55 protein-coding genes and 1 tRNA gene (1 of these 56 cut by a window edge) are annotated in these 55,059 nt (G+C 69.8%); 31 read left to right on the top strand and 25 right to left on the bottom strand.

Features of this window, described 5'->3' with window-relative positions; translation table 11 throughout:
• Positions 1–197, bottom strand: the beginning of a protein-coding gene (locus tag QWY84_RS05800) for a beta-ketoacyl-[acyl-carrier-protein] synthase family protein (RefSeq protein ID WP_290201498.1). 979 nt of this gene lie to the left of the window's left edge; 197 of the gene's 1,176 nt are visible here — the first part of the coding sequence; its start codon is at positions 195–197; the stop codon falls past the left edge of the window.
• A gap of 347 nt (positions 198–544) precedes the next feature.
• Between QWY84_RS05800 and QWY84_RS05795 the strand changes: the two genes are divergently transcribed.
• From QWY84_RS05795 to QWY84_RS05780, 4 genes are all read left to right on the top strand, one after another.
• Complete coding sequence (locus tag QWY84_RS05795) at positions 545–928, top strand: hypothetical protein (protein WP_290201497.1); 384 nt, start codon at positions 545–547, stop codon at positions 926–928.
• A gap of 117 nt (positions 929–1,045) precedes the next feature.
• A complete protein-coding gene (locus QWY84_RS05790) occupies positions 1,046–1,723 on the top strand; it encodes a YdcF family protein (RefSeq protein WP_290201496.1) in 678 nt (225 codons plus the stop codon).
• On the top strand, positions 1,720–3,099 hold the full coding sequence (locus tag QWY84_RS05785; RefSeq protein WP_290201495.1) for an alpha/beta fold hydrolase: 1,380 nt from the start codon (positions 1,720–1,722) through the stop codon (positions 3,097–3,099). The genes QWY84_RS05790 and QWY84_RS05785 overlap by 4 nt, the downstream gene beginning before the upstream one ends.
• The gene (locus QWY84_RS05780) at positions 3,096–3,962 is read left to right on the top strand and encodes a MipA/OmpV family protein (RefSeq protein WP_290201494.1); all 867 of its coding nucleotides are present in this window, start codon (positions 3,096–3,098) and stop codon (positions 3,960–3,962) included. Before QWY84_RS05785 ends, QWY84_RS05780 begins: the two co-directional genes overlap by 4 nt.
• Here QWY84_RS05780 and QWY84_RS05775 read toward each other — a convergent pair.
• From QWY84_RS05775 to QWY84_RS05755, 5 genes are read right to left on the bottom strand one after another with little or no spacing between them, the layout of a single operon-like run.
• Complete coding sequence (locus QWY84_RS05775) at positions 3,946–6,267, bottom strand: MMPL family transporter (RefSeq protein WP_290201493.1); 2,322 nt, start codon at positions 6,265–6,267, stop codon at positions 3,946–3,948. The genes QWY84_RS05780 and QWY84_RS05775 overlap by 17 nt on opposite strands.
• 8 nt (positions 6,268–6,275) lie before the next feature.
• A complete protein-coding gene (locus QWY84_RS05770; protein ID WP_290201492.1) occupies positions 6,276–6,899 on the bottom strand; it encodes a LolA-related protein in 624 nt (207 codons plus the stop codon).
• The gene (locus QWY84_RS05765) at positions 6,896–7,312 is read right to left on the bottom strand and encodes a DarG family dialkylresorcinol biosynthesis protein (RefSeq protein ID WP_290201491.1); all 417 of its coding nucleotides are present in this window, start codon (positions 7,310–7,312) and stop codon (positions 6,896–6,898) included. Before QWY84_RS05765 ends, QWY84_RS05770 begins: the two co-directional genes overlap by 4 nt.
• The gene (locus QWY84_RS05760) at positions 7,302–8,468 is read right to left on the bottom strand and encodes a beta-ketoacyl-ACP synthase III (protein WP_290201490.1); all 1,167 of its coding nucleotides are present in this window, start codon (positions 8,466–8,468) and stop codon (positions 7,302–7,304) included. Before QWY84_RS05760 ends, QWY84_RS05765 begins: the two co-directional genes overlap by 11 nt.
• Positions 8,465–9,418, bottom strand: coding sequence for a flavodoxin family protein (locus tag QWY84_RS05755; protein ID WP_290201489.1), 954 nt, complete (start codon positions 9,416–9,418; stop codon positions 8,465–8,467). The genes QWY84_RS05760 and QWY84_RS05755 overlap by 4 nt, the downstream gene beginning before the upstream one ends.
• A gap of 282 nt (positions 9,419–9,700) precedes the next feature.
• Here QWY84_RS05755 and darH point away from each other — a divergent pair, with 282 nt between their 5' ends.
• Positions 9,701–10,759, top strand: coding sequence for a BtrH-related acyltransferase DarH (gene darH, locus QWY84_RS05750; protein WP_290201488.1), 1,059 nt, complete (start codon positions 9,701–9,703; stop codon positions 10,757–10,759).
• Here darH and QWY84_RS05745 read toward each other — a convergent pair.
• From QWY84_RS05745 to QWY84_RS05725, 5 genes are read right to left on the bottom strand one after another with little or no spacing between them, the layout of a single operon-like run.
• Positions 10,717–11,604 carry a beta-ketoacyl-[acyl-carrier-protein] synthase family protein gene (locus QWY84_RS05745; protein WP_290201487.1) on the bottom strand — a complete coding sequence of 296 codons (888 nt, stop codon included), beginning with the start codon at positions 11,602–11,604 and terminating at the stop codon, positions 10,717–10,719. The genes darH and QWY84_RS05745 overlap by 43 nt on opposite strands.
• Positions 11,594–12,739, bottom strand: coding sequence for a beta-ketoacyl synthase N-terminal-like domain-containing protein (locus QWY84_RS05740; protein ID WP_290201486.1), 1,146 nt, complete (start codon positions 12,737–12,739; stop codon positions 11,594–11,596). The genes QWY84_RS05745 and QWY84_RS05740 overlap by 11 nt, the downstream gene beginning before the upstream one ends.
• 5 nt (positions 12,740–12,744) lie before the next feature.
• Positions 12,745–13,014, bottom strand: a complete 270-nt coding sequence (locus tag QWY84_RS05735) for a phosphopantetheine-binding protein (RefSeq protein ID WP_290201485.1) — start codon at positions 13,012–13,014, stop codon at positions 12,745–12,747.
• A 13-nt stretch (positions 13,015–13,027) separates the two neighbouring features.
• Positions 13,028–14,242, bottom strand: coding sequence for an ABC transporter permease (locus QWY84_RS05730; protein ID WP_290201484.1), 1,215 nt, complete (start codon positions 14,240–14,242; stop codon positions 13,028–13,030).
• A gap of 5 nt (positions 14,243–14,247) precedes the next feature.
• Complete coding sequence (locus tag QWY84_RS05725; RefSeq protein WP_290201483.1) at positions 14,248–15,174, bottom strand: ABC transporter ATP-binding protein; 927 nt, start codon at positions 15,172–15,174, stop codon at positions 14,248–14,250.
• A 251-nt stretch (positions 15,175–15,425) separates the two neighbouring features.
• Between QWY84_RS05725 and QWY84_RS05720 the strand changes: the two genes are divergently transcribed.
• Positions 15,426–15,956 carry a glycine cleavage system transcriptional repressor gene (locus tag QWY84_RS05720; protein WP_290201482.1) on the top strand — a complete coding sequence of 177 codons (531 nt, stop codon included), beginning with the start codon at positions 15,426–15,428 and terminating at the stop codon, positions 15,954–15,956.
• A gap of 47 nt (positions 15,957–16,003) precedes the next feature.
• On the opposite strand, the gene QWY84_RS05715 is transcribed toward QWY84_RS05720, so the two are convergent.
• Positions 16,004–17,143 carry an AI-2E family transporter gene (locus QWY84_RS05715; RefSeq protein ID WP_290201481.1) on the bottom strand — a complete coding sequence of 380 codons (1,140 nt, stop codon included), beginning with the start codon at positions 17,141–17,143 and terminating at the stop codon, positions 16,004–16,006.
• A 169-nt stretch (positions 17,144–17,312) separates the two neighbouring features.
• Here QWY84_RS05715 and QWY84_RS05710 point away from each other — a divergent pair, with 169 nt between their 5' ends.
• The 3 genes from QWY84_RS05710 to QWY84_RS05700 all read left to right on the top strand — a co-directional run bounded on the left by QWY84_RS05710 (position 17,313) and on the right by QWY84_RS05700 (position 20,652).
• A complete protein-coding gene (locus QWY84_RS05710) occupies positions 17,313–18,749 on the top strand; it encodes a beta-barrel assembly-enhancing protease (RefSeq protein WP_290201480.1) in 1,437 nt (478 codons plus the stop codon).
• Positions 18,750–18,853: 104 nt separating this feature from the next.
• Positions 18,854–19,591 (top strand): hypothetical protein, encoded by a 738-nt coding sequence (locus QWY84_RS05705; RefSeq protein ID WP_290201479.1) that lies wholly within the window; start codon positions 18,854–18,856, stop codon positions 19,589–19,591.
• On the top strand, positions 19,588–20,652 hold the full coding sequence (locus QWY84_RS05700) for an alpha/beta fold hydrolase (protein ID WP_290201478.1): 1,065 nt from the start codon (positions 19,588–19,590) through the stop codon (positions 20,650–20,652). The genes QWY84_RS05705 and QWY84_RS05700 overlap by 4 nt, the downstream gene beginning before the upstream one ends.
• 428 nt (positions 20,653–21,080) lie before the next feature.
• Here QWY84_RS05700 and phbB read toward each other — a convergent pair whose 3' ends face one another.
• The 3 genes from phbB to QWY84_RS05685 all read right to left on the bottom strand — a co-directional run bounded on the left by phbB (position 21,081) and on the right by QWY84_RS05685 (position 23,898).
• On the bottom strand, positions 21,081–21,827 hold the full coding sequence (gene phbB / locus QWY84_RS05695) for an acetoacetyl-CoA reductase (protein ID WP_290201477.1): 747 nt from the start codon (positions 21,825–21,827) through the stop codon (positions 21,081–21,083).
• A 281-nt stretch (positions 21,828–22,108) separates the two neighbouring features.
• A complete protein-coding gene (gene phaR / locus QWY84_RS05690; RefSeq protein ID WP_290201476.1) occupies positions 22,109–22,657 on the bottom strand; it encodes a polyhydroxyalkanoate synthesis repressor PhaR in 549 nt (182 codons plus the stop codon).
• Positions 22,658–22,719: 62 nt separating this feature from the next.
• Complete coding sequence (locus tag QWY84_RS05685; protein ID WP_290201475.1) at positions 22,720–23,898, bottom strand: acetyl-CoA C-acetyltransferase; 1,179 nt, start codon at positions 23,896–23,898, stop codon at positions 22,720–22,722.
• Positions 23,899–24,073: 175 nt separating this feature from the next.
• Between QWY84_RS05685 and QWY84_RS05680 the strand changes: the two genes are divergently transcribed.
• The gene (locus QWY84_RS05680; RefSeq protein WP_290201474.1) at positions 24,074–24,889 is read left to right on the top strand and encodes an HDOD domain-containing protein; all 816 of its coding nucleotides are present in this window, start codon (positions 24,074–24,076) and stop codon (positions 24,887–24,889) included.
• Here QWY84_RS05680 and pabB read toward each other — a convergent pair.
• Positions 24,886–26,268 (bottom strand): aminodeoxychorismate synthase component I, encoded by a 1,383-nt coding sequence (gene pabB / locus QWY84_RS05675; protein ID WP_290201473.1) that lies wholly within the window; start codon positions 26,266–26,268, stop codon positions 24,886–24,888. The genes QWY84_RS05680 and pabB overlap by 4 nt on opposite strands.
• A gap of 149 nt (positions 26,269–26,417) precedes the next feature.
• On the opposite strand from pabB, the gene QWY84_RS05670 reads away from it, so the two are divergent.
• The gene (locus tag QWY84_RS05670; protein WP_290201472.1) at positions 26,418–28,148 is read left to right on the top strand and encodes an AMP-binding protein; all 1,731 of its coding nucleotides are present in this window, start codon (positions 26,418–26,420) and stop codon (positions 28,146–28,148) included.
• A gap of 39 nt (positions 28,149–28,187) precedes the next feature.
• Here QWY84_RS05670 and QWY84_RS05665 read toward each other — a convergent pair whose 3' ends face one another.
• Positions 28,188–29,426 carry an HDOD domain-containing protein gene (locus tag QWY84_RS05665; protein ID WP_290201471.1) on the bottom strand — a complete coding sequence of 413 codons (1,239 nt, stop codon included), beginning with the start codon at positions 29,424–29,426 and terminating at the stop codon, positions 28,188–28,190.
• A gap of 112 nt (positions 29,427–29,538) precedes the next feature.
• Here QWY84_RS05665 and QWY84_RS05660 point away from each other — a divergent pair, with 112 nt between their 5' ends.
• The gene (locus QWY84_RS05660) at positions 29,539–30,570 is read left to right on the top strand and encodes a patatin-like phospholipase family protein (protein WP_290201470.1); all 1,032 of its coding nucleotides are present in this window, start codon (positions 29,539–29,541) and stop codon (positions 30,568–30,570) included.
• A 50-nt stretch (positions 30,571–30,620) separates the two neighbouring features.
• On the opposite strand, the gene QWY84_RS05655 is transcribed toward QWY84_RS05660, so the two are convergent.
• From QWY84_RS05655 to QWY84_RS05635, 5 genes are all read right to left on the bottom strand, one after another.
• Positions 30,621–31,838, bottom strand: coding sequence for a branched-chain amino acid ABC transporter permease (locus QWY84_RS05655; protein WP_290201469.1), 1,218 nt, complete (start codon positions 31,836–31,838; stop codon positions 30,621–30,623).
• A gap of 9 nt (positions 31,839–31,847) precedes the next feature.
• Positions 31,848–32,990, bottom strand: coding sequence for a branched-chain amino acid ABC transporter permease (locus tag QWY84_RS05650; RefSeq protein WP_290201468.1), 1,143 nt, complete (start codon positions 32,988–32,990; stop codon positions 31,848–31,850).
• Between the two features lie 11 nt (positions 32,991–33,001).
• Positions 33,002–33,757 (bottom strand): ABC transporter ATP-binding protein, encoded by a 756-nt coding sequence (locus tag QWY84_RS05645; RefSeq protein WP_290201467.1) that lies wholly within the window; start codon positions 33,755–33,757, stop codon positions 33,002–33,004.
• A gap of 13 nt (positions 33,758–33,770) precedes the next feature.
• Positions 33,771–34,550 carry an ABC transporter ATP-binding protein gene (locus tag QWY84_RS05640; protein ID WP_290201466.1) on the bottom strand — a complete coding sequence of 260 codons (780 nt, stop codon included), beginning with the start codon at positions 34,548–34,550 and terminating at the stop codon, positions 33,771–33,773.
• Positions 34,551–34,654: 104 nt separating this feature from the next.
• Complete coding sequence (locus QWY84_RS05635; RefSeq protein ID WP_290201465.1) at positions 34,655–35,869, bottom strand: substrate-binding domain-containing protein; 1,215 nt, start codon at positions 35,867–35,869, stop codon at positions 34,655–34,657.
• A gap of 369 nt (positions 35,870–36,238) precedes the next feature.
• On the opposite strand from QWY84_RS05635, the gene QWY84_RS05630 reads away from it, so the two are divergent.
• From QWY84_RS05630 to QWY84_RS05540, 19 genes are all read left to right on the top strand, one after another.
• Positions 36,239–36,982: a YebC/PmpR family DNA-binding transcriptional regulator gene (locus tag QWY84_RS05630; protein ID WP_290201464.1), complete on the top strand. Its 744-nt coding sequence runs from the start codon at positions 36,239–36,241 to the stop codon at positions 36,980–36,982.
• 9 nt (positions 36,983–36,991) lie between these two features.
• Positions 36,992–37,498, top strand: a complete 507-nt coding sequence (ruvC, locus tag QWY84_RS05625; protein ID WP_290201463.1) for a crossover junction endodeoxyribonuclease RuvC — start codon at positions 36,992–36,994, stop codon at positions 37,496–37,498.
• On the top strand, positions 37,495–38,097 hold the full coding sequence (gene ruvA, locus QWY84_RS05620; RefSeq protein WP_290201462.1) for a Holliday junction branch migration protein RuvA: 603 nt from the start codon (positions 37,495–37,497) through the stop codon (positions 38,095–38,097). The genes ruvC and ruvA overlap by 4 nt, the downstream gene beginning before the upstream one ends.
• A 32-nt stretch (positions 38,098–38,129) precedes the next feature.
• Complete coding sequence (gene ruvB / locus QWY84_RS05615) at positions 38,130–39,185, top strand: Holliday junction branch migration DNA helicase RuvB (RefSeq protein ID WP_290201461.1); 1,056 nt, start codon at positions 38,130–38,132, stop codon at positions 39,183–39,185.
• Positions 39,186–39,199: 14 nt separating this feature from the next.
• Positions 39,200–40,645 (top strand): HAMP domain-containing sensor histidine kinase, encoded by a 1,446-nt coding sequence (locus QWY84_RS05610; protein ID WP_290201460.1) that lies wholly within the window; start codon positions 39,200–39,202, stop codon positions 40,643–40,645.
• Entirely contained in the window at positions 40,642–41,217 is a 576-nt protein-coding gene (locus QWY84_RS05605) for a hypothetical protein (RefSeq protein WP_290201459.1), read from the top strand. Before QWY84_RS05610 ends, QWY84_RS05605 begins: the two co-directional genes overlap by 4 nt.
• 80 nt (positions 41,218–41,297) lie before the next feature.
• The gene (locus tag QWY84_RS05600; protein WP_290201458.1) at positions 41,298–42,662 is read left to right on the top strand and encodes a sigma 54-interacting transcriptional regulator; all 1,365 of its coding nucleotides are present in this window, start codon (positions 41,298–41,300) and stop codon (positions 42,660–42,662) included.
• A 216-nt stretch (positions 42,663–42,878) separates the two neighbouring features.
• Positions 42,879–43,292, top strand: a complete 414-nt coding sequence (gene ybgC, locus QWY84_RS05595) for a tol-pal system-associated acyl-CoA thioesterase (protein WP_290201457.1) — start codon at positions 42,879–42,881, stop codon at positions 43,290–43,292.
• Entirely contained in the window at positions 43,282–43,983 is a 702-nt protein-coding gene (tolQ, locus tag QWY84_RS05590; RefSeq protein ID WP_290201456.1) for a protein TolQ, read from the top strand. The genes ybgC and tolQ overlap by 11 nt, the downstream gene beginning before the upstream one ends.
• 2 nt (positions 43,984–43,985) lie before the next feature.
• Entirely contained in the window at positions 43,986–44,420 is a 435-nt protein-coding gene (tolR, locus tag QWY84_RS05585; protein WP_290201455.1) for a protein TolR, read from the top strand.
• 16 nt (positions 44,421–44,436) lie between these two features.
• Positions 44,437–45,453: a cell envelope integrity protein TolA gene (gene tolA / locus QWY84_RS05580; RefSeq protein WP_290201454.1), complete on the top strand. Its 1,017-nt coding sequence runs from the start codon at positions 44,437–44,439 to the stop codon at positions 45,451–45,453.
• 2 nt (positions 45,454–45,455) lie between these two features.
• A complete protein-coding gene (gene tolB / locus QWY84_RS05575; RefSeq protein ID WP_290201453.1) occupies positions 45,456–46,748 on the top strand; it encodes a Tol-Pal system beta propeller repeat protein TolB in 1,293 nt (430 codons plus the stop codon).
• Between the two features lie 40 nt (positions 46,749–46,788).
• Positions 46,789–47,373 carry a peptidoglycan-associated lipoprotein Pal gene (gene pal, locus QWY84_RS05570; protein WP_290201452.1) on the top strand — a complete coding sequence of 195 codons (585 nt, stop codon included), beginning with the start codon at positions 46,789–46,791 and terminating at the stop codon, positions 47,371–47,373.
• Between the two features lie 42 nt (positions 47,374–47,415).
• Positions 47,416–48,285, top strand: a complete 870-nt coding sequence (ybgF, locus tag QWY84_RS05565) for a tol-pal system protein YbgF (protein ID WP_290201451.1) — start codon at positions 47,416–47,418, stop codon at positions 48,283–48,285.
• Between the two features lie 23 nt (positions 48,286–48,308).
• Positions 48,309–48,971 carry a 7-carboxy-7-deazaguanine synthase QueE gene (queE, locus tag QWY84_RS05560; protein ID WP_290201450.1) on the top strand — a complete coding sequence of 221 codons (663 nt, stop codon included), beginning with the start codon at positions 48,309–48,311 and terminating at the stop codon, positions 48,969–48,971.
• Positions 48,972–48,974: 3 nt separating this feature from the next.
• Positions 48,975–49,682, top strand: a complete 708-nt coding sequence (gene queC, locus QWY84_RS05555; protein WP_290201449.1) for a 7-cyano-7-deazaguanine synthase QueC — start codon at positions 48,975–48,977, stop codon at positions 49,680–49,682.
• A 77-nt stretch (positions 49,683–49,759) separates the two neighbouring features.
• Positions 49,760–49,835 (top strand) — tRNA-Lys (locus tag QWY84_RS05550).
• A gap of 139 nt (positions 49,836–49,974) precedes the next feature.
• Positions 49,975–50,364 (top strand): hypothetical protein, encoded by a 390-nt coding sequence (locus tag QWY84_RS05545; protein ID WP_290201448.1) that lies wholly within the window; start codon positions 49,975–49,977, stop codon positions 50,362–50,364.
• 79 nt (positions 50,365–50,443) lie between these two features.
• The gene (locus QWY84_RS05540; protein WP_290201447.1) at positions 50,444–50,899 is read left to right on the top strand and encodes a hypothetical protein; all 456 of its coding nucleotides are present in this window, start codon (positions 50,444–50,446) and stop codon (positions 50,897–50,899) included.
• Here the strand turns inward: QWY84_RS05540 and QWY84_RS05535 are convergent.
• From QWY84_RS05535 to QWY84_RS05525, 3 genes are all read right to left on the bottom strand, one after another.
• Positions 50,870–51,199 carry a phage fiber-tail adaptor protein gene (locus tag QWY84_RS05535; RefSeq protein ID WP_290201446.1) on the bottom strand — a complete coding sequence of 110 codons (330 nt, stop codon included), beginning with the start codon at positions 51,197–51,199 and terminating at the stop codon, positions 50,870–50,872. The two genes, QWY84_RS05540 and QWY84_RS05535, sit on opposite strands and share 30 nt — an antisense overlap.
• Entirely contained in the window at positions 51,199–53,988 is a 2,790-nt protein-coding gene (locus QWY84_RS05530; RefSeq protein ID WP_290201445.1) for a phage tail tape measure protein, read from the bottom strand. The genes QWY84_RS05535 and QWY84_RS05530 overlap by 1 nt, the downstream gene beginning before the upstream one ends.
• Before the next feature lie 56 nt (positions 53,989–54,044).
• Positions 54,045–55,059 (bottom strand): phage major capsid protein (locus tag QWY84_RS05525; RefSeq protein WP_290201444.1); only part of this gene is annotated, 1,015 nt, incomplete at its 5' end.

Raw genomic sequence — 55,059 nt, 5'->3', positions numbered from 1 at the left:
AAGTCCGCATACGCTGCGGGGAGGGCCACGTCGGCCAGGCCCGGGACATGGCCGTACCAGGCCTCGAACCCGGCCTCTCCCGAGGCCAGGGGCGCGAGACCGCTGCGACCGGCCCACAGGGCCTCCCGCGCGCACTCGCGCCCGGTCCCGAGGGCCGTGGCCAGTGTATAGGCTGTGACGGTGGGCACGTTGACCATGAACCGGGCTGTGAACCTCCGGGCCTGCGAACATTCCGCGCGATCACCGCGCCGGCGGCTCATCCCCCGAAGCGATCCGGATCGCGTGCAGCCCTCATAAAGGCCGCGAGTATACGGGCCGGCGGCCTACCGTCGCAACAAAACGACGCCCGGAAGCCCCCGGAGAACAGGAACTTGCGCGGCAGCAGCACAAGCGCCTTTATACCTTGGTTCTTGAATCCCGTCGAAGCGAGTGTTAGACAACTGGAGCGGCGGGCCCGGATGAAGCGCAACGCCGGGTACGCTGGGCATTGGCGGTGGCTCGAGACAGCCACCGGAATCGTATCGTTGTCAGCGGAGGGAACCTCATGCAATCCAACAAGAAAATCGTACTGCTCGCGATCGTCGCAGCGGCCCTGGTCCTCGGCGCGTGCCGCACGGCCACCCTGCAGAACGTCAACGACGCCCCCGTCGGTGTCGAGACCATGGAACAGGCCAGGGAAGCCATCATGCGCGCCGGGGCCGGGCTCGGCTGGGAGATGAACCCGCAGGACGAGGGCCACATCGAGGCCACCCTCCGGGTGCGCGATCACATGGCCAAGGTCGACATCATGTACGACACCGACTCCTACGACATCATCTACAAGGACAGCGAGAACCTCCGCTACGACGGGGACAAGATCCACCAGAACTACAACGGCTGGATCCAGAACCTGCGGCGGGACATCAACAACGAAATGCGGCTGATGTAACACCACGAAGCAGCCGCCCCGCCCCGGGGCGGCTGTCCTGCCGCCAGCCAGCACTGTGCCCGAGCACGGCATCGACGGCGCAGCCGTGGCCGCCATCCCTTGCCACCGAGCGGGCTCATGGATCGACACGCCGTACAAACGAACCTCCTGGCCAACGGCGTGCTGGTGCTGTCCCTGGGCGTGACGTACCTTGCCATCCTCGCCCGCATCCTGGTCCGGGCGACGGCCCGGGCACCGCGGCTCGACCGCGTCGACGGCATCGTCGTCCCCGGCCACAGCCTCGTCGCCGGTGAACCTTCGGCGGACTTCCGCCGGCGCCTGGACTGCGCGGCGCGCATCGCCCGGGACAACACCGCCGCGCCGTTGTGGCTGCTCGGGGGCCGCATGCCCGAGCAACCGCATTCCGAGGCGGCCGCCGGCAAGGCCTACCTGATCGCCTGCGGCATCGCCGCCGAGCGCATCGGCGTGGAGGAGCACTCCCGCAACACCCTGGAGAATTTCCAGCAGGCGGCGCGCCGGCTGCCCGCCGCGGCCGGGACGCAACTGGTGCTGGTCACCAGTCGCTACCATCTCCGGCGCAGCGAGACCATCGCCCGCAACCTCGGGCTCGCCATCCGCGCCTACCCCGCGGAAGACGCGCTGGTACCGTCGCTGCGCCTGCCCTGGCTGCTTGCCTGGGAGGCCTACCTGCTCCACTGGTATCATGTCGGCACCCTGTTCGCCCGCCTCACCGGCAATCACGCCATGCTGCACCGGGTGCGCGGCACACCCCTGACCCCGGGAGACCCGCAATGACCCGGCACCCCCTGCGCCGAGCCCTGGTGCTGATGTTGCTGCTCTGCGCGACCGCCGCACCCGGCCGTGCGGAGCCGCCGGAGCTGGCCGGCCTTGACGGGCGCTTCATCCGCGAGCCGGTGTTCGACGGCGATCTGCTGGTCTACGAGGGAGGCCGGCGCGACGGGCCCGTCGTGGTGCTGGTCCACGGCATCGGCACCGAGGCGTCCGCGGCCTGGCGCCACGTGATCCCGGGCCTCACCGACGATTTCCGCGTCGTCGCCTTCGACCTGCCGGGCTTCGGCCGCTCCAGCCATGGCAGCCAGCCCTATACCCCGGACTGCTACGTCCGGGTTCTCGATCACGTGATCGCGGAGACCGCAGGCGATACCCCCGTGCACCTGCTCGGGCACTCGCTCGGCGGCGCCGTCAGCCTGCGCTACGCGGGGACCCATCCGGAGCGTGTGGAGCGGCTGCTGCTCAGCAACGTCGCCGGCATTCTCCACCATTCCGCCTACGCCGAGTACCTGGTGCCGTTCGCCACGCATTCGCTCACCGGTGGCCGCATCGCTTCCGCCGGTCCCGTGGACTGGCTCAGCGGCGAGGTGATCCGGGCGATCACGCGCCGCGTGCCCGACCCCGCCATGGTGGTGGAATCGGCCATGCTCCGGAGCACCGCCCTGCGCGGCAACCCGCGGGTGATCGCCGGGTTCGCCCTGGCGCTGACGGACTACAGCGAGACCCTCGGGCGGGTACAGGCGCCGACCAGCATTTTCTGGGGGCGGGAGGACCGCATCGCGCCCCTGCGCGTCGGGCGGGTCCTGGCCGATGCCCTGCCGGCCGCCGAGCTGACCGTGTTCGACGACACCGGGCACGCCCCCATGCTGGAGCGGCCCGATGCCTTCAACCGGGCACTGCGCGCCCGCCTCACCGGTGATCCGCCCGACGCGGGCCGCCCGTCCGCACCGGAGCCCGGGCAACGGCGGGCCGAGTGCAACGGCACCGACGGCCGGGTCTTCCAGGGGGCCTACGCCTCCCTGACCATCCGCAACTGCGACAACGTCACGGTGCGCGATGCCAGCGCCCGCATCATCACCGTCGAGAACTCCAGCGTGACCATCGTGAACACGTTCATCGAGGGTGACGCCGTCGGCCTGGAAGCGAGCAACAGCCAGGTCACCCTGACCACCGGCCGGATCCGCGCCGACGTGCCCGTGGTCGCGGCCAGCGCCACCCTGAACATTGCCGGGACGCGGCTGGAGGGCGACACGGCCGTCCTCAGGGCGACGGGGGCCGGGAAGAGCGAGGTGACCTTCTCGGTCACGCCGGTAACGACCCGCAACGGACGGCACTACCTGCACGCGCTGTACGCACCGGCCCCCGGGGAGACGCTGTGACCGACGGGCGCGCACGACGGCAGCGGGTGCGCTGGGGGAACGTCCTCCGTGCACTGGTTCTGCTGGCCCTGTTGCCGTGGACCGCGCCCGGCGCCGGGGAGACGAAACCCCTGTGGGAGATCGGCTTCGGCGTCGCGCCCACGACCTTTCCCGACTACATCGGCTCGTCCCGGCAGCAGACCTACCTGCTGCCGCTGCCCTACGTGGTCTACCGCGGCGACGTTTTCCGCGCCGACCGCGAGGGCCTCCGCGGGCTGCTCGTCGACCGGCCGCGGCTATCGGTGGACGTGAGCCTCGACGGCGCCGTACCGGTATCCAGCGACGACGACAGCGCCCGGGCGGGCATGGACGACCTGGCCCCGGTCTTCGAAGCCGGCCCGTCGGTGAACTGGCTCCTCTACCAGGACGGGCCGGTGCGCTGGCGCATCCGCATGCCGGTCCGCGCCGGCATCGCCGTGGACAGCGACGGCATCCGCCACGTCGGCTGGCGCGTCCAGCCCATGCTCAGCCTGGACCTGCGCGACGTGCTCGGCGGCTGGGACATCGGCATCAGCGCCGGGCCCCGGTTCTCCAGCCGGGCCTACCAGGCGTACTACTATGATGTTCCGGCGGCGGATGCCACCGACGAGCGGCCCGCCTACCGCGCCCCCGGCGGCTACGGCGGCGCCGTGCTGACGCTGAGCGCAAGCCGCCGCTTCGACAGCCTCTGGGCCGGCGCCTTCGTGCGCTACCAGAACCTGGCCGGTGCCCGCTTCCGGGACAGCCCTCTGGTAGAGACACGCCATGCCGTCATGGCCGGCGCGGGCATCGCGTGGATCCTGGGTCGGTCCGAGCGTCAGGTGCCCGTCAGCGACGGGCGCTGACGAGCCATCCGAACAGCAGCCCCAGCGCGGCCCCCAGGGTCACCGTTCGCCCGATATCCCGGAGCACCGACAGGTCCGAGCCCGCCAGCAGCGCAAACATGCCCAATGTGGACGCGCCGCAGACCAGCAGCGCCCGGCGCGTCTGGGCACGGGCCAGGGCATCCTCGCCGCGGCGACGGAAGAACAACGCGTAGTCCAGGCTGAGCCCCACCACCAGCAGCAGCGACACCAGATGGAAGATCGACAGCCGCTGTCCCGCGGCCAGGAGGATCGCGGCAGCCGACGGCGCGGCCAGCAGAGCCGGCAGCCAGACGGCGCCGGCCTCGCGCAGCGAGCGCAGGCCCGCGCCGAGCAGCGCCAGCATGACCACCGCGCCGGCGAGGGAATACCCCAGTACATGGTGACGCAGACGCACCAGCCCGGCCTCGGCCTGCGCCTTCAGGTCCAGGTGCATGACTCCCGGAACGGGCGCGTCGGCGAGGCGCGCCGCCAGGGCCTGCGCGTCGCCCACCCCGCGCAGGCGGGCGACCCCCCACCAGCGCCCCTGCGCCCGCACGAGCTGGCCCTGAACCAGGTCCGCCAGCGGTGTGCCCTCGAGATCGTCGATGGTCAGCGGGTCACGGCTCCGCGCCGCCTCCACGGCCTCGACGAACGGCGTGAACGCGCCGTCGCGGAAGCCTTGCGCCTGGCCCGCGCGGGCCAGGCGCCGCTGCAGCACGTCCGGGGCCGGCAGCGCCTCCCGGCGCCGGAGCTGGGTGGCGCGGCTCGGCAGCACCCCGGCGGGATGATCGACCCCCGCCACCACGCCGTCGGCCACCAGCGCCCGGAACGACGGCTCCAGCGCCTCCAGGCGCCGCAGCACCTGCTGCGCACCGGCGCCGGAGACCAGTACCAGGTGGCGCATGTCGGCACGACCGAGCGCGCTCCGCAACCGGGCGTCTTCCTCCTGGAGCGAGCGGGGCACCGGATTCATGGCGGCGGGATCGTCCTGCCAGAGGCGGTCGCCGTGGCCGGCAACGGTGCCGAGGCCGGCGACGGCGGCGGCCACCACCAGCCAGCGTCCCGCCCGCGGCGGCGCGGCATCCAGCCAGGCCGGCCCGGGCAGGTGCCGACGGGTCGGGGCCTCGGGGACGATAGCGGGTAGAAGCCAGCGCGTCGTCAGCGCCGCCGCGACCAGGCCGGCGGCGGCGAACACGCCCAGCTGCATCAGCCCGGCAACACCGCTCAGGACCATGGCGCCGTAGCCGGCCACCGTGGTCAGCGCGCCCAGCCGGATGGTGGGCCAGATGCGGATCATGGCCCGCTGCGCCGGCTCGCCGGAGCGGCGGTGGCTGAACAGGTGCACGGCGTAGTCCACCGCCACCCCGACCAGGGTTCCGCCGAAGGCCAGGGTCATGCCGTGCACGGAGCCGAACAGGGCGACAACCACCCCGGCGCCGGCGACCAGGGCGCTGAGCAGCGGCACGGCCACCAGGGGGATGGCGGTCACGGAGCGATAGGCCCACAGAAGCAACGCCACAAGCAGCACACCCCCGATCACACTGACCCGGGCGATGGTCGCCTGGATGCGCGCCCGGGACTGCACCGCGAACACCGGCTGGCCGGTGAGCACGAGCTCCAGGGACGCGTCACCGGCCGCTTCGCCGAACGCGGCCCGCACGGCATCGAGCAGGCGCTGCTGGGCGTCCAGGTCGGTGCCGTCGTGGCGGGACTCGATGACGAGCAGGGCGTGCTCTTCCTGGTCGGTGACCCAGATGCCGTTGCGGGTGGCCGGCGTGACCTCCGGGCGCAGCTGCCGGAGCACCGCGCGCAGCTCGCCGGTGGGATCGGCACGCAGCCGCTCCCGGTCGACCCCGCCCAGGAGGCCGGCCAGCTCCCGGCGGCGCTCGGCCAGGGCCCGGCGAAGCGCGTCTTCCCGGAACCGCTCCGGAGTGACCTCCGGGCTGAGCAGATACCGGTACGGCATCAGGGCGTCGAGACCGTCCGGCGCGGCGCTGGCCGGGCCGTTCACCACCCGCGCCACGCCGGGCTGCCCGGCGAGCTTCTGCCGCAGTGCCCGGCTCGCGCGGATGCGATCGGCGACCCCGCCGCCCCGGATGCCGGCGAGGATCACCCGCTCGGACAGGCCCGCCCGGAGCTCGTCGCGCAACGCTTCGGGGACATCCCCGCCCGGTGTCGGCACGAAGGCCGTCAGGTCGGTATCCACGCCGCCGCGCGCGAGCACCAGCGCCAGGACCGCGGCCAGCGCGGCGCACAAGCTGCAGGCGACGACAAAGGGCACCAGCCGGCGCATCGCTGCCACCACGGGCCCGCTCACCCGGCGCCGTCGCCGGCCCGACTGATGCGCATCAGCCGCCAGCTGCCGTCCGTCTCCCGGGTCTCGACCTCGCTGATCGCCCGACCGCGACCGCGGATGACGATACGCTCCAGGCGCTCCGCCAGCGCCCCGGTGGTCGGCCGGTAGGTCAGGGTCCAGTCGTCGTGCCCGCCCTGGAAGCGGATGGCGTAGTGCTCCCGCAGCGTGGCCAGATCACCGGCCAGCGTCGCCCGGAAGGCGGCGACGGCACCGGCCAGCGCCGGGTGCTCATGGATGTGCAGGCGCCGCTGGTCGTCGCCATCGCCGACCCGTACGCGGTCGCCGTGGACTTCCAGGGTCCGGCCGTCCGTACCGGTCACCGTCTTGCGCACGTAATCCGGGGCCCGGTAGACCAGCGTCCCGGTGCGCTCCACGGGCTCGGCCAGCAGCTCGTCGTGGTGCTCCTCCCGGAACCGGGCCCGGCCCCCGGTCACTTCGGCACGGGCCGCCATGAGCTCGGCCAGGCCCCAGTCGCCGTTGCCGTGCTCCGCCATGGACGGGGCCGGCGCGACCGCGGCGAGCGCCAGCAGCCAGGCACACAGGGCGCCCGCCCGATGGCATCGTGCCGGACGGCGGCTCATGAGCCGCCGTCCTCCTCCGGGGGCAGCACCGCCAGCTCGTCCGCCGATCGCCCCAGGGCAGCGGCATAGCGCGCCCGAATGCGTTCCGGCAACCGGCGGTAGACCCGCGCACGCAGGTGGCGCCGGACCCGCCAGCGGAACAGCCCGGTGGCCTGGGCCAGCGTGTCCGGATCCATGCGCTGCTGGTACATGTGCACCTCCAGGGGCGCGCTCTCGCCCGCGACGACCCGCTCCCGGGCCTCGGCGGCGAGGCGGCGGAACTCCTCCAGGGCCAGCCGGGTCACGGCTTCCTCGGCGTCCCAGCCCGAGGTCGCCTCGCGGCTGTAGCGCCCGTGGGCGTCGACGGCATACACCGCCTTGCGCTCGCCGGACAGCGTGGCGCTGCCGTGCTGGGGGACATCGTCACGCTTCATCGGGAGCCACCACCGTCAACAGCATGTACGCCGTGGAGAAGCGCCCGCTCTCGGGCACGAAGCACAGGATCCGCTGGCCCGGCTGCAGCGTACCGCCGTGGAACAGCTCCTCGAGCATCAGGTAGATGCTCGCCGCGCCGGTGTTGCCGCGCTCGCGGAGATTGGTGAACCACCGCTCCGCCGGGATGGGGAAGCCGATGCGCTCCAGCTCGGCGGCCACCCGGTCGCGGAAGTACTCCGAGGAATAGTGCGGCAGGAAATGGTCCACCTCGTCGGGCTGCAGCGAGCGCCGCCGGCGCACCTCGGAGAGCCCTTCGCCAACGGTGTAGCGCACGATCTGCTCGTTGAGCAGCTTGACGTCCTGCTTGATGGAGAACGCGCCGTCGGCGGCCGCGGCCTGGAGGCTGCCGTACTCGCGCCAGCCGGTGAGCCGCCCGTCCGCGCCCTTGTGGGCGCCGGCATACATGCACGGCTCCAGCTCCCCGGCATAGGACAGGCATTCGATCCAGTCGATGCGCAGGGACAGCCCGCGACGGGCCGGCGTGCCTTCCACCAGCAGCGCGCCGGCACCGTCGGAGAGCATCCAGCGCAGGAAGTCCCGGTCGAAGGCCAGCTCCGGGCGCCGTTCCAGGGCTTCGGCGTCCTCCGGCCCCTCGGCGCGCATGTGCCGCGACCACAGGTAGGTGGAGGCCAGCTCCGAGCCCGTGGTCACGGCGCGCCGGGCCAGCCCGGCGCGCACGCTCATGAAGGCGTACTTCAGCGCCGTCACGCCGGCCATGCAGATCCCCGCCGTGGCCGTGACCTCGCAGGCGGGACTGCCGAGCTCGCCGTGCACCATGACGCCGTGGTTGGGCATGAGCTGGTCCGGCGTGCTGGTACCGCAGACCAGCAGATCCATGGTCTCCAGGGCGAAGGCGTCGCCAGCCAGCGCGCGCACGGCCTCGGCGGTGAGCTGGGCGTTGTTGTGGGTGGGCATCCCGGTCTCCGGGCACAGGGCGTAGTGCCGCCGGCGGATGCCGTTGTTGCGCAGGACGATCCGGCGCGCCCGGGACGGGCGCTCGCCCACCTGGCCCAGGACCTGCTCCATGCGCTCGTTGTCCACCGGGGCGTTGGGCAGCACCCCGGACAGCCGGGTGATATAGGCCGCCGCCGTCATCGCTGCGTCTCCTCCAGCCGATGGCGCGCCGACCCCGAGGGCGCCTCCAGCTCGGCCCGCATCCGGCGCAGGCGCGGGGCCAGCAGCGGCTGGAGCAGGCGGCGCAGCACCAGGGTGACGGGAACCACGGTGGCGATCATGAGCACCAGGAATACCAGGTACACCGCCAGCACCGGCTTGCGCGCCGCCGAACCCGGCGGCCCCGCCCGGCGGACCAGCCGGCCCCAGATGCGGAAGCTGCGCATGCCGATGCGCTCGCTGGCGATGAGCCCCTCGTCGACGTGCACCGCGCCCAGGCCGTCGAGTACCGGGGCGCACCCGTCCACGCGCCCGGCGGCGACCGCTTCCGCGAGGGCGCGCCCCAGGCGCGGGGCTCGCTCGGTGATCTCGGACTCGGCCACGCCGGCACGCGGGAACACCCCCAGCCAGCGGTCCTTGCGTCCGGTGAACATCCAGCGCGGCGTGGTGAAGAACGTGGCCAGCGACGAGCCCTGGTCGACGAAGCTCACGTGATCGCTCAGCCGCGCGCCCGCCGCGGCCAGGTGCTCCTGCACCGCGGCCTGGGCGCTGAGCCACATGTTGCGGCAGGCCACCACGGTCACCACCGGTGTATCACGCAGCAGCCGCCGACCCTCGGCGGACTGCAGGAACGCGGTCACCGGCGGCGCCGGCGACAGGAACCAGACGGTATAGCCGAGAACGACCAGGTCGTAGCCGCGGTCCGCGTCCGCCGACAGGGGCTGCAGCGGCGGCGGGTCCTGGTACACGCACTCCGGGAAGACGTCGAGAAACCGCAACAGGGTCCACGGGAACGGCCAGGGGCGCTGCGGCGCCAGGGGCTGGTAGTCCACCTCCACGCCGTCGGCCGCCTCCAGCGGTGCCACCAACGCCTGCAGGATGCGGTGCAGCTGACCTGTCTGCGAATAGTAGACGACGAGTACCCTGGTCATGGTTTCCGTTTGCGCACCCTGCTGGTTCTTCGCTGCTCCGGCACCCGGCGGCATCCGCACGCACCGTGGCCGCCATCCGCCGGGCCGGCCCATGGAGCGTGTCACGAAACTGTCACCCGGGAACGGGGCAAGGATACCGCACCGCAGCGCACGCGGCATAGGCGCTCCGGCCCCCGCGGGCCCCCGGCCATTGCAAAGCGGCGGCTGTCACAGTAGCGTTCCCCTCCGCGCACAATGGATGGCCCGCGCGCAAGCCACTCGCAGCGGCACGGAACCATGGCCATGCACGATTCCTCCCCCAGCGAACCCGGGCACCCGGCAGCATCACCCGAGGTGCCCGGCTTCCGCCACCAGCACGCCGGCCACTGCGAAAGCGGCGTCGTCTCCGGGCTGCTCAGCCATGCCGGCCTGGCCATCAGCGAGCCCATGGCCTTCGGCCTGTCGTCGTCGCTGATCTTCGCCCACCTGCCGTTCGTGCGCGTCGGCGGCGTACCGCTGACCAGCTACCGCGCCCTGCCCGGGCACGTGCTGCGCGGACTGCGCCGCGCCGTGGGCTACCGCCTGGTACGGCAGCGCTTCCGCTCGCCGGCGGCCGCCCGCGCGGCCGTGGATGCGCAACTGCAGCAGGGCCGGCCGGTCGGGCTGCAGACCTCGGTGTTCTGGCTGCCGTACTTCCCGCGCGACATGCGCTTCCACTTCAACGCCCACAACCTCATCGTCTACGGGCGCGACGGCGACGATTACCTGATCAGCGACCCCGTGTTCGAGCACCCCCAGCGCTGCCCGGCGGACGCGCTGGACCAGGCCCGTTTCGCCCGCGGGGCGTTCGCCCCCCGGGGGCTGCTGTACTACGTCGAGGACGTCCCCGACCATGTCGACCTGGACCGCCACGTGCCCCGGGCGATCCGGCGGACGGTGCGCATGAACACCCGCGCGCCGGTGCCGCTGGTGGGCCTGCGCGCGATCCGCCGGCTCGCGGGGAAGCTGCGGCGGCTGCCCGAGACCAGCCGTGATCCGCGCTATCGCAGGCTGTTCGTGGGCAGCATCGTGCGCATGCAGGAGGAGATCGGCACCGGCGGGGCGGGATTCCGGTTCATGTATGCCTCGTTCCTCCAGGAGGCGGCGCAGCGGCTGGATGCGCCGCTGCTGGACGAGGCCTCGGCGGCCATGACGGATGCCGGCGATCACTGGCGCCTGTTCGCCGCGCGCAGCGCCCGCCTGTGCCGGGAGGAGACCAGCGGCGGCTACGGCGAGATCGCCGACAGCCTGCTCGCATGCGCCGAGCGCGAGGCCCGGGTCTACGCGCTGCTGGAGCGGTTCGTCACGCACACCGCCAGGTAGTCGCGGTCCAGGGGGTGCCTCTCCAGGAACAGCAGCGTGCCGGGCTCGCCGGAGGCCAGGAACCGGCACAGCACCCGGGCGCAGCCGGCCTCGTGGTAGCCGGGCCCCTCCGGGGCGAACCGGGCCCAGCCATCGGGTATCGCGGCCATTGCTCCGGCTGCGGCCAGTTGCTCGCCCAGCGTCAGAAGTAGCCTGCCACCGTCGCCGGTCGCCGCGGCCGCCTGCAGGGCGGCCTCCGGCGACCCCACCCGCCGCAGCCAGCGCAGGTGCCCGACCGGCCGGGCGCACCCCGGGTCCAGCCACAGCCAGCAGCTGGCCTCCGCCAGGGGCGTCCCCGCCGCCACCTGCAGCCGTCGGCGGTGGACCTCCGGGGGCCAGCTCGCCGCCTCCACGGCCCCCACCAGGAAAGGCGCGTGCGCGGCATCGTCGCCGAGCAGCTCCAGGGCCGCGACCAGGGAATCTGTCCCCCGGGCCAGCATCATGTTGGGGCCGTCCAGGCCGAGCTCCCGGGCCACGTAGAAACCGGCCATATTGCTGGAGACATTGATGAAATCGAAGGGCATGGGCGGCTGGTGCCCGCGGTACAGCGTCTCCAGCATGGTGGCGGAGTCGCCCACGTCGCCGTGGCTGCTCACCATGTACAGCCCCGTCTCCGGCGCCGGCCGCGCACGGGCCTCGTCCACGCAGGCCACGGCGCCGAGCAGCGCGATCTGGGTGAAACGGCTGATGCGCCGCTGCCGGCGCCCGGTCAGCGCTTCCAGCTCGCCGCGCCGGTTCTCGGGGGCATCCGACACCGGCCACTCCCGGGCCAGCGCAGCCCGTACTGGAATCCCGTCAGTCGCCATGGCGCTCGATCACGCAGGCGGTGTTGTTGCCGCCGAAGCCGAAAAAGTTCATCAGGAAGCGTCCGTGCCGGAGGTCCACCGGTGCCGCCACCGGCGTGACCCCGAGCTCCGGGTCCGGAGTCCGGAACCCCGCGCTCGGCGGCCAGAAGCCGGCATCCACGCAGGCCATGGTGGCCGCGATCTCGACGATGCCACAGGCGCCCATGGTATGCCCGAGGCCGCCCTTGAGGCTGGTCACCGGCGGCAGCGTTTCGCCCAGGCACTGCCGCAGCCCCGTGCACTCGGCCAGGTCGTTGCCCGGCGTGCCCGTGCCGTGGGCCTTGATCGCGGTAATCTCGTCGCCGTCTACCGCCGCGGCCGCCATCGCCGCCCGGATCGTGGCGGCGATGGACTCCGGCGAGGAGTTGGTCGGGGTCTCCGTATCGACACGGCTGGCGCCCCCGAGCAGCCGCCAGGGGGCGTCGGGCGTGTCCGGACCGATCACCATGGCACTGACCCCCTCGCCCAGGACCAGGCCGTCGCGGTCGCGGTCCAGGGGCCGGCCGCGGCCGCCGGAGAGCAGCATCAGCGAGTCGAAGCCGAACAGCGACAGCCAGTTGCTGCGCTCGACGCCTACCACGACGGCATGGTCCAGCGCGCCGCGGGCGATCATGCGCTGGGCGTGCAGCAGGGCATTGGCGCTGGACGAGCAGGCGGTGCCGAAATAGAACCGCGGCCCGCCCAGGCCCACCGCCTCCGCCAGCCGCTCCGGCAGCCGGCCGTGGCCGCCGGGGGCATCCAGGGGCACGGCGGCGGGGTCGTCGAGCTGCCCGCGGAACACCTGCTCGGCCTCGGCCACGGTGGACGACGAGCTGCCGACGAACACGCCGCACGCCTGCCGGGCCTCGCCCCGCAGTCCGGCATCATCCAGGGCCGCCGCGACCACCGGCGCCAGCACCTCCAGCAGGCCGGCCGGCGCATCCGCCAGCAGATGATAGGCATAGGCCGCCCCCGGTGCCATCTCCGGGCTCAACGTCGACGGCGCCGCCCCGCCTTGCCGCAGGCTGCGTGCCTGGGCCGCGGCGCCGTAGCCGCAGGCCGTCCAGGTGGCGGCACCGAGCACGGCGGCGGGCGGGTTGTCGGCGGCGACGGCCATGGGGGTTACTCGGGGCGCAGGTAGTCGGCCAGTCCGTTGACGGAATGGAGGATGCGACGCATTTCCTTGGAGTCGCTGATGCGTACGCCGAACTCGCGCTGGATCGCCATGGAGATCTGCAGTCCGTCCAGGGAATCCAGCCCCAGGCCCGCCTGGTCGCCGAACAGGGCCTCGTCGTCGGCGATCTCCGCCGCACTGACGTCATCCTTGCCGCACGCGTCGACAATCATCTCCTTGAGATACTGCTTGAACGCCTGATCGTCCGATCCCTTCATCGCCCCCACCTCGTCAGTACCGGCGCCGGCCGGCAGCCAGGGCCGCAAGGGCCCAGCTCACGGCGCCGAAGGCCGCAAGCATGGCGGCCTCCGGCAACACGTCCTGCCATTGCCCATAGCGCAGCAGGATGTCCCAGAACCCTTCAAGCCCCCAGGACATAGGCGAGACGTGGGTGAGCTGCTGCATGGCCGGCGGCATGACCGCCTTCGGCACCATGATGCCGCCCAGCGCCCCGATGATCAGGCAGAATACGCCGCCGCTGAGCGTCGCCTGCACCACGGTGCGCGAGACCGCGGCAATCAGCAGCGCCAGGCCCACGGCGGCGAGGCTCACCGCGGAGCCGATCAGCCACAGCCCGATGTAGCTGCTGCCGGGGTCCAGGCGCTCCCCGCCGGCCAGCGGCACCAGGAACACGCCCACCGCCAGCATCAGCACCAGCTGCACCATGTTCACCAGGTAGTAGGGTACCAGCCTGCTTCCCAGCAGCCACAGCGGCGGCGCGCCCATCTGCTGCAGGCGCCGCTGCGTCCCCTGGTCCCGCTCCACGATCAGGCTCGCGGCGATAGGCGCGACCACGAAGAACATGGAGAACACCAGCCACGCCGGCACGCTGTGCTGCACGGCGCTGGGAATCGTCGGCTCACCGCCGCCGGCGTGGGCCACGCGCTCGCGCAGGCGCAGGCCGCCGCCATCGGCCTGCGCCACACCGTCCGGGAGATGCCGCCCGACGGCCTGGTCCAGCACCCGGGACACGCGCACCCGCTCCAGGGCCGCCTCGGCAATGAGCGTGAAGGTCCGGCGCACTTCCGGCAGCAGGGCCGGCGCGTAGTACACCACCGGCACGTGCGCATCCGCCGGCGCGGCCTGCCGCCCCAGGGCCCGCTCGAACCCGGACGGGACGAACACGCCGATGCGCGCCTCGCCCCGCTCGATGCGCGCGCGCAGCCGCGCCTGGGCATCCGCGGCGGAGGACGCCGGCAGCGACGTGATGCCGAAGCGCTCCGCCCGCCCCAGCGCCCGGACCAGGGCCCGGGAGGCGGACGAATCCGAGGCGTCCGTCACGAGCACTTCCTCCACCGTGGAGCCGCCCATGCGCAGCGAGCCCTGCATCGCCAGGGACATGATCAGGATGAACACCACCGGCAGCAGGAACAGCAGCGCCAGCGCCTGGCGGTCCCGGAGCAGCAGCAGGAATTCCTTGCGGATCAGCGCGGCCGGCAGCGTCATCGCGGTCAATCCCGTAGCTGCCGGCCGGTCAGGCGCAGGAACAGGGCCTCCAGGTCCTGCTCGCCGTAGTGAAAGCTCTCCGGGCGCAGGTCATTGTCGCGCAGCAGGCCCGCCAGGGTCGGCAGCGCCGCCAGCGGATCGCCGATGTCCAGGGACACGGTATCACCGGCGGCGTCCACCACCAGAAAGGCGTCCGCCAGCGCCTCGAGCTGCCCGCGGCCGGGAGGCGCCGGGAAGCGAAGCGCCAGGGAACGCTGCTGCCGGCCCAGGACATCCGCCATGGCGCCGGTGCACAGCAGCCGCCCCTGGTCCAGGATGGCCAGGTGGTCGCACAGGTCCTGGACCTCCTCCATGTAGTGGGAGGCATAGATGACGGTGATGCCGCGGTCGGCGGCCAATGCCTCGACGGATTCCAGGATGAAACGGCGGGACTGGGGGTCGACGCCGGTGGTAGGCTCGTCCAGGCAGAGCACCCGGGGACTGCCCAGCAGCCCGATGGCTAGGCTCAGCCGGCGCTTGAGACCGCCGGACAGCCGCCCCGCCGACGCCCGCATGTGCTCGCCGAGCCGGGCGATGTCCGCAACCCGCGCCAGCTCGTCGGCGCGGGACCGGCCGCGGAATCCCCGCACGGCGGCAAAGATCTCGAGGTTCTCGCGGACCGTGAGACTGGGGTAGAAGGCCGGCTCCTGCGGGACCATGCCGATGACCGCCGGGCGGACCGCACCGCCGTGGGTGTCCGCGCCGTCGACACGCACGCTCCCGCGGTCCGCGCGGATCAGGCCGAGGACGATCCCGATCAGCGTGGACTTGCCGGCGCCGTTCGGGCCCAGCAGGCCGAACACGCTGCCCTCGGGCACCCGGAACGTCACCCCCTGCAGCGCCGGCGTATCGGCGCCGGGATAGGTTTTGCCCAGCTCGTCGACCTCGATCACGGCCTCACCCCGGCATGCATCGTCGCCCGCCCCGCCGTCCGGCGCGCCTGCACGCGCGGGCGACGACGGCGCGCATCATCGCGGCACGGAACGGGCGGCACCCCGTGCCGGGCGCGTATCGTACTACGCATGGCGGGACAAGTAATGCATGGCATGCCGCAACGCCCGGCGGGCCTGCTACACTTGGCGCCTCGCACCTGAGCCGAACGGGCCTCAGGCGGCGAATCCCACAGGCGCGGCAGGTGAACAGCATGGAGAACTATCTGGTCATTACGGCCCTGGGCGAGGATCGCCCGGGCATCATCAACCGTCTCGCCGGCGCGATCGCCGAGGCCGGGTGCAACGTGGTCGACAGCCGCATGACAGTGCTCGGCGGCGAGTTCGCGGTGATCCAGATGATCTCGGGACGGTGGGACGCGCTCGCCAAGCTGGAGACGGCGCTACCGGGCATCGGCGAGGAGCTCGGGCTGCACGTCCACTGGAAGCGCACCCGGGACCGCGATGCCGCCACGGACCTGCTCCCGTACGCGGTGGAGGTCGTGGCCATGGATCATCCCGGTATCGTGCACCAGCTCGCGCAGTTCTTCTCGGCGCGGGGCATCAACATCCGCGACCTCAGCACCACCCGGTATGCCGCCGCACACACGGGAACACCGATGTTCTCGGTGAACATCCTCATGGAAGTCCCGGGCAGCACGCAGATCGCGGTGTTGCGCGAGGAGTTCCTGGACTTCTGCGATCAGATGAACCTCGACGCCGTGTTCGAGCCCGTCAAGCACTAGGGGAGCCTGCGCAGCGCTCTTGTCGGGACGCCGCGGCACCGCGGACGTCACTCCGGATGGCGCTCCAGCGATGCCGGTTCCTCATCGGATTCCAACGCAGCCGCCGGATCGCGGCTGTCCGCCCGGGCCTCGCGCTCGGGCGGCTCACTGGGCCAGGCGTTGAGCACGGCCTTGATCACCGTGGCCAGCGGGATGGCGAAGAAGATGCCCCAGAACCCCCAGATCCCGCCGAAGAACAGGATCGCCACGATGATGGCCACCGGGTGGAGGTTGACCACCTCGGAGAACAGCACCGGCACCAGGACGTTGCCGTCCAGGGCCTGGATGATGGCGTAGGCAATCATCACCCAGGCGAACTCGGGGCCGAAGCCGAACTGGAAGTAGGCGATCACCCCGACGGGGACCGTCACCACCGCGGCGCCGATGTACGGAATGATCACGGACAGCCCCACCAGCAGCGACAGCAGCATGGCGAAGGACAGCCCGAGCGCGGTGAACACCACGTAGGTCACGATCCAGACGATGAGAATCTCCAGGAACTTGCCCCGGACGTAGTTGCCGATCTGGGCGTCCACCTCGTGCCAGACGGTGACCAGCAGCTCCCGGTCCCGGGGAAGGAAGCGGGCGAACCAGCTCACCAGCGGCCTCTTGTCCTTGAGAAAGAAGAACACCAGGAACGGCAGCAGCACGAGATAGACCAGCAGGGTGATCACCGCCACCACGGACTGGAAGGAGAACTGGGTCAGCACGCGCTGCCCCCAGTCCAGCGCCTCGCGCCGGATGGCGAAGATCAGGTCCGAGATCTGCTGCTCCGAGAACAGCTGCGGGTAGCGCTCCGGGAGCTGCATCAGCAGCGCCTGGCTGGTGCTGAGGATGCGCGGCAGCTCGTTGACCAGCTGCGTGACCTGATTGAGCAGCACCGGGATCAGGGCGAAGAATACCAGCAGCAGCCCGGTGAAGAAGACCAGGAATACCAGCGTCACGGCGGCGAGCCGCGGCAGGTGCCATTGCTCCAGCTTGCGCACCACGCCCTCGAGCAGATAGGCGACCACCAGGCTGGCGATCACCGGCGCCAGCATCTTGCCGAAGAAGATGATCACCGCCAGGCCGAGCAGCAGGACCAGCGCCAGGCCCGTCACCTGCGGGTTATCGAAGTGACGCCGGAACCAGTCGCGGATGAGCTGCATGAACCACTCCTTGGGCCCGAGGGAAAGGCGATCGGGTGGGTCGCATCATAGCGTGCCCCGGGGTTCGCGTGAAACGCCGCCCGCGGCCCGCTCCCGGAACCCCTTTTGCCGCTCCCGGTCCAAGCGAGCAGAATACATCGGATGTCCGGTCCGCGCCCACGGGGAGCCCATGGTCTACCGCGCCATTGTTTTCGTGATTGCTGTCGCCGCGGGTGCCATCGCCCCGGCCGGAGCCGCCGACGACCTGCGCCTGCCGGATCTCGGCAGCGCGGCCGGCGACACGCTGTCGGTCGCCGAAGAAAAGCGTCTCGGGCGCGAGCTCATCCGCGAGGTCCGCCGGCGCGTGCCCATCGTCGACGACCCGGAGCTGCGCGACTACGTCCAGGATCTCGGCGAGCGCCTGGTCTCCCGGGCCAACACGCCGGACATGGCCTACGAGTTCTTCGTCGTCGACAGCCCGGCGATCAACGCCTTCGCCATGCCCGGCGGCTACATCGGCATCAACCGCGGGCTCATCGAGGAAACGCGCTCGGAGAGCGAGCTGGCGGCCGTCATGGCCCACGAGATCGCCCACGTCACCCAGCGCCACATCGCCCGGCGCATGGCGAACTCCGAGGGGACCGGTCTACAGACGCTGGGCATCATACTGGCCGCGATCCTGATGGGAACGCAGGATGCCCAGATGGGCAGCGCCGCCGCGATCGGCGGCATGGCCGGTGCCATCCAGCAGCAGCTGAACTACAGCCGCGCCCACGAGCGGGAAGCGGACAACATGGGCATCCGCATCCTCGCCGATGCCGGCCTGGACCCGGAGGGCATGCCGCGGTTCTTCGAGCGCCTCGCCCGGGCGACCCGCCATCAGCAGCGCCCCCCGGAGTTTCTCAGCAGCCACCCGGTCACCGAGTCCCGGATCGCGGAATCGCGCGCCCGGGCGCGCGAGCTGGGCGAGACGGAAACACAGGAGAGCACGACCTTCGGGTTGATGCGGGCCAAGCTGCTGGTCGCCCGCGCCGACAACCCGGAAACCGCCGTTCGCCATTTCTCGGCGGACGAAGGGGCATTCGGCCTGGACGAGACGGCGAAGCGCTTCGGCCTGGCGCTGGCCCGCCTCGAGGCCGGGGATCCGGACCGGGCGGAACAGGGCCTCCGGGCACTGCTGGAGGAGCAGGGCGAGCACGCGGCGTTCTACATCGCCCTGGCCCGGGTGCACCAGGAGCGCGGCAATGACGAGGCGGCCCTGGAGACGCTGCAGCTCGGGCTCGATCTCTACCCGGGCGATTACGCCCTGAGCATCCACGCAGCGCGGGCCCTGCTGCGCCTGGACCGTCCCACGGACGCCCGGGCGCTGGTGCGCGAGCAGATCCGCCGCTACGGCGGCGACAGCGCGCTCCACCGCCTCCATGCGGAAGCGGCCACCGAGGCCGGGCTGGACTACGAGGGCATGCTTGCCCTGGGCGAGCACTACTACCACAAGGGCGACCTGCGCCAGGCGCTGGAGCAACTGGACCGGGTCGCGGATGCCTCCCAGGCCGATGTCCAGCAGCGGTCCCGGGCCGTATCCCGGCGTCAGGCCATTCGCGAGGAGCTGGAGCGGCGCGAGCAGTAGCCCCCTGCGCCCGCGGGCGCAGGGGTGCGGGCGCGGCGACATGGCATTCGCGGCCACGGGACGGGTATCCTGCAGCGGGCGCAGCCAACCATCGCATGGAGAGCATGGAACCCGACAACGACCAGACCGCGGAGCCGCTCGGCGAGCGGGCCTCCCACCCCCTGGCGGCCGCCTACCAGGCCTGGATCCAGTGGTTCGGGCCGCTGGCCGCGGCAATCGACAGCACCGATCCCGGGAGTGCCGAACGTGCCGATATCCTGGCGCAATGGCAGCCCGTGCCCGCGACGGCGCTGACCGCGATGCCGGAGCGGCCGGGCAACTCGCCCCTGGCGTCAGCGCTCCGGGCGCTGGTGCCCCTGCTGGGGCCTTGGAGCGGCCCGGCCGCGGCAGCCATGGAGCTGGAGTCCGCCCTCATGGAGGCCCACGATGCCGTGCGGCGGGCGGAAGGCGAGCTACGGCTGATCGCCGGGGAAGTGGACTCGCCCTGGCGCGCTCGGGTGCTGGAGCTGCCGCGGGGCGGTATCACCGCGGAGACCCTGGCCGAGGTGGCGTCCGAGCTGCTGGAGCAGGCGTGGGATCGGCGGCTGCGCGCCAGCGAGCACGCGGACGCGCTGGTCGCCGTCCAGCATGCGCATGCGCGGGTCCGCCGGGCCCTGGCGGCGTTCGCCGATGCCGTGAGCGTCGTGGCCGGGCTACCCACCGCCGCCGCCATGGACGAGCTCGAAGCAACCATCGACCGCATGGACCGCGAACGCGAGCGGGAGCTGGAGGCGCTACGCGAGGAAGTCGCCGGCCTGCGGGATCAGGTCCGGCGCCTGCAGCGCGGCGGACCACCGGAATGACGGCACCGGACCGTTTCTCCATCGGTTCGTCCACGCCGGAGCCACCGGGAGTGCCGGCGGACGGCGCCGCCCGGGAAGTCATCGCGGCGCGCTCGCCCTGGCGGCTGTTCCGCTACACCGAGGGAGCCCCGGACGGGCCGCCGGTGGTCATCATCTACTCCCTGATCAACCGGCCCGCGTTGCTGGACCTTGACCCGCAGCGCAGCCTCGTTCGCCGCCTGCTGGAGCAGGGCCGCGATGTCTACCTGCTGGCATGGGATGCGCCCGCCCGGTGGCAGCGACACCTCGGACTCGCGGATTACGCCCTGCGCTTTCCGCGCCAGGCCCTGGCGACGGTCTGCCGGCGCCGCGGGGTATCGGCGGTGGACGTCATCGGGATCTGCCAGGGCGGCGTGCTTGCCCTGTGCCAGGCGGCCGCCTACCCCGAGCGTGTTCGCCGGCTCGTGCTCGTGGCCACGCCGCTGGACCCCCACCAGGCGGATCATCGCCTGCTGCGCCTGGCCCGGGCCACGGATCCGGATACCCTGGAGCACAACGTCCCCGGGGAGGCGCTGTCTACCGCGTTCACGGCGCTGCGCCCCACCGACCTGCTGGTACGCCGCTACCGCCGATCCCGGGAGCAGTCCGGGGACGCCCGCCACCGGCGGTTTCTGCGCATGGAACGCTGGATGTACGACTGCCCCGATCAACCGGCTCGCATGCTGCGGGAGACCCTGGCCTGGCTGTACCGGGACAACCGGCTCGCCCGCGGCTGCCTGGTCCTCGACGGCCGGACCATCGACCCGTCGGCAATCCGCGCCCCCGTGCTGACCATCGCGGCGCGCCGGGATCACCTGGTCCCCGCGGAGACGGCCCTGGTCATGGCACGCTGGCTGTCTCCGCAGCAGCTCACCGAGGTGTGCGAGCCGGGCGGACACCTGGGGCTGTTCGTGAGCGCACGCGCGCAGACGGGGCTGCTACCGGGGATCGGCCGCTGGCTGGACGGCCGTGACAAGGCATTCGCGTTGCCGCGATACAACTCGCGGACATCGCGGCAGGTTCCGTCATCGCACCGTTATTAGTGCCCGGCCGGACACGGTGTTGCGACGCACCAACAAAAGTGGTTGCCAGAACGCGCACGAGCGTTACAATGCCCACTAGCGACAGGAAAGGGTCGCGCAAAAAAAAGCCCCCTCGGGTGAGGGGGCATAAAGGGCGACTTGGGAGTCGCCTGGAGGAGAAGCAGACCGGTCACGAGAACCGGGTAATCCAAGCTGGCTAAGCGCTCCGGTCTCCTGGCGAGACCTGACAACCACAAAACCCATTTGTTCCATAAGAAGAAGGGCGCATATTGCGGGGAGCGTCATCCGGGCGCTCCCTGAACTTTTCCTTCCTCATGTTGCTGTGCAACAGTCTATGCGAGACGAATCTGTCTGTCAACACTGTGACCGCATTTGTTTTTGAACTTACCTATCAGTAAGCAAAACCGCCCGGTCTACCCCGCGTCACATCAGAAGCTCGTGAACAACGCCCCGTTCACCGGGATATTGGCGCCGTTGATGTATTCCGACTCGTCGGCCACCAGGAACGCCACCACACGGGCGATCTCGTCCGGACGCCCCATGCGGCCCGCCGGCACCTGGGCGAGGATCTGCTCCTTGACCTCGTCCGCAATGGCCGCCGTCATCGAGGTGTCGATGTAGCCGGGCGAGACGGTATTCACCGTGATGCCCTTGCGCGCGCCCTCCTTGGCCAGGGCCATGCTGAAGCCGTGCAGGCCCGCCTTGGCGGCCGAATAATTGCTTTGGCCGAACTGGCCCGTCTGGCCGTTGACCGAGGAGATATTGACGATGCGGCCGAAACCGCGCTGCCGCATGCCCTCGATGAACTGGCGCGTGACGTTGAAGGCGCTGTTGAGATTGACGTTCACCACGGCGTCCCAGTCGTCCTTGCTCAGCTTGTGGATGAACGCGTCACGCGTGATTCCGGCCAGGTTCACCAGCACGTCCACCGGCCCGAACTCGGCCTCGACCCGCTCGGCCATGTTGGCGCAGGCATCGAAGCTGGAGACATCGCATTCGACCCAGCCGACGCTATACCCCTCCGCCTGCAGCGATTCCTGCCAGCCGGCGATATCCTCCTTCTGCGCATCCATGCAGGTGCTTACCACCTTGTAGCCGAGCGCCGCGAGATACCTGCAGACCTCGGTGCCGATGCCGCCATTGCCACCCGTAACCAGCGCAACTCGATTCGTCATGGGGCGTCTCCTGTATGTCCTCTTGCAACGCAATGCGGTTTGCTTGCCGGGCCGGTCGCAACGGCACACACGGCCGCGGAAACGCCGCCACCACGGCGGCGTTGTGCATTGCGTCATACCGTGGAATCGAGAATAGGGACAGGTGGATCACCTGTCAACTTTGAAGTTGACTACCTCGTCACATTTCCGGGCATACCGGCGACGCGGGTCCTTACCAACCTTTCAGGAAGTAAACGCGGTCCGGGGAAGGGCCGGAGCAGCCACCCCCGGGGCCGGCGGGGTCAGCTCCGGGACCCGGACGACTTCCTGCCGGTGCGCTGGGAAGAGGCATCGCCCTTGGCGTCCGATGAGCCGCCTTGTTCCGTCTTGCCGCCGTCCCGCCCCGGGTTGCCGTCGGCATCGAGACCGCTCATGCGGCGCCACACATCCAGATTCCGTTCCGCGATCTGGGTGAGCATGGTCATGGGATTGGCTTCCATGAAATCCCGCGTGTGCTCGCGCAGGGTGCGCTGCTGCTCGGCCCACATGTCCATGCTCTTCTCGAGATAGTCCGTCAGCAGGTTCTGCATGTTGCCCCCGTAGGAGCGGATGATCTGGGCCAGCAGCTCGCTACTGAAGATCGGCTCGCCGCCCTCCTCCTCCTCGCTGATGATCTGCAGCAGAATCGTGCGCGTGAGGTCGTCGCGGCTCTTGGCGTCCACGACCTGGAAGTCGACGCCATCGAGCACCAGCCGCTTGACATCGGCCAGGGTGATGTAGCTGCTGATCGCTGTATCGTACAGGCGCCGGTTGGGGTACTTCTTGATGATGCGAACGTCGTCGTTGCTCATGATCGGGATTACCCTTGCGCTCGGCTGCAGGGGCGGTCGCCCCCGCAGCCATGGCCAGTCAGTCAGCGGGAGACGGCGAGCGCCACCCCCTGACCGCCACCGATGCACAGGGTTGCCAGACCCTTTTTTGCATCGCGGCGTTTCATTTCGTGCAACAAGGTTACCAGCACTCGACACCCGGACGCACCGATGGGATGGCCCAGCGCAATGGCACCGCCGTTGACGTTCACGCGCTCCATGTCCCACTTGAGCTCGCGGCCGACGGCGAGTGCCTGGGCGGCGAATGCCTCGTTGGCCTCGATCAGGTCGAGATCCGGGATCTCCCAGCCCGCCCGCTGCAGGCACCGCTGCGTGGCGGGCACGGGCCCGGAGCCCATGATCGCCGGATCCACGCCGGCACTGGCGTAGGCGCTGATCCGCGCCAGCGGCTCCAGGCCCAGCTCCTCGGCCTTGCGCGCCGACATGACCACGACCACGGCGGCACCGTCGTTCAGCCCGGAGGCATTGCCCGCGGTCACCGTGCCCTCCTTGGCGAAGGCCGGACGCAGCTTGCCGAGCCCCTCGGCGGTGGTGCCGGCCTTGGGATGCTCGTCCTGGTCCACCACCACGGGATCACCCTTGCGCTGGGGTACCTGCACGGGGATGATCTCGTCGCGGAACCGCCCCGCCTCCATGGCCGCCACCGCACGCTGCTGCGACTGCGCCGCGAAGGCATCCTGCTCTTCACGCGAGATGCCGTATTTGTCGGCCAGATTCTCGGCCGTGGTGCCCATGTGGTACTGGTTGAAGGCATCCCACAGGCCGTCGCGGATCATGGTGTCGTCGAGCTTCCAGTCCCCCATGCGCTGCCCCGTACGGGAATTGGGCAGAGCGTGCGGCGCCTGGCTCATGCTCTCCTGCCCGCCTGCGACCATGATCTCGGCATCGCCCAGGGCAATCGCCTGGGCTGCCATGGACACGGCCTTGAGGCCGCTGCCGCAGACCTTGTTGATGGTCATCGCCGGAACGCGCTCGGGAATGCCGGCGTGGATCGCCGACTGGCGGGCCGGGTTCTGGCCGGCCGCCGCCGTGAGCACCTGCCCCAGGATGACCTCGTCGACCTGCTCCGGCGAGACGCCCGCACGCTCCAGCACGCCGCGGATGACCTGTGTTCCGAGCTGTACCGCCGTGAGGCTCCCGAGGGAACCGCCAAAGCCACCGACGGCGCTCCGCCCTGCCGCAACAATGACCGCCTCTTCCATACCTCACCTCCAGGATCTGTCGTTTCCGCCGGCGCCCCCGAGGGGCCGCCGGTGCGTGCGTGCCGGGGCCGAAGATTGCTGTGCCGTGACAGCGTCGTTATTCCGCCGGTCCCCTGGCAAGTATACTCGCAGCGCAGTCCCCTGACGCTCAACAAGCCACGGAGCCGGAATCGCGATGGACGAAGAGCGGAGCATCCTGGCCGGCAGTTCGCTGCCCTCGCTGCCCTACGTCAGCCACGAGATCCTGCTCGAGGTCAATGCCGAGGAGGCAGACCTGCGGGCCCTGACCCAGGCGCTGGGGCGAGATCCGGCCCTGGCGGCGCGGATCGTGTCCGCGGCCAACAGCGCGTTCTTCGCTGCCCAGGGCACGGTCCGGGGACTCGACGAGGCGGTCATGCGGCTGGGCCTGCACCGGCTGCGGACCCTGGCCACCTCGGTTCTGCTGCGCAACCGCTTCGATCCCGGCCACTGTCCGGGGTTCGATGCCGCGCATTACTGGCAGCACGCCATCGCCACCGCCAATGCCGGCGGCCGGCTCGCGGGCGCCGCCGGGCTGGACCCGGCTCCGGCGCAGCTCGGCGGGCTGCTGCACTCCATCGGGGTACTCCTGCTCGCGCACTGCTTCCCCGGCGAGATGGCCCGCGTGTTCGCGGAGCACCGGCGCAATCCGGAAGCATCCCTGGCCGCGATCATGCGCGCGCACCTGGACGTGGATCATCATGAGGCCGGTGCCATGCTGCTGCGGGAATGGGAGCTCCCCGTGGGCGTGTGTGCCCTGGTGGAGGGGCTCGGCAGCCGGCACGCCGCCACCGACCCCGGCCTGCTCGGCCTGTTGCGGGCCGCCGCGGACTGGGCGGCCGCCGGCTTCGCCGACGTGCCGCCGCGGCTCGCCGAACGCGGCCTCGGCGACAGGGCCCTGCAGTCCGTCGCCGCGGCCTGCCGCCGGGAGCACGAGGAGACGCTGGCGCTGGCACAACTCCTCGCCAGCTAGCACACCCCGCAATCACCGGCACGCTCGCCCTCGCTCGCCAGCCGCAGGAACGCCTCGGCCTTGTCCCGGGTTTCCTGGTACTCGGCTTCCTCGTCGGAGTCCATGACCAGCCCGCCGCCGGCGCGGTAGGTCATTTCGCCGGCGTTGCACACTACGGTCCGGATGGTAATGCTGGTGTCCATGGCGCCGTCGTAGCCGATATATCCGATCGCCCCGCAGTACGGGCCGCGACGGCTCGGTTCCAGCTCGGCGATGATTTCCATGGCCCGCTTCTTCGGGGCGCCGGTGATGGACCCCCCGGGGAAGCAGGCACGCAGCAGTGCCGGCGCGTCCACGCCCGGGCGCAGGCGCCCCTCCACCACGCTCACCAGGTGGTGCACGCTGGCGAAGCTCTCGACGCCGAACAACTGCGGCACGCGAACGCTGCCGGGCCGGCACACCTGGCCCAGGTCGTTGCGCAGCAGATCGACGATCATCACGTTCTCGGCGCGATCCTTGGCGCTGGCCGCCAGCTCCTCGGCCAGCCGGCGATCGCGGTCCGGGTCGCCATCCCGGGGGCGCGTCCCCTTGATGGGCCGCGCCTCCACGCGGTCGCCGGACAGCGCCAGGAACCGCTCCGGGGACAGGCTCAGGACGTACCTGTCACCGGGCAGCGCAAGCCAGGCCCCGTGGGGCGCCGGGGTCCAGCGGCGCAGCCGGCAGTACGCATCCCAGGGGTCGCCGGTGTACCGGCACCGGAACACGCGGGCAAGGTTCACCTGGTAGCAGTCGCCGTCGCGGAGATACCGGCGCACGGCGCGGAACGCCCGCCCGTAGCCATCGCGTCCCGGCTCCTCGGCGAGCGGTCCGGCCCGGAACCGATCCGCCTCCGGCGGGGCGGCCGCCTGCAGGCGCTGCCACAGGATTCCGGCCGCCCCGGCGCCGCCCGGGCGCTCCGCCAGCACGGCCCGGCGCTCGTGATGGTCCAGGACGACGGCGCAGTCGTAGATGCCGACGCACAGTTCCGGGAAGTCATCCCCGGGCCTGGTGTCGCCGCGGCCCACCACCTCGGCGTGGCCCAGATCATAGCCGAAGCAGCCTAGCGCCCCGCCGCTGAACGGCAGCCCCGGGGCGGCCTCCCGGCGCGGCCCGAGCAGCGCCCGCAGCTGCTGCCAGGGATCCCCCGACACACGCCGCCAGCCGCTGTCATCGCCCACCCGGCAGACGCCGTCCTGGCAGTGGAGTACCGAGCGCGGCAGCGCCGTCATGACATCGAAGCGACCCTGGGCCGCAGGCGCGCCGCTGTCCAGCCAGGCAGCCCCCGGAAGATCGCGCAGGCGCGCGAACAGCGCGGCCGCATCGTCCGGGTACGGGATTGCGTGGAGCTTGCAGCGGCTCATCGGCGGGCCTCCGGGCAGGCGGAGCGGCGGTATTCCGCGGCCGGGTATTGCGACAGCAAAGAAAAATGTCTCATCCTGATTGTTATTGCGAATGGTTCCAGCGCCGCACGCCCTGCCCCGCCCGGATAACAGCATGGAGGATGAAGAAGATGAACGATACCACGCAAGACGCAGCCGCCGCCTACGACAGCCAGCCGTGGCTGGCATCCTACGGCGAGGGAGTGGCCACCGAGTTCCAGCCGTTGCCGGATCGCAACCTCGGGGACCTGGTCCGGCGGCTCGCCCGGGACTACAGCGACCGCACCGCGTTCGTCACCTGCCTGGACAGCGGCCTCCACGGCGCGCTGACCTTCGCCGAGACGGACCGCTACGCCGACGAGTTCGCCGCCTACCTGCGCTTCGAGCTCGGCCTGGAGCCCGGCGAGCGGGTGGCCGTGCAGCTGCCGAACTGCTCGGCCTACCCCGTGGCCGCCTTCGGCATCTTCAAGGCCGGGCTGGTGCTGGTCAACGTCAACCCGCTGTACACGCCGCGCGAGACCAATCATCAGCTCAGCGACAGCGGCGCCCGGGCGCTGGTGGTGTTCAACCTCTTCGGCGGCAACCTGCGCGACGCCATCGCCGGCACGGATGTAGAGAACGTCGTCATGGCCGGGCCCGCGGAGTTCTTCCCGACACTGCGGCGCCTGCTGGTCAACACGGTGATGAAGCTCAAGAAGATGGTCCCCGAGCCCACCGCCGAGACAACGCCCCTGCCGGACGCCCTGCAGGCGGGCCGCCCGCACGTCGGGCGGCTCGAGGACCCGGTGCCGCGCTCGCCCGACGATCTGGCGGCGCTGCAGTACACCGGCGGCACCACCGGGCCGGCCAAGGGCGCCATGCTGACCCACGCCAACCTGCTGGCGAACCTGGCGCAGACCCAGGCCGTGTCGGCACCGGTGATCGAGCCCGGCAGGGAGACGGTGCTGACCGCGCTGCCCCTCTACCATATCTTCGCGTTCACCAATAACCTGATGGGCTTCTACTACAACGGCTGCCGCAACGTCCTGTGCCCGTCGCCGCGGCCGCCGAGCAACCTGCGCAAGGCGTTCGAGAAGTTCGAGATCACGCAGTTCGCCGGCGTCAACGTGCTCTTCCACGCCCTGGCCAACGAGGACTGGTTCCGCAACAATCCGCCGCCGCTGCGTCAGACCGTCGCCGGGGGCACGGCGCTGCACGGCGCCGTGGCCGAGGAGTGGAAGAAGCTCGTCGGCGACATTCCCTGCGAGGGCTACGGCCTCTCGGAGACCAGCCCCGTGGTCACCGTCAACCAGCCCAGCGGCCGGATCAAGCTCGGCACCATCGGCCTGCCCGTGCCGGGCACTATCGTGCGCATCATCGACGAGGACTGGAATCCGGTGCCGCCGGGCGAGGTGGGCGAGCTGGCGGTCAAGGGGCCGCAGGTCTTCCAGGGCTACTGGAACAAGCCGGAGGAGACGGCGGCCGTGCTCCGGGACGGCTTCTTCCGCACCGGCGACATGGCGGTAATGGACGACGAGGGCTACTTCCGCATCGTCGACCGCAAGAAGGACATGATCGACGTCAGCGGCTTCAACGTCTATCCCAACGAGGTGGAAGAGGTGCTCAGCGAGCACCCGGACATCGACGAGGCGGCGGTGATCGGCATCCCCAACGAGGACACCGGCGGCGAGACGGTGCGCGCCTACGTGGTCACCCGCAACCGGGAGCTCACCGAGGCGGACGTCATCGAGTTCGCACGCAAGAACCTCACCGCCTACAAGGTCCCCAAGGAGGTGCGCTTCACCGACGATCTGCCGAAATCGGCGGTGGGCAAGATCCTGCGCAAGGACCTGCGCAGCCGGGTGCTCGGCGAGCAGGGATAATGTCCCGACTCCCCGGGGTGGCGGTGCGGCACCCCGGGCTCAGTGACCCAGCAGGACCTGCTGGACCTGGGCGATCTCCTCCCGGGCCTCGGCAAGCAGGGAGCCGCCGTCGCCCGGGCCCAGCTTCGCCATGCCCAGGCGCCGGTATGCCGCCGTCTCGGCGGGAGCAGGCACGTCGGCACCGGGCTCGTCGGCCAGCGCCTGGAGCTGCGCCAGCATCACCAGGTCGCCGTAGTCACCACTGTCCGCGTCCCGGTGCCACTCCTCCGCGGCCAGGGGTACGTTCACCATGTCGTCCGGGAAATTCCAGCGCCGCAGGATCATGGCGCCGACCTGGCCGCGATAGGCGGCGACCGTCTGCTGCAGGCGCGCCGGGTTGCTCACCAACTCCGGGTAGTGACCCGCATTCGTGAGCATCGGGATGACGCCGATGTCGTGGACCAGGCCGGCCAGCATGGCGCGCCCGGCATCGAAGCCGTGCAGGCGGCGGGCCATGACCTGGGAGATGGCGGCGATCAACGCGCTGTGCATCCACAGCTCGGTCATGCGCTGGTTGATCAGCGGCTGGTCGGAGCTGAACACCGACTTCAGGGTAACCGCCATGACCACCTCGCGGGTGGTCCGCAGGCCCAGGCGGGTAATGGCCGGCGCCAGGGAGTCCACCTGGGTCTGCCCCCCGTAGGCGGCGCTGTTGGCGGTCTGGATCAGCCGTGCGGCCAGGGGCGGGTCCGCCTGGATGATGCGGGCGACGTCCGCGGCGCCGGCCTCCTGCTCCTCGACGGCATGGCGCACCTTCAGCGCCATGTCCGGCATGCTCGGCACATCGAGGCGGTCTTCCATGAGGTCCTCGAACAGCCGGTAGAACAGCCCTTCGCCGGCGTCCCCGCTGTCCGCGTTCACCACGCCGACGTCGTACTCGGGCAGGCGCGTGGCGGCGAGCACCGCCTCCACCTCCTGTCGTGGCAGGCGGATCAGGCGCACCTCGGTACTGGCCAGGGCGTGATGGCGGTACGGCTCGTCGTCGGCCAGGGGCTCCGGGTACACGCCCGCATCCCCGGTTCCGGTGAGCGTCCGGCGGTTGCCGTCGTCGTCCACCAGCACCACGGCCCCGGACAGCACGTAGCGGGTCCAGCCATCATCACCGCCCTTGCGGAAGATGACGCTGCGCGCCGGGTGGTCCTCCAGCTCCACCACCTCGGCGAGCTGCCGGACGGCCTCCTGGGGCAGATCCCGGAACGGGATCAGCGTTTCGAGTACCTCTGTGCCGATGGCTGCCATGGTTGCATGCTATGGTTTCGGACGGGTTATTCCGGACGCTACCACAGGGAGGGCAAGCGCAAGTGCGACGCATCTCACAGCCCCGGCATCCACACCGAGCTCCCGCCGCCCGATGGGCTGGCTGAGCCGGCTGCGGGCGTCCTGGGGTCCCGGCCGGGGGGTTCGGCTCAACCTCGCGCTCCAGGGCGGGGGCAGCCACGGCGCCTTCACCTGGGGGGTGCTGGATCGCCTGCTGGAGGAGGGCCGGATCGGCTACGAGGGCCTCAGCGGAACCAGCGCCGGGGCGCTCAACGCGGCGGCGTTCGCCAGCGGCCTGCTCGCCGGCGGCCGGGACGAGGCCCGGGCCAGCCTGGAGCGCCTCTGGCGCACCGTCAGCGAGCAGGCGCTGGGCGGGCCGCTGCAGGCCACGCCGCTGGACTACCTGCTGCTCGGCTGGAACCGGGACTGGTCCCCCGGCTTCGTGCTGGTGAACAGCCTCAGCCGCATGGCCTCGCCGTACCAGCTCAACCCCGGCGGCTACAACCCGCTGGTCCGCATTCTCGAGGAAACCGTCGACTTCGAGCGATTGCGGCAGGACCGCCGCGTGCGGATGTTCGTCGCGGCGACCCGGGTGCGTACGGGCGAGGCGCGCATCTTTCGCAACGGCGAGCTCGACGCCCGCGCGGTGGCGGCCTCCGCCTGCCTGCCGCTGCTCTTCCAGGCGGTGGAAATCGACGGCGAGGCCTACTGGGACGGCGGCTATACGGCCAATCCCGCGCTCTGGCCCCTGTTCCTCGAGTGCCGGTCCCGTGATCTCCTGCTCGTCCAGCTCACGCCGCCGGAACGCCCCGAGCTGCCCACGCGGGTGGCGGATATCGTCGACCGCGCCAACGAGATCGCCTTCAATGCCAACCTGGTCCGCGAGCTGGAGCTGCTCGGCCTGCTCCGCGGCGGGCGGGCGGCGGTGTCGCCGGCACTGCCGTGGCGCCGCCACCGGCTCCACGCCATCGACACGGGGACGGTCACCGAGGGCATGGGCCGCAACAGCCGGATCAACCCGGACTGGCACTTCCTGTGCCATCTGCGCGACGAGGGGCGTGCCCGCGCGGACGCGTGGCTACAGGCGCACGGTGCCGCACTCGGGCGCCACAGCTCCATGGCGTGAGGCCCGGGTGTCCTTTACCCAACAACGCAACGAACCCGGGTTACGGGACCCTACGACTGCTCGCCGGCGGCTTCCGCGGCCCCGCCCTGCTCCTTGGTGCCGGCGGCGCCGGCATCGCGGCGGGCCGCCCAGGCGCGCAGCTGCCCGACGATGCCCGCAGGGAAGAAGTACACGCTGAGCACGAACAGCACGCCGAACCACAGCAGCCAGCGCTCCTCGCTGAACAGCGCGGCGGCCGGCTGCATCAGGGGGACTTCCGCTATCCACCCGGAGAGCACGCCCAGCAGGTCCTGCAGGTAGGTCTGCGCGACAAGAAACACGGTGGCGCCGATCACCGCCCCGTACAACGTGCCCATGCCGCCGATGACGCACATGAGCAGGACGAACACCGCCAGCTCGAAGTCCAGGGTCACCCCCGGGGTGATGTAGCGTGTCACCAGCGCGAACAGCACGCCGGCGACGGTGGCGAACGCCGAGGCCACCACGACCACGGCCGTACGGTAGAACACCGTGCGGTAGCCGAGCGCCTCGGCGCGGAACTCGTTCTCCCGGATCGCCATGAGCACCTTGCCGAAGGGCGAGTTCACCAGGCGCAGCATGAACAGGAACAGGCCCGTGGCCAGCACGAAGCTCACGTAGTACATCAGCAGCTGGCCGTTCATGCGCACGTCGAACAACGCCTCCCGGGTGACCTCGCCGACGGCCAGCGGATTCGTCACCACCCCCCAGAGCCAGTTCAGCAGCGCAAAGCCGGTGCCGCTATGCTCCATGCGGAACGCCGGCCCCAGCTCCCGGGGCACGGCCACGCGCATGCCGTCCTCGCCGCCGGTGATGTGGTAGAGCTGGTTGACCAGCACCATGAACGAAAAGGCGATGGCCAGCGTCACCAGCGCGAAGAAGATCGCCTTCACCCGCAGCGACAGCAGCCCCAGCAGCAGCGCGGTGATCACGGATACCGCCAGGCTCGCCCCGAGGCCGACGAAGATGGCGGTGAAACCGCTGCCCATGGTGTCCAGGGCAATGGCGACGCCGTAGGCGCCGAAACCGAAGAACATCAGGTGCGCGAACGACACCACGTGGGTATAGCCGAGCATCAGGTCGTAGGAGGCGACCACGATGATGAAGATGCAGATCATGCCCATGGTGCGGAAGGCCACGACCCCGTCGAACAGGAACGGCCCCAGTCCCAGGCCCACGAAAATGGCGACCAGTAGCGCCGTGAGAATGCGGCTGCGCGGGTAGTCGCCGGAAAGAATCCAGTCCATCATTGCCTTTCCTCAGTGCCGGAGAACGGGGATCAGCCCCTGGGGCCGCCACATGAGCACCGCCACCATGAGCCCCACCGTGGCCACGCCCGCGAGCCGCGGCTCCAGGTAGCCCACGTACAGGTTGATCAGGCCGACGAGAATCGCGCCGTAGAAGCAGCCGGTCACCGACCCCAGGCCGCCGAGAATGATCACGACGATGACCATGATCATCAGGTGCTCGCCCATGTGGGCATTGACGATCTGCTCGTACATGCCCCACATGGCCCCGCCCAGCCCCGCCAGCGCCGAGCCGGCGACGAATACGGCGAGAAACAGCATGCGGATCCGGTAGCCGTGGATCTCCACCATCTCGGTGTTCTCCACCCCGGCGCGGATGAGCACGCCGATCTTCGTGCGGTTGATGATGAGCTGCATGACCCCGTAGAGGATCAGGCCGACGACCACCGCCATGAGCCGGTAGATCTCGATGGCCGCACCGCCGATCAGGGGCACGCCCTCATTGATGATCACGGCGCCGCGCAGCAGCTCCGGCCGGGACACCGGGATGTCCGTCGACCCCCAGATGACCTGGATGAGCTGGACGAGGATGATCGAGCCGCCGATGGTCACCAGGATCTGCTTGAGGTGATTCCCGTACACGGGCCGGATCACCACCCGCTCGAAGAACACGCCCAGGGCACCGGTGACGACCATGGCGTACACGAAGGCGAGCAGCAGCAGGCCCGCGGTGAGGACCAGGCTGCCGCTGCCGCCCCAGCCCGATAGCGCCGCCACCACCGTGGCGCCGCAGAAGGCGCCGAACGAGATGAACCCGCCGTGGGCCAGGTTGAGCACGTTCATGAGCCCGAAGGTCAGCGTCATCCCCGAGGACATGATGAAGATGAGCAACCCCATGGCCATGCCGCTGACCGTAAGCGTGAACCAGGTCTGGATGTCCATGCGGAACAGCCGGACCAGGCGGGGTGCCTCCCCGGCCGCATCCTGCCAGGGCGCCGCGATGATGCCGTACGGCACCACCGCCAGCAGGAGGGTCACGCCCGCCAGCAGGCCCAGCAGGAAGAAATGCGGATAGCCCTCGCGGAAGGCGGACAGGCGCCGGCGCAGCCCGCGTCCCGCGGCAGGGTCCGTCGCCGTTGAAGTATCGGCCGTCATGTTCGCTCCCCTTACTGGTGGGCCCCGAGGCTGAGCCCCAGCAGCTGCTGCTGCAGTGCCTCGTCCTCGGCCAGGGCCGCCATCCGGCCCGTGTGCACGATGCGCCCGTCGTCCATCACCGCCACGGACTGCCCCAGGGCACGGGCAAAATTGAAGTTCTGCTCGACCAGCAAAATGGTGGCCTCGCGTTCCTTGAGCTCACGGAAGGCGTCGCGCAGATCGTTGATGATCGACGGCGCCAGCCCCTTGGTGGGCTCGTCCACGAGCAGCAGCTCCCGGGGCTCGATGATGGCGCGGGCAATGGCGAGCATCTGCTTCTGGCCGCCGGAGAGATTGCCGGCCGGCTTGTCCCAGAAGCGCTTCAGCGGCGGAAACAGCTGCTGCACCCAGTCCAGCCGTGCCGGATCCATGGGCCCGCTGGCGGCCGCCAGCTCCATGTTCTCGCGCACGGTCAGGAGCTGGAAGATGCCCATGTCCTCCGGAACGAAGGCGACGCCCCGGCGCGCCACCCGCGGCGTCGCCTCGCCGGTGATGTCCTCGCCGTTGAAGCGCACCTGCCCGCGGGAAACCTGCGTCAGCCCCATGATCGTCCGCAGCGTGGTGCTCTTGCCGGCGCCGTTGCGCCCCAGCAGCACCGTGAGCTCGCCGCGCGGCACCTGCAGGTCGACGCCGTGGAGGATGTGGTACTGCCCGATATTGGCGTGCAGTCCGGTGAGTTCGAGTAATGCGTCCGCCATGATGCCGGTCTCGCTGTCCGTTCGCGTCACGGCCCGGTCGCCCTCAGGCGCCCTCGGCCTCGTCCTGCGGGATGCCCAGGTACGCCTCCTGCACCACCGGCGAGGCGATGACCTCCGCCGGCTCGCCGTCGGCGACGAGCTCGCCGTTGTGGAGCACGACGATGCGATCCGACAGCGAGCGCACCACGTCCATCTTGTGCTCCACCAGCAGCACCACCTTGTCGCCGCGCTGCCGGATCTCGCCGATGAGGTCCAGGATCACCGGGACCTCGTCCACGCTCATGCCGGCAGTGGGCTCGTCGAACATGAACACCTCCGGCTCCAGCGCCAGCAGCAGGCCCACCTCCAGCTTGCGCTGGTCGCCGTGGGGCAGCCCGCTGACCACGTAGTCGGCGCGGTGCTCCAGGTGAACCTGCCGGAGATACTCCATGGCACGGTCGGTGACATCCTGCCGCCGGCTGTCCATGGTCCAGAAGTTGTAGCCGACCTTCTGCCGGGACGAGACCGCGAGCCGGCAGTTCTCCAGCACCGTCAGGTTCGGGAACAGGTTGGTCAGCTGGAACGCGCGCCCCAGCCCCCTGTCCGCACGCGCCGGCGCGGCCAGGCGCGTGATGTCCTCGCCCCGCAGCAGCACCTGCCCGCCGGTGGGCCGGAGCTGGCCGGAGAGCAGATTGAACCAGGTGGTCTTGCCGGCGCCGTTGGGGCCGACGATGGAGGTAAGCGTACCGGGGTAGAAGCCGCAGGATACGTCGTGCACGGCGATATGACCGCCGAAGCTGATGGTGAGATTGCGGCTCTCGAGTACGGGCTGAACCGTTGCCATGACGCCCCCTCGTCCAGGCTGGTGCCGGGCCGGGATCCATGCCGCACCCGGCGGCGGGGCCGTTCGGCCCCGCCGCGAGGGTCTTCCGGCACGGATCACCGGGCTCAGTTGCGGATCGGGATATCCAGCTCTTCCTTGGTGAGCTCGTCCACCAGCACGGGCACGCCCACGGTCTGCGTCTCGTCACCGGCGAACCAGTCGCTGCGCTCCTGGGCCTCGATGCGGAAGTGGTACATGGACTGCATGGCCTGGTGGTCCTCCGGGCGGATGCGCATGGGCCCCTTGGGCGTATCGAACTCGAGCCCCTCGAGCGCGGCGATGAGGTCCTCGGTATCCGTGGAGCCGTCGGTCTCGCGCAGGGCCTCGGTAATGGCGATGGCCTGGGCGAAGCCCTGGGCGGTGAAGAAGTCCGGCGCCGCATCGTAGCGGTCGTAGTGCTGCTCCACCAGCCAGTCGTTCATGTCGTTGTCCGGGGACTCGAAGTAGTAGAAGGTCGCCCCTTCCATGCCCTCGAACTCCGAGTAGCCGACCATGGCCGGCAGGATGTTGCCGCCGGTGCTCATGGTGATGCCGTAGCGCTCCGGCTCCAGGTCCTGGATGCGGCCGAAGGGATTCGTCTGCCCCGCCCAGATGCCGAAGATGTACTTGTCGGTGCAGTCGTCGCGGCCCCGGAGGGACTCGAACAGCCGCTGCGCGGCCGCCGTGAAGTCCGTGGCGTCGGTGGGCAGGTACTCCTCGTGCACCACGCGGCCGCCCTCGGCCTCCATGGCCTCCTTGTACGCCGCCACGCCGTCCCGGCCGAAGGCGTAGTCCTGGGCGATGGTGGCCACGCACACGCCCTCCTCGCCGATGGCCACGGCGTTGGATACGGCGTCCTGGGACGAGTTGCGCCCGATGCGGAAGATGTAGCGGTTCCACTGCTCGCCGGTGATGCCGTCGGCGACGCCCTCGGGGATCATGATCCGCTCCCACTCCTGGGCGATGGGCAGCATCGCCAGCGCCACCCCGGAGGAGATGGAGCCGACCACCATGTGCGCGTCGTCCTCGCCGTAGGCCTCCTGCGCCAGCGCGCGGGCACGCGAGGGGTCACCCTGGTCGTCCTTGCGGATGATCTCGATGGGCCGGCCGGCGACCTCCATGCTGCCGTCGGTGGCGTACTCGAAGCCCATCTCCATGCCGCGGGATGTCTGCTCGGCATACGCCTCGAGCGGCCCGGAGAACCCGGAAATGTGGGCAATTCGCACCGCCTCCTGGGCACCCGCGGCACCGGCGGTCAATACGGAGGCCGCCACTGCGGCCGTGGTGAGCAATCGGTTCATGGTCCTCTCCTCCCTGGCATACAGCTGGGTATCGCCTTATGTGAAGTGCTTCCAGTCCCCGCCTGTGCAGCCGGAAATGAGCACTGATTCAGTTATTTTCCACGCCGCCACCCTTGCTGCACCGGCATTTGCGGCTGCCCCTCGCGTCGACGACGGGCAAAACATGACGGCGACGTCACCTCAAGACTAGGCCCTCTCGGCCCCGGATGCAATACTTCGCGTCAGCGGCCGGGCGACCCCGGCCCGCCGCGGCGCGGACAATGGCAAGTTTTCTGCGGGGCACGACACTAGTAAGCTCCCGCACCAGGCAGGGGCCGCCTGCGCCGGTGCCGCAGGCGGCCCGGAACCGGCACGAATCGAGGGAGTGGCATGGCAGGTCACAGCAAGTGGGCCAACATCAAGCACAAGAAGAAGGCGCAGGACGCCAAGCGCGGCAAGATCTTCACCAAGATGATCCGGGAGATCACCGTCGCCGCCCGGCTCGGCGAGCCGGACCCGGACGCCAACCCGCGCCTGCGCCTGGCAGTGGACCGCGCGCTGGCGGTCAACATGCCCAAGGACAATATCGAGCGGGCCATCAAGCGCGCCGCCGGGCAGGACGAGAACGCCCACTACGAGGAGCCGCGGTTCGAGGGCTACGGCCCCGGCGGGGCCGCGGTGATGGTCGAGACCATGACCGACAACCGCAACCGCACCGTCTCCGAGATCCGGCACGCGTTCAACAAGCACGGCGGCAACCTGGGCACGGACGGCTCCGTGGCCTTTCTGTTCACCCACGCCGGGGTCATTACCTTCGCCCCGGGCACGGACGAGGACCGGGTCATGGAGCTGGCGCTGGAAGCCGGCGCCGAGGACATCGTCACCAACGAGGACGGCTCCATCGAGGTCCTCACGACGCCGGACACCTACATCGAGGTGCGCGACACGCTGGTCAGCGGCGGCCTGGAGCCGGACGATGCCGAGGTCACCATGCGCCCGTCCACGACGGTGAGCCTGGCGGGCGATGACGCGGTCCGCATGGTCAAGCTGCTGGAGCGGCTGGAGGATCTTGACGATGTGCAGCGCGTCTATCACAACGCGGAGATCGCCGAGGAGGCCTACGCCCAGGCGTAGGGCCGGCCCATGACGCGCGTACTCGGCATCGACCCCGGGTCCCGCGTGACCGGGTACGGCATCGTCGACGCCGAGGCCGGCCGCTACGCCTACGTGGACAGCGGCGTCATCCGCACCGGGGCGTCCGCGTTTCCGGAGCGCCTGCGGGTGATCTTCACCGACCTCGTGGCGCTGATCGAGCAGTACCGGCCGGCGCTCATGGCCGTGGAGCAGGTGTTCGTGCAGAAGAACGTCAGCGCTGCCCTGAAGCTGGGCCAGGCCCGGGGCGCGGCGCTGTGCGCGGGGACCACCCGCGGCCTGGAGGTGGCGGAGTATACGCCCCGGGCGGTCAAGCAGGCGCTGGTGGGCACCGGCTCGGCGGAGAAGGCCCAGGTCGCCCACATGGTGGGGCAGCTCCTGGGCATGGACCGGCGTCTCGCCGAGGACGCCGCCGACGCCCTGGCGGTGGCGCTGTGTCACGTCCACCAGACCCCCTTGCAGCAACGCATTCGGGACACCCGCGGGAGACGCGCATGATCGGACGCCTCATGGGCACGCTGGCGGCGAAGCAGGCCCCGGACCTGCTGGTGGATGTCCACGGCGTGGGCTACGAGGTCCAGGCGCCGCTGTCGACCTTCTACGAGCTGCCCGCGGTGGGCGAGCAGGTCACCCTGCACACGCATCTGGTGGTGCGCGAGGACGGGCACACCCTCTACGGCTTCGGCTCGGGCCGGGAGCGGGAGCTGTTCCGCGCCCTCATCCGGGTCAACGGTGTCGGCCCCAAGCTGGCGCTCACGCTGCTGTCCGGCATGCGGGTGGAGGATTTCATCCAGTGCCTGCAGCAGCAGGATGCCACGCCGCTGACCCGCATACCGGGGGTTGGCCGCAAGACCGCCGAGCGGCTGGTCATCGAGATGGAAGGCCGGGTCAAGGCCCTGGTCGGCGGCGTCGCGCCGGTCGCGGACAGCACCAGCGCGGCGCCGGCCGCCGACGGCGCCGTGGCCGAGGCGGTCAGCGCCCTGGTGGCGCTGGGCTACAAGCAGGCCGAGGCGGCGCGCCTGGTGGACAACGCCGGCGAGCCCGGGCTCGCCAGTGAAGAACTCATCCGCAGAGCCCTGCAAAAATCCGTAAGATAGGGAGCCTCGAGACTCCAGCTCAGGACGGCCTCATGATCGAACCCGACCGTGTCGTCACCGCCAACGCGTCACCGGAAGACGAAGCGCTGGACCGGGCCATCCGGCCGAAGCAGCTGGCCGACTACGTGGGCCAGCCGGTGGTACGCGAGCAGATGGAGATCTTCATCGAGGCGGCCCGCCGCCGCGGGGACGCCCTGGATCACCTGCTGATCTTCGGCCCGCCGGGCCTGGGCAAGACGACCCTGGCGCACATCATTGCCCACGAGATGGGCGTGAACCTGCGCCAGACGTCCGGTCCGGTGCTGGAGAAGGCCGGCGACCTGGCGGCGCTGCTCACCAACCTGGAACCCTACGACGTGCTGTTCGTCGACGAGGTCCACCGCCTGAGCGCCGTGGTGGAAGAGGTCCTCTACCCGGCCATGGAAGACCACAAGATCGACATCATGATCGGCGAGGGCCCCACCGCACGCTCCATCAAGCTGGACCTGCCGCCGTTCACCCTGGTGGGCGCGACCACCCGGGCGGGCCTGCTGACCGCGCCGCTGCGGGCGCGCTTCGGCATCACCCAGCGGCTGGAATACTACGGCGAGGACGACCTGGCCGGAATCGTGGCGCGCTCGGCCCACCTGCTGGCGCTGAGCATCGACGACGACGGCGCCCGGGAGATCGCGCGCCGGTCCCGGGGCACGCCCCGGATCGCCAACCGCCTTCTGCGGCGGGTGCGCGACTATGCCGAGGTGCGCGCCGACGGCCGGGTGACGGGGACCGTGGCGGACCAGGCCCTGCGCCTGCTCAACGTGGACCAGACCGGCTTCGACGACCAGGACCGGCGGCTGCTGCAGACCATCATCGAGAAGTTCGACGGCGGCCCGGTGGGCGTGGACAACCTGGCGGCGGCCATCGGCGAGGAACGCGGCACCATCGAGGAAGTGCTGGAGCCGTTTCTCATCCAGCAGGGCTACATGATGCGCACGCCCCGGGGCCGGATGGCCACCGCCAGCGCCTACCGCCATTTCGGCCTGGCCCCGCCGCCGGGCAGCGAGGCGCCCACCGGGGACCTGTTCTCCGGCAGTACCGACACCCCCTGACCGGGCGCACCGCCATGAGCCTGTACCAGCCGAAATCCACGCTGAAGCTGATCCTTTACGGGTTCGGGTTCGTCAGCCTGCCGCTGATCATCGCGCTGGGCTACGCCGGCCTGTACGTGGACCGGCTCGCCAACCAGAGCCAGCATGCCGTCTACCAGGCCGTGCAGGCGATCACCGCCAGCCGCCAGCTCAACGACCTGCTCACCACCATGGAGCGCAGCGGCCGCCAGTACCTGATCCTGGAGGAGGAAGAGCTGCTCGAGAACGTGCGCTCCACCCACGAGCAGTTCCAGGAGACCATCGAGCGGCTCCACCGGCTGCCCCTGGACAATGCCCACCGGGAGAACGTGGACGACCTGGCCGAGGCGGAGGCGGCGATCTTCGAGCGTATCACCGCCTCCGAGACCTCGGACGTGGACCAGCTCGCCCTGGCCCAGGAGTTCATGTCGCTGACGCAGATCAGCCAGGAAGTCCTCTCCGGGAGCAACCGCATGGTGGACCGCGAGGTCCGCACCATGCGGGATACCGCCGCCACGGCGCAGCAGCTGCTGTTCTGGCTGGCGCTGGCCCTGGGGCCGCTGACGATCATCTCCGTGGGCTTTTTCACCACGCTCATCGCGCGGCCCATCCGGCAGCTGGACCACATCATCCGGCGGCTCGGCGACGGCGATTTCCACAAGCCCATCCGGGTTCGCGGTCCGCAGGACCTGCAGTACGTCGGCGAACGCCTGGACTGGCTGCGCCAGCGCCTGCTGGAGCTGGAGGAGCAGAAGACGCGCTTCCTGCGGCACGTCTCCCACGAGCTCAAGACACCGCTGACGGCCATCCGCGAGGGCGGCGACCTGCTCGGGGACCCGTCCGTGGGAGAGCTCAACCGGGAGCAGCAGGAGATCGCCGAGATCATCACCGGCAACACGCAGCAGCTGCAGCGCCTGATCGATGACCTGCTGAACTTCAGCACCGCCCGGGATACGGCGGAGAGCCTGGAGCTCGGCCGCACCCGCCTTGCCCCCCTGATCGAAGAGGTCGCACGCAACCACAAACCTGCCATGCTGTCGAAAGACCTCCATCTGCAGACCGAGCTGCAGGATCTGCATCTGCGGGCGGATGCGGAGAAGCTGCGCACGATTGTGGACAACCTGCTGTCGAATGCCGTGAAATTCTCCCCTACAGGTGGGCGCATCCACGTCTCTCTTGCGCGGGAAGGGGGGCAGGTGGCGCTGACCGTCACCGACGACGGGCCCGGCATCCCGCTGGAGGAGCACGAGGCCGTGTTCGATGCCTTCTTCCAGGGCCGGACCCGTGCGGAGGGCTACGTCAAGGGCTCCGGCCTGGGCCTGTCCATCGCCCGGGAGTACGCCGAGGCCCACGGCGGACGGATCCGGCTGCAGCCCGGCGAGACCAGCGGCACGACGATCCGGGTCGAAATCCCCCTGGACGCACAGCGAGTCGATCCATGAGCAACACAACCGGATGGGTGCGCGACAAGCGGAAGACCGGAGCGCGGCACAGGCTGGCGTGGCTTCTGCTGCCGCTGCTTCTCGGCGGCTGCCAGGCCATGACGGAGCACTGGTGTGAAACGGCGGACTACTGCCACCTGTCGCCGGAAGGCGACGAGCAGCCCGCGACCGACGGCCTTCTGGACTATGCCCTGATGGTCGACGCCATGGACGAGCTCACCCTGGAGGCCGAGCGCGGCCGCCTGGAGGAGGCCGTCTCCGCCCCGGTATGCACCAATGACCATGTGCGCCTGGCCCTTGTGACACGGGCCTCCGAGGGCGAACAGTCGCTCTCCGACGAGGCCCTGGCGGGACTGGCCGCATGCACGGACCACACCGGCGATACCCCGGTGCGCGCAGCGTTGGCATCCATCCTGCATGACGCACACCTGCAGCGGGCGTCCAGCCGCACACGCATCGCGGAACTGGAACAACAGCTCGGGGAGCAGCGTACAAGGAATCAGAATCTCGAAGAGCAGCTCGAGGCGCTGAAGTCCATTGAACGCAGCATTATTGAACGGGACCAGGACTAGCCGGCCGCGTCCGCCGGGCGACCGCAGCGGCGCACGGAAACGGTCCTGGCTCCCGGGCCAGCAGTACGCAGGAGATCGACATGACCGATCGACACAGCATTCTCCTCGTGGATGATGACCCCGGCCTCCTCCGGCTCCTGTCCATCCGCCTGAAGTCCGCGGGCTACAGCGTGACCGCGGCCGAGAGCGGTGAAGAAGCCCTGGCCAACATGTCCGCCGCCCGTCCCGATGTCGTCATCACGGACCTGCGCATGGACGGCATGGACGGGCTGGCGCTGTTCGAGGCCATCCACCAGGATCACCCCACTCTGCCGGTGATCATCCTCACCGCGCACGGGTCCATTCCGGATGCCGTGGAAGCCACGCGCAACGGCGTGTTCAGCTTCGTCACCAAGCCCTTCGACAGCCAGAAGCTGCTGGAGCAGGTCGCCGCCGCCCTGGAGGTCTCCGGCGGCACCAGCGATCAGGCGGGACCGGCGGACGACGACTGGAGCCGTGACATCATCACCCGCAGCGGCACCATGAAGAACGTGCTGAGCAAGGCACGCATGGTGGCCGACTCCGATGCCAGCGTGTTCATCCGCGGCGACAGCGGCACGGGCAAGGAGCTCCTCGCCCAGGCGGTCCACCGGGCCAGCCGGCGCGGCGACAACCCGTTCATCGCGGTCAACTGCGGCGCCATCCCGGAGCCGCTGCTGGAATCCGAGCTGTTCGGCCACCGCAAGGGCTCGTTCACCGGCGCCACCCAGGACCACCAGGGCCTGTTCCAGGCGGCCGACGGCGGCACGCTGTTCCTCGACGAGATCGGCGACATGCCCCAGCCGTTGCAGGTCAAGCTGCTGCGCGTGCTCCAGGAAAGCCACGTACGCCCGGTCGGGGCCACCGCCTCCCAGCCCGTGGACGTGCGCATCATCTCGGCCACCCATCGCCAGCTGGAAGAGGAGATGCACGAGGGGCGCTTCCGGGAGGACCTGTACTACCGCCTCAACGTCGTCTCCCTGGAGCTGCCGTCTCTGGCCGACCGGCGCGAGGACATCCCGCTGCTGGCCAAGCACTTCCTGCAGACCCTGGCCCAGAAGTACGACAAGCGCGCCCGGAGCTTCGCCCCGGACGCCATGGAACGCCTGGTCAGCGCACCGTGGCCGGGCAATGTCCGCCAGCTCTACAACGTGGTGGAGCAGAGCGTGACCCTGTCGACGACGCCGGTGATCCCGGACAGCCTGGTGCAGTCCGCCCTGCGGGACGAGCCGGGCACGATTCTGCCCTTCGCCGATGCCCGGCGCCGGTTCGAGAAGGACTACCTGGCGCGGCTGCTCCAGACCACCGGCGGCAATGTCAGCCAGGCGGCGCGCCTGGCCCAGCGCAACCGGACCGAGTTCTACAAGCTGCTGCATCGCCACCAGATCGATCCGTCCCTGTTCAAGGCCTCGACATCGAGCCATTGAGCGCGCCGTGTCGCCCGACGGCGACACCGGAACCGCGCCACTGGCCCGGGCCGGAGGCTCTACCGGGCCATTTCTGTCGCCGCCGGGCGACAGGGTCCTGGAGCCTGCGAACACGCCCGGCGGTTGTCGCCCCCCGGGGATGGCTTTACATTGGACGCGCTCGGCCATGGCCACTCCGGTGGCGGCCAGCGAACGCCACCCGACAAGAGGCAGCCCGTGAGCGAGACCGGTTTCAGTTGGCCCGTGCGCGTCTACTATGAGGACACCGATGCCGGCGGCGTCGTCTACCACGCCAACTATCTGCGGTTCTTCGAGCGGGCCCGGACCGAGTGGCTCCGCGCCCTCGGTGTCAACCAGGACCGCCTGCGCCGTGAACACGGTCTCGTCTTCGTGGTCCACGACATGAAGGTTCGCTTCCACCGGCCCGCGCGCTTCGACGACCTGTTGCAGGTCACCTGCGAGGTCGTCACCGCCCGCCGGGCCAGCGCCGGTTTCCGGCAGCGGATCCTGGCGGACGGCCGGGCACCGCCGCTGTGCGAGGCGGAGCTGACCGTGGCGTGCATCGATGAACGGTTCGCGCCGCGCCCCATTCCCGAAACGATCCGAGCGGAGATGCAGCATGGAAGGTGAGTTGTCCATCGTCAGGCTGGTGCTCGAGGCCAGCCTCCTGGTTAAGGCGGTCATGCTGATCCTGATCATCGCCTCGATCGCTTCCTGGGCGCTGATCTTCCGCAAGCGCGCCGTCATCCGCGCGGCCTCCCGGTCCGCCGAGGATTTCGAGGACCGCTTCTGGTCCGGCGGCAACCTGGCGGAGATCTATGCCCGGGTGGGCTCCTCGGAGGAGGCCGACGGCGGCATGGAGCGCATCTTCCGCGCCGGTTTCCGGGAGTTCTCGCGCATGCGCAAGCAGGGGGCGGCGGCCGATGCCCAGGTCGAGGCCTCGCAGCGGGCCATGCGCATCAGCCTGTCCCGGGAGGAGGACGACCTGGAGGCGCACCTGCCGTTTCTCGCCACGGTGGGCTCCACCAGCCCCTACATCGGGCTGTTCGGCACGGTCTGGGGCATCATGAACTCCTTCCGGGCACTGGGCGTGCAGCAGCAGGCGACGCTCACCACCGTGGCGCCGGGCATCGCCGAGGCGCTCATCGCCACGGCCCTGGGGCTGTTCGCCGCCATCCCCGCGGTGATCGGCTACAACCGCTACGCGAGCTCGGTGGAACGGCTGTGCAGCCGCTATGAGACCTTCATGGAGGAGTTCATCAGCATCCTCCAGCGCCATGCGCACACCCAGGCGGCACAGCAGAAGAGCCGGGAAGCCTGACGATGCGTCGCGCCCAGCGAACCAAGCGCAAACCCATGGCCGAGATCAACGTCGTGCCGTACATCGACGTGATGCTCGTGCTGCTGGTGATCTTCATGGTCACCGCCCCGCTGCTCTACCAGGGCGTGGACGTGGACCTGCCCCAGGCCGATGCCGAGCCGCTACCCCAGGACGCCGAGGATCCGGTGATCGTTACCGTGAACCGGGACGGCGAGCTCACGGTCAGTATCGGCAGCGACCCGGACAAGCCGGTCAGCGCCGAGGAGGTCACCGACCTGGTCAGCCGGGTCATGCGCAACAATCCGGACACCCCCGTGCTGGTCCGGGGCGACGAGGCCGTGCGCTACGGGCGCATTCTCGACGCCATGGCCATGCTCCAGCGCGCGGGCGTGCCCCAGGTCGGCATGATGACGCGACCATCCGCGGACGACGACTAGGACCGGGATCCGAGCCATGCGCGACCTGCTGGAGATGCTGTCCACCTGGCGCTACGTCATCTACTCGGTGGTGGTGCACATGGTGGCGTTCGCGGTGATCGGCATCCAGATCAGCGGTCCGTCCGTGGTGCAGCCGCGGGAGACCCCGGAGATCATCAACGCCGTGGCCGTGAACGAGCAGTCGGTCATGGAGCCCATCCGGGAGCAGCGCCGCGCCGAGCAGGCAGCGCGCGAGCAGGCCGAGGAGGCGCGCCGCCGGCAGCAGGCCGAGGCGGAGCGGCAGCGCCAGGCCGAGCAGCAACGGCAGCGTGAAGCCGAAGAGCGCCGGCGCCTGGAAGAGCAACGCCAGCAGGAGGCGCAGGAGCGCGCGCAGCGCGAGGCCGAGCTGCGGCGCCAGCGGGAGCAGGAGCAGGCCGAGCAGCGACGCCAGCGAGAGGAGGCGGAGCGCCAGCGCCGGGAAGCCGAGCGGCGCCGGCAGGAAGAAGCCGAGCAGCAGCGCCGCGAGGAGGAGCAACGCCGGCAGGAAGAGGCCGAGCGGCAGCGGCGCGAGGAAGAACGGCGCCGGCAGGAGGAGGCGGAACGCCAGCGGCAGATGGAGGAGGAAGCCGAGCGGCGACGGCAGGAAGAGGCCGAGCAGCGACGCCGTGAAGAGGAGCGGCGCCGGGCGGAGGAGCAGGCAGAGCGGGAGCGCGAGGAAGCACTCCAGCGCGAGGCCCGGGAGGAGCAGCTGCAGCGCCGGGCGGAACGGGCCACCAGCCGGCTGGCAAGCATCTGGCAGCGGGAGGTGGAGAGCGCCTGGACCCGGCCGCCGGGCTCCGACCGGGGGCTGAGCGCCGATGTCCGGGTGCGCCTGCGCGCCGACGGCGAGGTGATCAGCACGGAAATCAGGCGCAGCAGCGGCAGCCCGTCCTTCGACCGCTCCGCCGAGAACGCCATTCACCGTGCATCGCCGCTGACAGTCCCGGATAATGAGGAAATCTTCCGGCGCGCCGGCCTGAACAATTTCGTTTTTCGATTCACCCCGGACGGATGAACATGCTGACAAGATTGCAACGCCTGGCAGGCACAATCGCGGCGCTCGCGCTGCTCTCGGGGCCCGTGCAGGCCGACGAGCTGGTGGTCGAGATCACCCGGGGCGCCGAGGCGGCCCTGCCCATCGCCGTGGCCGAGTTCGGTGACGACGGCAACGAGCTGCCCGAGGACATCGGCGCCATCATCCGGGCCAACCTGTTGCGCAGCGGCCAGTTCGATCCGCTGCCGCCGGAGGAGTTCATCGACAACCCCACGCGCAGCGACGAGGTGCGCTACGAGAACTGGCGCGCCCTGGGCGTGGACAACCTGGTGATCGGCTCCGGCAGCCGGAGCGACGACGGCTACCGCGTCCGCTACGAGCTGCTGGACGTCTACACCGGCGAGCGCCTGCTCGGCCGCAGCTACAACGTCGGCCAGGACTCCCTGCGCACCCTGGCCCACGTGATCAGCGACAACATCTACGAAGAGCTGCTCGGCCGACCCGGTGCCTTCAACACCATGATGGCGTACGTGGCGGTGGACGGCGAGGGCGACGACCGCGAATACCACCTGGTGGTCGCCGACGCCGACGGCCACGATCCGCAGTCCATCCTGAGCTCGTCCCGGCCGCTGCTGTCGCCGGCGTGGTCCCCGGATCGCGAGCGCCTGGCCTACGTCTCCTTCGAGGGCCGGCGCTCGGAGATCTACGTCCAGAACGTGCGCTCCGGGGAGCGGCGCGCCATCGCCAGCTTCGAGGGGCTCAACAGCGCCCCGTCCTGGTCCCCCGACGGCTCGCGCCTGGCCATCACGTTGTCCCGGGACGGCCAGACGGACGTCTACATCCTGGACGTGGAAAGCGGACAGACCCGCCGGGTCACCGATCACTTCGGCATCGACACCGAGGCGGTCTGGGGCCCGGACGGCGAGCAGCTCTACTTCACCTCGGACCGCGGCGGCAGCCCGCAGATCTATCGCACCGACATCAACGGCGACAGCGTCGAGCGCGTCACGTACCAGGGCAACTACAACGCCTCGCCGGACATCTCGCCCTCGGGCGACCGGCTGGCGATGGTGCACCGGACGGACCAGGGCTTCCGCATCGCCGTGCAGTACCTGGACAGCGACCGCTTCGAGGTGCTCAGCGACGGGCCGCAGGACGAGAGCCCGAGCTTCGCGCCCAACGGCGCCATGGTGGTCTACGCCACGCAGCAGAATGGTACCGGGGTGCTCGGCACGGCCTCCCTGTTCGGCAGCGCACGCAACATCATGGCAACGGAAGGCCGCACGCTCCGTGAGCCGGCCTGGTCTCCCAACTGAATACACACCCGATCCACTCCGCAACAGAGGGAATGACGACATGGACAAGACGACACCCCGACTCACCTGGCTCCTGGTACCCGCCCTGGCCCTGCTGCTGACCGCCTGCGCGACGCCCGGCGACGAGGAGCGCGTGGCGGACGAACGCGAGCAGGAGGGGCTCACGGAGGAGGAGCGTGCCGCGAGCCCCGAGGAGGACGAGGGCGATGACGCCCGCGTGTGGAGCCTCGAGGACCGGGATGCGCTGGAGGGCGAGGAGCTCCAGGAAGCCCTGGACGACCCGGACAGCCCCATTTCCGAGCGCATCGTCTACTTCGCTTTTGACAGCAGCCAGATCCCGGATGAGCATATGGATATCCTGGAGTCCCACGGGGATTTCCTGGCTGACCATCCGGCGCAGGAGATCGTCATCGAGGGCCATACGGACGAGCGGGGCTCGCGCGAGTACAATCTCGCCCTGGGCGAGCGGCGCGCGGAAGCAGTCAAGCGCATTCTTCTGCTCAACGGCGCCACCGAGGATCAGCTCGAAGTGGTCAGCTACGGTGAAGAGGACCCGGCCGTCAGCGGCAGCACCGAAGAGGCCTACGAGCAGAACCGTCGCGCCGAGCTGGTCTACCAGCGCTGACGCGACGCACCGGCGACAGCATCACGGAGGCGCGGAAATCCTATGAGCGTACAACCCCAGGGCAGCCCGGGCCGTCGTTTCGGTCGCACCACCGTCATCACCGTGGCACTGGGTCTGGCAATGGCGGCGGGCACCGCCGCCGGCCAGGATCTGGAGGAACGGGTCGAGCGCATGGAGCGGCTGCTGGACTCGGGCGCCCTGGCGGACCTCAGCAACCGGCAGGAGCGTCTGCGCGAGGAGGTTTCCCGGCTGACCGGGGAGCTGGACTCGCTCAGGCAGGAACTGGAGAACCTGCGCCAGCGCCAGCGCAATCTTTTCCAGGACCTGGACGACCGCATGCTGGAGCTGGAGCAGGCCCGGGAGAGCCAGGGTAGCCGGACACCCACCGCCGGCGACGGCACGCTCCCCGAGAGCCCGGAAACACCGGAGTCCGAGGACGGCACCGGTGCCGGCGAGCCCTCGAATGATGACAGCGGGTCCGCATCCGGAGACAACGGGGGCAACGGGGGCGATGGCGGAAACGGGAACAGCGAGGTCGCCGGCGTCTACCGGGAGGCCTTCAACCTGCTCCGCGACGGTGACTACCGGCGTGCCGCCGACGGCTTCCGGGAGGTCATCGACAACTACCCGGACAGCGAGTACGTGGACAACGCCCGCTACTGGCTGGCCGAGACGTTCTATGTGGAGCGGAAGTTCGACAAGGCCATGGAACATTTCCAGCAGCTCGTCGATGACCCGGACAGCAACAAGCACCCGGACGCCCTGCTCAAGGCCGGCTACATCCACTACGAGCGCGAGGAGTGGGAGCAGGCACGGGAGCGGCTGGAGGCGGTACGCGAGCAGTACCCCGACACCACCGTGGCCAGCCTCGCCGGCGACCGTCTCGAGCAGATGGACGAGCAGGGGCGCTAGGCGAGCGAAACGGGACATTAACCATGACAGAGGCCGCCACCGCAGTACGACTGCGCATCACGGAGATCTTCCATTCGCTGCAGGGCGAGGCGCGGACGGTGGGCTGGCCCACGGTCTTCGTGCGGCTCACCGGCTGCCCGCTGCGCTGCCATTACTGCGACACGGCCTATGCGTTCCACGGCGGGGAGACCCGCTCGCTGCCGGAGATCCTCGCCACGGTGCAGGGCTACGGCAGCCGGCACGTCACCGTGACCGGCGGTGAACCCCTCGCCCAGCGCAAGGGCTGCCACGCCCTGCTCCAGGCCCTGGTGGATGCCGGCCACGAGGTCTCCCTGGAGACCTCCGGGGCCATGGACATCGACGGCATCGACCCGCGGGTCAGCCGGGTGGTGGACATCAAGACACCGGGCTCGGGGGAGCAGGCGCGCAACCGCTGGGAGAACCTGGAGCTGCTCAACGGCAACGACCAGGTGAAGTTCGTCATCTGCGACCGCGCCGACTACGAGTGGGCGCGGCAGGTGATCGCCGACCACCGCCTGGCGGAACGCTGTGAGGTCCTGATCTCGCCCAGCTTCGGCCAGGTCGCGGCCCGGGACCTGGCCGACTGGGTGGTCGCCGACGCCCTGCCGGTGCGCTTCCAGCTCCAGCTCCACAAGCTCGTGTGGGGCGACGAGCCCGGACGCTGAGCCATGACGGCCGATCTCCACCACGCCGTCGTGCTGCTCTCGGGCGGGCTGGATTCCGCCACGGTGCTCGCCATGGCCCGCGCCGACGGTTACCGCTGCCACGCCATCAGCTTCGACTACGGTCAGCGCCACCGCGCCGAGCTCACGGCGTGCCGCGAGGTGGCCGCCTCCCTGGGCGCTGCGGATCACCGCACCGTGCGCCTGGATCTCGGCGCCATCGGCGGCTCGGCCCTCACGGATTCGTCCATCGACGTGCCGGAAGCCCCCTCGGAAGGCATACCGGTCACCTACGTCCCGGCCCGCAACACGGTCTTCCTGTCGCTGGCACTGGGCTACGCCGAGGTGGTGGGCGCATTCGACCTGTTCATCGGCGTCAACGCCGTGGACTACTCCGGCTACCCGGACTGCCGCCCGGCATTCATCCGCTCCTTCGAGGAAACCGCCAATCTCGCCACCCGGGCGGGGGTCGAGGGGACGGACCGATTCCGGGTCCACGCGCCGCTGAGCGAGCTCAGCAAGGCGGCGATCATCCGGCGCGGTATCGACCTGGGGGTGGACTACTCCCGCACCGTCTCCTGCTACCAGGCGGACGACGAGGGCCGGGCCTGCGGCCGTTGTGACTCCTGCCGCCTGCGCGCCGCCGGCTTCCGCGACGCGGGCGTCGCCGACCCGACCCGGTACCGGGCGCACGGCGAGGAAGGAGCCGTTTGACAGCCGGGGCAGTTTGCGTATGATCCGCGGTCGGTCCCCGGTGCTCCGGGTACCGCCGCAACGGGCAGAGCATCGTCGGGCCGTTAGCTCAGTTGGCAGAGCAGCTGACTTTTAATCAGTTGGTCGTAGGTTCGAATCCTACACGGCCCACCAATCAAATCAGATACTTGCAGCCTCCCTCCTGACTTGACCGAGGCCCAAATAAGGACATAAGTAAGGAGATTGGGCAGCGGGTTGACAGAGAGTCCTTCTACTGTATGTTCAACCGCACCTTCATCCATGGGGTGCGGTCATGAACAACGCAGACGCCAAGAAGCAACTTGTCGCGATGGTCGAGCGCGCCGCTATTGGCTGGTACGACTCGGTGCGTGAACCACTTGCTGAAAAGCCAGAAGCCGACGATGCGGCAACCAGGCTCAAGCGGTTGAAAATATACGTTGAAGATCTACCTGAAGATCACCCGTGCTTCAGCACCTTGCGGTCGGCTTGGGCGCGTGACCATGGCTCCCTTGTACCCCACCCCGAGGTCGAGGTGGTGCTAGAAGAACTCGAAGAGTACGGCCAGACGACCGAAGACCCAGAGGGCTTCTGCAAGCGGCTTGCCCACGAACTCCTGACACTGAGCGACGCCAAGCCCATACAGCACCAAGCTATTGATGCTCAATGGCTGCGTGCGTCATAGGTGCCAGGCGGGCGGCGCTTGACAGAGAGTCCTTCTACTGTACGTTCAGCTTCACCTTCAAACCGCGAGGGTGATGGCGATGAACAACGCAGAGGCGAAGCGGCACTTCTTAGAAGAGATCCACGAAACCATCATGGATATCAGTAGAGCAGACGAAGACGGCGGCGGGGTCGACCCTCAGCGCGATGACCAGTCCCTGGGCAGCCTTGGTCGACTGTATGCCCGCGTAGCCGCGATGCCCGAGGGCCACATCGTCTTCAGCGCATGGGCTAAGGCTTGGGACTTGGTTGGTTTCGAAATCTTGGTGCCAAGCTTCAATACTGACAACCCCGCGTCCTTCAGCGGGGTCCGTGAAGACCTTGTAAATTACGACTTCGACGAATACGGCGGCTCAGCAACATATCAGGATGTCTTTCTCCGTACACTTGTCTACCAGATGATTTGGTTCGCCACGGGCAAACCCCTTCAGGGTGCGGCTTACTGCGACGCCTACGACCGAAACCCCTTACAGGTGCCACACGGGCAGGTTAAATGACAGGTGCAGGTAGCGGTTGTGGTTGAAGGTCGCGGCGCAGGTCAGGCGGTAGGTCTGGTGGGGCGTGCCGCCTGACAGCATCACCCGGTTCACCGTCTCGTAGCCATCCACGGCGACGCCGTCTTGCTGGTCGATGAGGGCCAGGGCGCCATCCCCGCCGCTCACCGACCACACCACCTCCACAAGACTTGAGCCGGGCGCATGGCTGCCGACTTCAAGCCCATACCAGACCTCGGCATCCGGGTCCTTCGGGTAGGCCGTGGGCACGTAGTAGCGGGGGTGAACGATGACGGGCGGCATCAGCCCGTGCGCTTGGTGGGTCGGCGTTTCTGGCCGAAGTTCTCGCGCATGGTGCGGTCGGCGTGGCCTTCGCCGAACATGCGCTGCACCTCATCCCTGACAAACAGCCGCACGCGGCGCTCGCCATTGGCCTCCCGGTCTTCCCGGGCTTCGATGGGCTCGCCGCCGCTGCGCTGATCGTAGACTTCAACAATCTGATCGCCGCCGCCGATGCCCGCCGCCTGCACGCCCAGCTCGCCGCCGCTGCCCCGCGTCAGGGGCAAGATGGCCTCCGGGCCGGCCTCGCCCATCAGCCCGACGCCGTTAGCGAAGGCGAACGTCGTGGGCGTATTCACCACGCCGCCCTTGGCAAACGCCATGAGGCCCGAGCGGTCGAAGGCGTTGCCCTTGGCGCTTTGCTGCATGTTCACGCTCGCGGCGACGCCCTGAAAGCCGCCGCCGCTGCTGCCCGAGAGGCTGCCGCTGATCGACTGCGCGAGCTGCTCCACCACCATGAGGCGAAACAGCTCGTTGATGACCTCCTGTATCGCATCAAGCGCCGCCTCCCTGAATGATACCCACGCGCTCTCGCCGTCGCGCAGCCCTTCCGTGAAGCGCTCGAAGGTGCGCTGGGCGCCGCTCTCGATGAGCTGCAGGGTGTCGGTCTGGCGCTGCAACTGCTGCTCCACCTCCACGAGCCTGCGGGCGTTGCGCAGGTAGGCTTGGCCTTGCTCGCTCGTCGCGGCGATGCCCTGCTGCTGTAGCTGCTGCCGTGCGCGTAGCTGAGCCAGCTCACGCGCCCGGGCCTGCTCGCCCTGGCCAAGCAGGCGCAGTTGCGCTTGCGTGAGCTGTATGGCGCTCTCCTGGCGCTGTAGCAACTGGTTCATACGCTGGGCGCGGCGCTGCTGTAGCCGCTCCTGGCGCTCCGCCTCCCGGGCTTGCTCGCGCTGGGCTTCGCGGGCCTGCTCATGGGCGAGGCGCTGGCGCTCCACCTGCGCGGTCAGCTCAAGCGCTCGCCGCGCCTGCTCGCTGCTGAGGTCGACGCCTTCGCGGCGTAGCTCTTGCTCGGCTTCGAGCACCGCCACCGCGACCTTGCGCTGCTCTTCATTCGCATCCTGTAGCTGCTGCTGCCGGCGCAGCACGGCGTTCTGGTCTTCAAGCCGCTGCACCATCTCCGCGGCGGGGTCGGTGTCGCCACCACCACCGTCGCCCGTTCCGGGCGCCCCGGTGGGGGCTTGCGGCTGGGCGAAGATGAAGCGCTGGGTCAGTACGCTGTCCGGGGCTTCGTACGATTCAAGCAAGCGCTGGCGGTGCTCCACGGCGCGCTCGATCTCCGCATTCTCCTGCCTGATGATCGCCTGTAGTTGGGTCCTTCGGCGCAGACCCACACCCCCATCCATCTCCGCCTGCGCCGCTGCGATGCGCTCACGCGCGTTCTCAATCGTCTCAGCGGCGGCTTGCAGCCGATTGACGGGCAGGCCGATCTCCGGGGCCATGTGCTGCATGCGGTCGTTGATGAGGCGCGACATATCGCTGACGTCGCCCATGATCGACAGCAGGCCGCGTAGCTCATCGGCGGCGCGGGCAAGCGCGGGGCCGAACTGCTCCACGAGCGTGAACGACAGCTCGCGTACGGCGCGCCGCAGCTCATCCTGCGCCGCCAGTACCTCCCCGGCGGTCTCCGCCTGCTCTTGATTCACAAGGCCCAGCCGCTCCGCCTTCTCCATGTAGCTCGTCAGCGCACCTTCGCCCTGCGAGAAGGCGAGCCCGAGCTGCACGTTCTCGGCGCCGAACGCGGCGGCGGCGAGGCTGGCCCGCTGCTGCGCGTCCTCGACATTCGACATGGCCCGCGCAAGCGTGCGCATCTGCTGACTCGGGCTCTGGCGAAGAAACTGGTTGAGGCGTACGCCCGCCGCCTTGAGTTCATCCGCCAAGCGCCCGGTCCCATCCCGGGCATCGCCGACGCGCCGCGAGTAGCGCCGCAGGGCATTGTTCGCCTCGTTCTCCGTCACCCCGGCGAGCTGGGTGAAGGTGAACACCAGGGCGTCATACTGCTCCACCGCCATGCCCGCCGCTTGGGCGCGGTTGTTGAGCGCATCAATCTGCTGCGCCGCGCGGTTGGCTGCGGCTGCGATGCCGCCCCCGCCAGCCAGGGCGGCGGCACCGGCCGCCATAAGCGGGTTCATGCTGCGCAGTGCGCCGCCAAGCATGCCCACCTGCGCGCCGAGCTGCCCGACCGGCCCGCCCGCCGCAGCGGCGACGGTGGCGAGCTGATCCATGCTCGCGTTGAGCCCGCGCATGTTGAGGCGCAGGTCGCGGCTGTTCACGGCGGTGGTGGTGAAGCGCTGGCCGATAAGGCGTTGCTGTTCGGCAGCCTGCCGGGTCGTCACCACGCCCTGCGCCTGCGCCTGGCTCAAGCGGGCCAGGGCTTGCGCCTGCTGGGCGACGGCACGGTTGCTGCCGCCGAGGGTCGACAGTAGCGTTTTCTGGCTACGTGCAGCCCGCTGTGTCGACTTATCGGTCGAAGTGAGCCCACGTACCAGCGCATCCACCTGGCTGTTGCCTGAGCGCATCTGTGCGGCTACACGGGCCGTTTGCTGGGCAAGGCGGCTCGTCTGCTGGGCACTGCGCTGCGCGGCCTGGCCTTGGCGCTGCAAGCCGCCAGCGAGATTCTGCCGCGCGAGCGCATCCACCTGCTTGCCCGCCCGCTCGGCGACCTGGGCGAAGCGTTCGAGCTGCTGCCGTGCCGCCCGCAGCCCGCGCGTGTTGGCGCGTAAGTTGTACTCGACCTGCGCGACCGTCGTCATCATTCACCCCACAGGGCCGGGGCGAGCCTCCCTGCCCGCTCTTACACCTCGCGCGCGCTTTACGCGCCCCAGGTCACGGCATCCACGACCGCCACGGCTTCGGGGTGGCGCAGGTACAGGGCGTGGTGACGAATGGCGCGGATGATGGTCTGGTCGCGGGTGAACGCCGAGCGCATCGTCGAACCCGAATCCAGATACGCCCCGTCCTGCGTCACATCCACCCGCATACCCAGCGCCTCGGCGACGACGACCTGGCTGAAGTCGGTGAAGATGATCTGCGACTCATCGCTACCGCTGCCGCCGTCGTTGGGGATGGCTGTGGTCTTGTACACTTGGAAATTCCACAGCGTCGGCACGTCGTTGCGCAGCTCGGGAAACTTCAAGTTGCCGTTGGTATCGCGCGCCGTGAACAGATAGTTGAACGTACGCGGCGACATGACCCAGCCAAGGCGCTCGCCCGGCACATTGGCCTGCTCCAGATGATTGACGGCGGTCCGCAGCGTCACCTCTTCATCACTCGTGGCGGTGTCGGTCTGGCCGGCAAGGGCTTGCGTCGTCAGGCCCTCCGGGCCGCCGCTCGCGCCGTCGCCGATCAAGAACTCCCGGTCCTCGGTCTGGCCCAGCTCCTGCACCATGTCATCGCGCACGATCTCGTCCGCGCGGCCCACGGTTGAGGTGAAGCTGACCAGCTCGTTGCTGAGCGGCACAAGGCAGGCGAGCTTCTTCAGCTCAATGCTGTCGGTGTCGAAGCCCGGCTCGCTGGCGGGTATATCGGCGTTCTCCGCGACGTACGACGCGGTCGCCGAGCTGGCAAGACGCGGCACGGTCTTCGTGCCCCACGGGCAATCCATGGTGATCGCGCCTGCACGGCGCACGACGCTGCGCGGGCGCAGCAGCTCCACCACGTCCGCGAGCAAGTCCTGCGCGATCAGCGCGCCGCCCGCGCCGGTGCTGCCCGTCTCAAGGGCCTTGGTCACCTGGCTGTTCTCACCAAACTGCTTGCGCGCCAGCATGTACGCCGCAGGGCGATTACCTTCACTCGCAAGCGCCCTGATGATGCGGCCAAAATCGGTA

This window comes from Aquisalimonas lutea (assembly GCF_030409225.1).
In the GTDB taxonomy this organism is placed as follows: Bacteria; Pseudomonadota; Gammaproteobacteria; order Nitrococcales; family Aquisalimonadaceae; genus Aquisalimonas; species Aquisalimonas lutea.
This window is presented reverse-complemented; position numbering and strand designations above follow the sequence as displayed.

Coding starts and splice junctions, on each gene's coding strand:
- QWY84_RS05795 (WP_290201497.1), top strand. CDS start 545: ATGCAATCCAACAAGAAAATCGTACTGCTCGCGATCGTCGCAGCGGCC.
- QWY84_RS05790 (WP_290201496.1), top strand. CDS start 1,046: ATGGATCGACACGCCGTACAAACGAACCTCCTGGCCAACGGCGTGCTG.
- QWY84_RS05785 (WP_290201495.1), top strand. CDS start 1,720: ATGACCCGGCACCCCCTGCGCCGAGCCCTGGTGCTGATGTTGCTGCTC.
- QWY84_RS05770 (WP_290201492.1), bottom strand. CDS start 6,899: ATGAGCCGCCGTCCGGCACGATGCCATCGGGCGGGCGCCCTGTGTGCC.
- QWY84_RS05765 (WP_290201491.1), bottom strand. CDS start 7,312: ATGAAGCGTGACGATGTCCCCCAGCACGGCAGCGCCACGCTGTCCGGC.
- QWY84_RS05760 (WP_290201490.1), bottom strand. CDS start 8,468: ATGACGGCGGCGGCCTATATCACCCGGCTGTCCGGGGTGCTGCCCAAC.
- QWY84_RS05755 (WP_290201489.1), bottom strand. CDS start 9,418: ATGACCAGGGTACTCGTCGTCTACTATTCGCAGACAGGTCAGCTGCAC.
- darH (WP_290201488.1), top strand. CDS start 9,701: ATGCACGATTCCTCCCCCAGCGAACCCGGGCACCCGGCAGCATCACCC.
- QWY84_RS05745 (WP_290201487.1), bottom strand. CDS start 11,604: ATGGCGACTGACGGGATTCCAGTACGGGCTGCGCTGGCCCGGGAGTGG.
- QWY84_RS05740 (WP_290201486.1), bottom strand. CDS start 12,739: ATGGCCGTCGCCGCCGACAACCCGCCCGCCGCCGTGCTCGGTGCCGCC.
- QWY84_RS05735 (WP_290201485.1), bottom strand. CDS start 13,014: ATGAAGGGATCGGACGATCAGGCGTTCAAGCAGTATCTCAAGGAGATG.
- QWY84_RS05730 (WP_290201484.1), bottom strand. CDS start 14,242: ATGACGCTGCCGGCCGCGCTGATCCGCAAGGAATTCCTGCTGCTGCTC.
- QWY84_RS05720 (WP_290201482.1), top strand. CDS start 15,426: ATGGAGAACTATCTGGTCATTACGGCCCTGGGCGAGGATCGCCCGGGC.
- QWY84_RS05715 (WP_290201481.1), bottom strand. CDS start 17,143: ATGCAGCTCATCCGCGACTGGTTCCGGCGTCACTTCGATAACCCGCAG.
- QWY84_RS05710 (WP_290201480.1), top strand. CDS start 17,313: ATGGTCTACCGCGCCATTGTTTTCGTGATTGCTGTCGCCGCGGGTGCC.
- QWY84_RS05705 (WP_290201479.1), top strand. CDS start 18,854: ATGGAACCCGACAACGACCAGACCGCGGAGCCGCTCGGCGAGCGGGCC.
- QWY84_RS05700 (WP_290201478.1), top strand. CDS start 19,588: ATGACGGCACCGGACCGTTTCTCCATCGGTTCGTCCACGCCGGAGCCA.
- phbB (WP_290201477.1), bottom strand. CDS start 21,827: ATGACGAATCGAGTTGCGCTGGTTACGGGTGGCAATGGCGGCATCGGC.
- phaR (WP_290201476.1), bottom strand. CDS start 22,657: ATGAGCAACGACGACGTTCGCATCATCAAGAAGTACCCCAACCGGCGC.
- QWY84_RS05685 (WP_290201475.1), bottom strand. CDS start 23,898: ATGGAAGAGGCGGTCATTGTTGCGGCAGGGCGGAGCGCCGTCGGTGGC.
- QWY84_RS05680 (WP_290201474.1), top strand. CDS start 24,074: ATGGACGAAGAGCGGAGCATCCTGGCCGGCAGTTCGCTGCCCTCGCTG.
- pabB (WP_290201473.1), bottom strand. CDS start 26,268: ATGAGCCGCTGCAAGCTCCACGCAATCCCGTACCCGGACGATGCGGCC.
- QWY84_RS05670 (WP_290201472.1), top strand. CDS start 26,418: ATGAACGATACCACGCAAGACGCAGCCGCCGCCTACGACAGCCAGCCG.
- QWY84_RS05665 (WP_290201471.1), bottom strand. CDS start 29,426: ATGGCAGCCATCGGCACAGAGGTACTCGAAACGCTGATCCCGTTCCGG.
- QWY84_RS05660 (WP_290201470.1), top strand. CDS start 29,539: ATGGGCTGGCTGAGCCGGCTGCGGGCGTCCTGGGGTCCCGGCCGGGGG.
- QWY84_RS05655 (WP_290201469.1), bottom strand. CDS start 31,838: ATGATGGACTGGATTCTTTCCGGCGACTACCCGCGCAGCCGCATTCTC.
- QWY84_RS05650 (WP_290201468.1), bottom strand. CDS start 32,990: ATGACGGCCGATACTTCAACGGCGACGGACCCTGCCGCGGGACGCGGG.
- QWY84_RS05640 (WP_290201466.1), bottom strand. CDS start 34,550: ATGGCAACGGTTCAGCCCGTACTCGAGAGCCGCAATCTCACCATCAGC.
- QWY84_RS05635 (WP_290201465.1), bottom strand. CDS start 35,869: ATGAACCGATTGCTCACCACGGCCGCAGTGGCGGCCTCCGTATTGACC.
- QWY84_RS05630 (WP_290201464.1), top strand. CDS start 36,239: ATGGCAGGTCACAGCAAGTGGGCCAACATCAAGCACAAGAAGAAGGCG.
- ruvC (WP_290201463.1), top strand. CDS start 36,992: ATGACGCGCGTACTCGGCATCGACCCCGGGTCCCGCGTGACCGGGTAC.
- ruvA (WP_290201462.1), top strand. CDS start 37,495: ATGATCGGACGCCTCATGGGCACGCTGGCGGCGAAGCAGGCCCCGGAC.
- ruvB (WP_290201461.1), top strand. CDS start 38,130: ATGATCGAACCCGACCGTGTCGTCACCGCCAACGCGTCACCGGAAGAC.
- QWY84_RS05610 (WP_290201460.1), top strand. CDS start 39,200: ATGAGCCTGTACCAGCCGAAATCCACGCTGAAGCTGATCCTTTACGGG.
- QWY84_RS05605 (WP_290201459.1), top strand. CDS start 40,642: ATGAGCAACACAACCGGATGGGTGCGCGACAAGCGGAAGACCGGAGCG.
- QWY84_RS05600 (WP_290201458.1), top strand. CDS start 41,298: ATGACCGATCGACACAGCATTCTCCTCGTGGATGATGACCCCGGCCTC.
- tolQ (WP_290201456.1), top strand. CDS start 43,282: ATGGAAGGTGAGTTGTCCATCGTCAGGCTGGTGCTCGAGGCCAGCCTC.
- tolR (WP_290201455.1), top strand. CDS start 43,986: ATGCGTCGCGCCCAGCGAACCAAGCGCAAACCCATGGCCGAGATCAAC.
- tolA (WP_290201454.1), top strand. CDS start 44,437: ATGCGCGACCTGCTGGAGATGCTGTCCACCTGGCGCTACGTCATCTAC.
- tolB (WP_290201453.1), top strand. CDS start 45,456: ATGCTGACAAGATTGCAACGCCTGGCAGGCACAATCGCGGCGCTCGCG.
- pal (WP_290201452.1), top strand. CDS start 46,789: ATGGACAAGACGACACCCCGACTCACCTGGCTCCTGGTACCCGCCCTG.
- ybgF (WP_290201451.1), top strand. CDS start 47,416: ATGAGCGTACAACCCCAGGGCAGCCCGGGCCGTCGTTTCGGTCGCACC.
- queE (WP_290201450.1), top strand. CDS start 48,309: ATGACAGAGGCCGCCACCGCAGTACGACTGCGCATCACGGAGATCTTC.
- queC (WP_290201449.1), top strand. CDS start 48,975: ATGACGGCCGATCTCCACCACGCCGTCGTGCTGCTCTCGGGCGGGCTG.
- QWY84_RS05545 (WP_290201448.1), top strand. CDS start 49,975: ATGAACAACGCAGACGCCAAGAAGCAACTTGTCGCGATGGTCGAGCGC.
- QWY84_RS05540 (WP_290201447.1), top strand. CDS start 50,444: ATGAACAACGCAGAGGCGAAGCGGCACTTCTTAGAAGAGATCCACGAA.
- QWY84_RS05535 (WP_290201446.1), bottom strand. CDS start 51,199: ATGCCGCCCGTCATCGTTCACCCCCGCTACTACGTGCCCACGGCCTAC.
- QWY84_RS05530 (WP_290201445.1), bottom strand. CDS start 53,988: ATGATGACGACGGTCGCGCAGGTCGAGTACAACTTACGCGCCAACACG.